This is a genomic window from Paraburkholderia sp. BR10141 (assembly GCF_056155635.1).
This window is the reverse complement of the sequence record NZ_JBMIQH010000025.1, coordinates 1-56718: the sequence shown is the minus strand read 5'-3', so window position 1 is coordinate 56718 and position 56718 is coordinate 1. Positions and strand designations below refer to the sequence as shown.

50 protein-coding genes (1 of these 50 only partly in view) are annotated in these 56718 nt (G+C 66.2%); 25 read left to right on the top strand and 25 right to left on the bottom strand.

The window, feature by feature from the left end:
* The 4 genes from ACOJB8_RS28885 to ACOJB8_RS28870 form a co-directional block, all read left to right on the top strand.
* On the top strand, positions 1–163 hold the end of the coding sequence (locus ACOJB8_RS28885; RefSeq protein WP_475015653.1) for a chemotaxis protein CheW. 542 nt of this gene lie to the left of the window's left edge; only the last 163 of its 705 coding nucleotides appear in the window; its start codon lies beyond the left edge, outside the window; the stop codon is at positions 161–163.
* Positions 160–2454 (top strand): hybrid sensor histidine kinase/response regulator, encoded by a 2295-nt coding sequence (locus tag ACOJB8_RS28880; protein ID WP_475015652.1) that lies wholly within the window; start codon positions 160–162, stop codon positions 2452–2454. The genes ACOJB8_RS28885 and ACOJB8_RS28880 overlap by 4 nt, the downstream gene beginning before the upstream one ends.
* Entirely contained in the window at positions 2451–3476 is a 1026-nt protein-coding gene (gene cheB, locus ACOJB8_RS28875) for a chemotaxis response regulator protein-glutamate methylesterase (RefSeq protein WP_069268596.1), read from the top strand. The genes ACOJB8_RS28880 and cheB overlap by 4 nt, the downstream gene beginning before the upstream one ends.
* Positions 3477–3660: 184 nt before the next feature.
* Positions 3661–4659, top strand: a complete 999-nt coding sequence (locus ACOJB8_RS28870) for a diguanylate cyclase (RefSeq protein WP_176732995.1) — start codon at positions 3661–3663, stop codon at positions 4657–4659.
* Positions 4660–4671: 12 nt separating this feature from the next.
* Here the strand turns inward: ACOJB8_RS28870 and ACOJB8_RS28865 are convergent, their stop codons facing one another.
* Positions 4672–6864 carry an NHL repeat-containing protein gene (locus ACOJB8_RS28865; RefSeq protein WP_475015650.1) on the bottom strand — a complete coding sequence of 731 codons (2193 nt, stop codon included), beginning with the start codon at positions 6862–6864 and terminating at the stop codon, positions 4672–4674.
* A gap of 266 nt (positions 6865–7130) precedes the next feature.
* Between ACOJB8_RS28865 and ACOJB8_RS28860 the strand changes: the two genes are divergently transcribed.
* The 3 genes from ACOJB8_RS28860 to ACOJB8_RS28850 are packed head-to-tail and all read left to right on the top strand — an operon-like array spanning position 7131 to position 9278.
* Complete coding sequence (locus tag ACOJB8_RS28860; RefSeq protein ID WP_368683525.1) at positions 7131–7862, top strand: transcriptional regulator; 732 nt, start codon at positions 7131–7133, stop codon at positions 7860–7862.
* Positions 7863–7917: 55 nt separating this feature from the next.
* On the top strand, positions 7918–8436 hold the full coding sequence (locus tag ACOJB8_RS28855; RefSeq protein WP_069268594.1) for a sigma-70 family RNA polymerase sigma factor: 519 nt from the start codon (positions 7918–7920) through the stop codon (positions 8434–8436).
* The gene (locus tag ACOJB8_RS28850; RefSeq protein ID WP_475015648.1) at positions 8433–9278 is read left to right on the top strand and encodes an anti-sigma factor family protein; all 846 of its coding nucleotides are present in this window, start codon (positions 8433–8435) and stop codon (positions 9276–9278) included. Before ACOJB8_RS28855 ends, ACOJB8_RS28850 begins: the two co-directional genes overlap by 4 nt.
* 122 nt (positions 9279–9400) lie before the next feature.
* On the opposite strand, the gene ACOJB8_RS28845 is transcribed toward ACOJB8_RS28850, so the two are convergent.
* The 4 genes from ACOJB8_RS28845 to ACOJB8_RS28830 all read right to left on the bottom strand — a co-directional run bounded on the left by ACOJB8_RS28845 (position 9401) and on the right by ACOJB8_RS28830 (position 13136).
* On the bottom strand, positions 9401–11215 hold the full coding sequence (locus tag ACOJB8_RS28845) for a trypsin-like peptidase domain-containing protein (protein WP_475015646.1): 1815 nt from the start codon (positions 11213–11215) through the stop codon (positions 9401–9403).
* Positions 11216–11531: 316 nt separating this feature from the next.
* Complete coding sequence (locus ACOJB8_RS28840) at positions 11532–11867, bottom strand: DUF4148 domain-containing protein (RefSeq protein ID WP_475015644.1); 336 nt, start codon at positions 11865–11867, stop codon at positions 11532–11534.
* Between the two features lie 130 nt (positions 11868–11997).
* Positions 11998–12567 carry a chromate transporter gene (locus tag ACOJB8_RS28835; protein ID WP_342947453.1) on the bottom strand — a complete coding sequence of 190 codons (570 nt, stop codon included), beginning with the start codon at positions 12565–12567 and terminating at the stop codon, positions 11998–12000.
* Entirely contained in the window at positions 12564–13136 is a 573-nt protein-coding gene (locus ACOJB8_RS28830) for a chromate transporter (RefSeq protein ID WP_475015642.1), read from the bottom strand. The genes ACOJB8_RS28835 and ACOJB8_RS28830 overlap by 4 nt, the downstream gene beginning before the upstream one ends.
* Before the next feature lie 244 nt (positions 13137–13380).
* Here ACOJB8_RS28830 and ACOJB8_RS28825 point away from each other — a divergent pair, with 244 nt between their 5' ends.
* Entirely contained in the window at positions 13381–14484 is a 1104-nt protein-coding gene (locus tag ACOJB8_RS28825; protein WP_406953676.1) for an extracellular catalytic domain type 1 short-chain-length polyhydroxyalkanoate depolymerase, read from the top strand.
* A gap of 8 nt (positions 14485–14492) precedes the next feature.
* On the opposite strand, the gene ACOJB8_RS28820 is transcribed toward ACOJB8_RS28825, so the two are convergent.
* A complete protein-coding gene (locus tag ACOJB8_RS28820; protein WP_475015640.1) occupies positions 14493–15896 on the bottom strand; it encodes a DHA2 family efflux MFS transporter permease subunit in 1404 nt (467 codons plus the stop codon).
* Positions 15893–16321, bottom strand: coding sequence for a MarR family winged helix-turn-helix transcriptional regulator (locus ACOJB8_RS28815; protein WP_475015639.1), 429 nt, complete (start codon positions 16319–16321; stop codon positions 15893–15895). The genes ACOJB8_RS28820 and ACOJB8_RS28815 overlap by 4 nt, the downstream gene beginning before the upstream one ends.
* 188 nt (positions 16322–16509) lie before the next feature.
* Here ACOJB8_RS28815 and ACOJB8_RS28810 point away from each other — a divergent pair, with 188 nt between their 5' ends.
* The 4 genes from ACOJB8_RS28810 (at position 16510) to ACOJB8_RS28795 (ending at position 21906) form a co-directional block, all read left to right on the top strand.
* Positions 16510–17763, top strand: a complete 1254-nt coding sequence (locus ACOJB8_RS28810; protein WP_475015637.1) for a DUF1479 domain-containing protein — start codon at positions 16510–16512, stop codon at positions 17761–17763.
* A gap of 102 nt (positions 17764–17865) precedes the next feature.
* Positions 17866–18909 (top strand): transporter, encoded by a 1044-nt coding sequence (locus ACOJB8_RS28805; protein WP_069269082.1) that lies wholly within the window; start codon positions 17866–17868, stop codon positions 18907–18909.
* A gap of 275 nt (positions 18910–19184) precedes the next feature.
* Positions 19185–20795 (top strand): EAL domain-containing protein, encoded by a 1611-nt coding sequence (locus ACOJB8_RS28800; protein WP_368683533.1) that lies wholly within the window; start codon positions 19185–19187, stop codon positions 20793–20795.
* Between the two features lie 139 nt (positions 20796–20934).
* Entirely contained in the window at positions 20935–21906 is a 972-nt protein-coding gene (locus ACOJB8_RS28795) for a sulfonate ABC transporter substrate-binding protein (protein ID WP_342947459.1), read from the top strand.
* A 43-nt stretch (positions 21907–21949) separates the two neighbouring features.
* Here ACOJB8_RS28795 and ACOJB8_RS28790 read toward each other — a convergent pair whose 3' ends face one another.
* The 5 genes from ACOJB8_RS28790 to ACOJB8_RS28770 form a co-directional block, all read right to left on the bottom strand.
* Positions 21950–22894, bottom strand: a complete 945-nt coding sequence (locus tag ACOJB8_RS28790) for an ABC transporter substrate-binding protein (RefSeq protein ID WP_069269054.1) — start codon at positions 22892–22894, stop codon at positions 21950–21952.
* A 104-nt stretch (positions 22895–22998) separates the two neighbouring features.
* Positions 22999–24042, bottom strand: a complete 1044-nt coding sequence (locus ACOJB8_RS28785; RefSeq protein ID WP_069269055.1) for an ABC transporter permease subunit — start codon at positions 24040–24042, stop codon at positions 22999–23001.
* A 41-nt stretch (positions 24043–24083) separates the two neighbouring features.
* Entirely contained in the window at positions 24084–25637 is a 1554-nt protein-coding gene (locus ACOJB8_RS28780) for a sugar ABC transporter ATP-binding protein (protein WP_475015634.1), read from the bottom strand.
* Positions 25624–26883: an ROK family transcriptional regulator gene (locus ACOJB8_RS28775; RefSeq protein WP_069269057.1), complete on the bottom strand. Its 1260-nt coding sequence runs from the start codon at positions 26881–26883 to the stop codon at positions 25624–25626. The genes ACOJB8_RS28780 and ACOJB8_RS28775 overlap by 14 nt, the downstream gene beginning before the upstream one ends.
* A gap of 320 nt (positions 26884–27203) precedes the next feature.
* Positions 27204–28331, bottom strand: a complete 1128-nt coding sequence (locus tag ACOJB8_RS28770; protein WP_368617283.1) for an MBL fold metallo-hydrolase — start codon at positions 28329–28331, stop codon at positions 27204–27206.
* Between the two features lie 88 nt (positions 28332–28419).
* Between ACOJB8_RS28770 and ACOJB8_RS28765 the strand changes: the two genes are divergently transcribed.
* From ACOJB8_RS28765 to ACOJB8_RS28740, 6 genes are all read left to right on the top strand, one after another.
* A complete protein-coding gene (locus ACOJB8_RS28765; RefSeq protein WP_475015632.1) occupies positions 28420–29037 on the top strand; it encodes a TetR/AcrR family transcriptional regulator in 618 nt (205 codons plus the stop codon).
* 94 nt (positions 29038–29131) lie between these two features.
* Complete coding sequence (locus ACOJB8_RS28760; RefSeq protein WP_368683536.1) at positions 29132–29485, top strand: YciI family protein; 354 nt, start codon at positions 29132–29134, stop codon at positions 29483–29485.
* Positions 29486–29635: 150 nt separating this feature from the next.
* Complete coding sequence (locus ACOJB8_RS28755; RefSeq protein WP_475015629.1) at positions 29636–30058, top strand: YciI family protein; 423 nt, start codon at positions 29636–29638, stop codon at positions 30056–30058.
* A 31-nt stretch (positions 30059–30089) separates the two neighbouring features.
* Positions 30090–30512 carry a VOC family protein gene (locus tag ACOJB8_RS28750; RefSeq protein WP_475015627.1) on the top strand — a complete coding sequence of 141 codons (423 nt, stop codon included), beginning with the start codon at positions 30090–30092 and terminating at the stop codon, positions 30510–30512.
* Positions 30509–31813 carry an RNA polymerase sigma factor gene (locus ACOJB8_RS28745; protein ID WP_475015625.1) on the top strand — a complete coding sequence of 435 codons (1305 nt, stop codon included), beginning with the start codon at positions 30509–30511 and terminating at the stop codon, positions 31811–31813. Before ACOJB8_RS28750 ends, ACOJB8_RS28745 begins: the two co-directional genes overlap by 4 nt.
* A 112-nt stretch (positions 31814–31925) precedes the next feature.
* Positions 31926–32996 carry a hypothetical protein gene (locus tag ACOJB8_RS28740; RefSeq protein ID WP_342947466.1) on the top strand — a complete coding sequence of 357 codons (1071 nt, stop codon included), beginning with the start codon at positions 31926–31928 and terminating at the stop codon, positions 32994–32996.
* A 15-nt stretch (positions 32997–33011) separates the two neighbouring features.
* On the opposite strand, the gene solA is transcribed toward ACOJB8_RS28740, so the two are convergent.
* Positions 33012–34169 carry an N-methyl-L-tryptophan oxidase gene (solA, locus tag ACOJB8_RS28735; RefSeq protein WP_475015623.1) on the bottom strand — a complete coding sequence of 386 codons (1158 nt, stop codon included), beginning with the start codon at positions 34167–34169 and terminating at the stop codon, positions 33012–33014.
* 135 nt (positions 34170–34304) lie between these two features.
* Positions 34305–35330, bottom strand: coding sequence for a LacI family DNA-binding transcriptional regulator (locus ACOJB8_RS28730; RefSeq protein ID WP_475015621.1), 1026 nt, complete (start codon positions 35328–35330; stop codon positions 34305–34307).
* A 206-nt stretch (positions 35331–35536) separates the two neighbouring features.
* Here ACOJB8_RS28730 and ACOJB8_RS28725 point away from each other — a divergent pair, with 206 nt between their 5' ends.
* The 5 genes from ACOJB8_RS28725 (at position 35537) to ACOJB8_RS28705 (ending at position 41964) form a co-directional block, all read left to right on the top strand.
* Positions 35537–36673: an ABC transporter ATP-binding protein gene (locus ACOJB8_RS28725; RefSeq protein ID WP_475015619.1), complete on the top strand. Its 1137-nt coding sequence runs from the start codon at positions 35537–35539 to the stop codon at positions 36671–36673.
* 112 nt (positions 36674–36785) lie between these two features.
* Positions 36786–38051 carry an ABC transporter substrate-binding protein gene (locus tag ACOJB8_RS28720; RefSeq protein WP_475015617.1) on the top strand — a complete coding sequence of 422 codons (1266 nt, stop codon included), beginning with the start codon at positions 36786–36788 and terminating at the stop codon, positions 38049–38051.
* 67 nt (positions 38052–38118) lie between these two features.
* On the top strand, positions 38119–39024 hold the full coding sequence (locus ACOJB8_RS28715; RefSeq protein ID WP_069269069.1) for a carbohydrate ABC transporter permease: 906 nt from the start codon (positions 38119–38121) through the stop codon (positions 39022–39024).
* Positions 39025–39067: 43 nt separating this feature from the next.
* Positions 39068–39919: a carbohydrate ABC transporter permease gene (locus ACOJB8_RS28710; RefSeq protein WP_069269070.1), complete on the top strand. Its 852-nt coding sequence runs from the start codon at positions 39068–39070 to the stop codon at positions 39917–39919.
* A 77-nt stretch (positions 39920–39996) separates the two neighbouring features.
* Entirely contained in the window at positions 39997–41964 is a 1968-nt protein-coding gene (locus ACOJB8_RS28705) for a beta-galactosidase (RefSeq protein ID WP_475015615.1), read from the top strand.
* A 71-nt stretch (positions 41965–42035) separates the two neighbouring features.
* On the opposite strand, the gene ACOJB8_RS28700 is transcribed toward ACOJB8_RS28705, so the two are convergent.
* The 10 genes from ACOJB8_RS28700 to ACOJB8_RS28655 all read right to left on the bottom strand — a co-directional run bounded on the left by ACOJB8_RS28700 (position 42036) and on the right by ACOJB8_RS28655 (position 52058).
* Complete coding sequence (locus tag ACOJB8_RS28700) at positions 42036–43109, bottom strand: porin (protein ID WP_475015699.1); 1074 nt, start codon at positions 43107–43109, stop codon at positions 42036–42038.
* A 190-nt stretch (positions 43110–43299) separates the two neighbouring features.
* The gene (locus tag ACOJB8_RS28695; protein ID WP_176733017.1) at positions 43300–43437 is read right to left on the bottom strand and encodes a hypothetical protein; all 138 of its coding nucleotides are present in this window, start codon (positions 43435–43437) and stop codon (positions 43300–43302) included.
* Positions 43438–43603: 166 nt separating this feature from the next.
* A complete protein-coding gene (locus ACOJB8_RS28690; protein ID WP_475015613.1) occupies positions 43604–45163 on the bottom strand; it encodes an SH3 domain-containing protein in 1560 nt (519 codons plus the stop codon).
* An 84-nt stretch (positions 45164–45247) separates the two neighbouring features.
* Positions 45248–46294: an ABC transporter substrate-binding protein gene (locus ACOJB8_RS28685; protein ID WP_342947471.1), complete on the bottom strand. Its 1047-nt coding sequence runs from the start codon at positions 46292–46294 to the stop codon at positions 45248–45250.
* Positions 46295–46306: 12 nt separating this feature from the next.
* Positions 46307–47443, bottom strand: coding sequence for an NAD(P)/FAD-dependent oxidoreductase (locus ACOJB8_RS28680; protein ID WP_475015611.1), 1137 nt, complete (start codon positions 47441–47443; stop codon positions 46307–46309).
* Positions 47436–48872, bottom strand: a complete 1437-nt coding sequence (locus ACOJB8_RS28675) for an FAD/NAD(P)-dependent oxidoreductase (RefSeq protein ID WP_475015609.1) — start codon at positions 48870–48872, stop codon at positions 47436–47438. Before ACOJB8_RS28675 ends, ACOJB8_RS28680 begins: the two co-directional genes overlap by 8 nt.
* On the bottom strand, positions 48869–49207 hold the full coding sequence (locus ACOJB8_RS28670; RefSeq protein ID WP_342947474.1) for a (2Fe-2S)-binding protein: 339 nt from the start codon (positions 49205–49207) through the stop codon (positions 48869–48871). Before ACOJB8_RS28670 ends, ACOJB8_RS28675 begins: the two co-directional genes overlap by 4 nt.
* Positions 49208–49254: 47 nt before the next feature.
* Complete coding sequence (locus ACOJB8_RS28665; protein WP_368617295.1) at positions 49255–50049, bottom strand: ABC transporter permease; 795 nt, start codon at positions 50047–50049, stop codon at positions 49255–49257.
* Between the two features lie 19 nt (positions 50050–50068).
* Positions 50069–50974 (bottom strand): ABC transporter permease, encoded by a 906-nt coding sequence (locus ACOJB8_RS28660; protein ID WP_406953693.1) that lies wholly within the window; start codon positions 50972–50974, stop codon positions 50069–50071.
* Positions 50967–52058, bottom strand: coding sequence for an ABC transporter ATP-binding protein (locus tag ACOJB8_RS28655; RefSeq protein WP_069269079.1), 1092 nt, complete (start codon positions 52056–52058; stop codon positions 50967–50969). Before ACOJB8_RS28655 ends, ACOJB8_RS28660 begins: the two co-directional genes overlap by 8 nt.
* A gap of 321 nt (positions 52059–52379) precedes the next feature.
* On the opposite strand from ACOJB8_RS28655, the gene ACOJB8_RS28650 reads away from it, so the two are divergent.
* On the top strand, positions 52380–53243 hold the full coding sequence (locus ACOJB8_RS28650) for an IclR family transcriptional regulator (protein WP_069269080.1): 864 nt from the start codon (positions 52380–52382) through the stop codon (positions 53241–53243).
* Between the two features lie 502 nt (positions 53244–53745).
* Positions 53746–54747, top strand: a complete 1002-nt coding sequence (locus ACOJB8_RS28645; protein ID WP_342947478.1) for a GNAT family N-acetyltransferase — start codon at positions 53746–53748, stop codon at positions 54745–54747.
* Between the two features lie 36 nt (positions 54748–54783).
* On the opposite strand, the gene ACOJB8_RS28640 is transcribed toward ACOJB8_RS28645, so the two are convergent.
* Positions 54784–55974, bottom strand: coding sequence for a glycosyltransferase family 4 protein (locus ACOJB8_RS28640; protein ID WP_069269081.1), 1191 nt, complete (start codon positions 55972–55974; stop codon positions 54784–54786).
* Positions 55975–56718 lie beyond the last annotated feature (744 nt).

Below are 56718 nucleotides of genomic sequence, written 5' to 3'. Positions count from 1 at the left end.
GGGCGTCGCGAACTTCGGCGCCGACGCGCTCCTGCCCGCGCCCGCCACGCTCGCGCAGTCGGCCGGGCGGCACGTGCGCGGCGTGACGCACTGGCGCGGGCGTTCGGTGGGCGTGCTCGATGCCGAGGTGCTATTCGATGCGCTTGCAAGGAGTTTGCGATGAGCGACGACGAACTGAGCCGCCGCTCGCTGCTCGACCTCTTCCATGAGGAGGCCGCTGCGCAGACGCGCACGCTTTCCGCGGGCCTGCTCGCGCTGGAGTCCGCACCCGAAGATGCCGCCACGCTGGAAGCCTGCATGCGCGCGACGCACTCGCTCAAGGGCGCAGCGCGCATCGTCGGGCTGCCCGAGGCGGTCGAGGTGGCGAGCGCGATGGAGGATTGCTTCGTGGCCGCGCAGCGCGGCGAGTTGCGCATCGACGCGGCGCGCATCGATGCACTGCTCGTCGGCATCGATTTGCTGAGCGCGGCAGGCGATGCCGACGCGCCGCCGCTTTCGCACGAGGCGGTCGTGGCGTTCGCGGCGCGCCTTCAGGGTGGGGTGCAGCCCAGCGTGTCCAACACCACCGCCGAAAGTGCGGCCGAAACCGACGACCTTGCCGCGCTCGCGGCGTCACTGCGTCTGCCCGAGCCGGAGCGTGAGGCGGTGGCGTCCACCGATGTCGAACCCGCGCCACTCGCGCAACCCCTGCCACCCCGCTCAGCCGACGCCGAGCGCATGCTGCGCGTGCGCGCCGGCACGCTCGACCGCTTGCTCGGCTTCGCGGGCGAATCGCTGGTGGAGTCGCGCCGCATGCGGCCGTTCGCGGAAGGGCTCTTGCGCACGCGCCGCGCGCAGGGCGACGTGCTCGCGGCGCTGGGCCAGTTCCAGGAGCGCCACGGGGATGCGCTCGACGCCGACGCGCGCGACGCACTCGCGGAAATACTCCATGCGGTTGCGTCGCTCGATCGTCAGCTATCCGAACGATTCGACGACGTCGACCGCATCGACCGGCGCGGCACGCAACTCGCGCAGCGCCTCTACGACGAGGCCCTGCAGTGTCGCATGCGGCCGTTCGGCGACACGGCGCACACCTATCCGCGCGTGGTGCGCGATCTTGCGCGCTCGCTTGGCAAGCGCGTGCGCTTCACGATTGCCGGCGAGTCGACGCAAGTAGACCGCGACATCCTCGAAATGCTCGACGCGCCGCTCGGCCACCTGCTGCGCAACGCGCTCGACCACGGTATCGAGGACCCCGAAACGAGACAGCGCGCGGGCAAGCCGGAAGAGGCGAGCCTCACGCTCGAAGCGCACCATAGCGCCGGCAAGCTGCTGATCGCCGTGGCCGACGACGGCGCGGGCATCGATCTCGACGCACTGCGCGCGAGCATCGCCGCGCGCTCGCTCGCGCAGCCCCAGGCCGTGGCCGCGATGTCCGACGCCGAGTTGTTCGACTTCCTGCTGCTGCCGGGCTTTTCGCTGCGCGACACCGTCACTGACGTGTCGGGCCGCGGCGTCGGCCTCGACGCCGTGCAGAACTTCGCGAAGGCCGTGCGCGGCACGGTGCGCATCGAGAGCGCGGCGGGGCAGGGCACGCGTTTCGTGCTGCAGTTGCCGCTCACGCTTTCGGTGGTGCGCAGCCTGATCGTCGAGGTCGCGGGCGAAGCCTATGCGTTCCCGCTCGCGCACGTGCGCCGCGCGCTCAGCGTGCCGCGCAGCACGATCGAGATGCTCGAAGGCCAGCAGCACATTGCCTTCGAAGGCCGGCCCGTGGGGCTCGTGACCGCGCGCCAGCTGCTCGGCGCGGGTGCCGAAGCCACGACCGCGGAAGACCTCAACGTCGTGCTGGTGGGCAGCGAGGCGGGCCTCTATGGCGTGGCCGTGGACCGTTTCGCGGGCGAGCGTACGCTCGCCGTGCAGCCGCTCGACGCGCGTCTGGGCAAGGTGCGCAATGTGTCGGCAGCGGCGCTGCTCGACGACGGAGAGGTCGCGCTGATCGTCGACGTGGAGGACATCGTGACGTCGGTCGCGCGTCTCGTGCGCGATGGCCAGCTCGCGGGCGTGGCGCGCGGCGGCGCACACGACGGGGCGCGCGCACGCAAGCGCATTCTCGTTGTCGAGGACTCCTTGACGGTGCGGGAGCTGGAGCGCAAGCTGCTCGAAAAACGCGGCTACGACGTCACGGTGGCGGTGGACGGCATGGACGGCTGGAGCACCCTGCGCAACGCGCACTTCGACCTCGTCATCACCGACGTCGACATGCCGCGCATGGACGGCATCGAACTCGTCACGATGATCAAGGGCGACGCGATGCATCGCAACGTGCCGGTGATGATCGTCTCGTACAAGGATCGTGAAGACGACCGGCGGCGCGGCCTCGACGCGGGCGCCGACTACTATCTGACCAAGGGCAGCTTCCACGACGAAGCGCTGCTCGACGCGGTGAACGACCTGATCGGAGAGGCGACGGGATGAAAATCGGTATCGCCAACGACATGCCGCTAGCAGTCGAGGCGCTGCGCCAGGCCATCGCGACGCGGCCGGGCCATCGCGTGGTGTGGGTCGCCGCGAACGGCGAGGACGCGGTGCAGTTCTGCGCGGCACAGGTGCCCGACGTGATCCTCATGGATCTCGTGATGCCGAAGGTCGACGGCGTAGAGGCCACGCGGCAAATCATGGCGCGCTCGCCGTGCCCCATCCTGATCGTCACCAGCAGCGTGGGCGCGAACGCCTGGCGCGTGTACGAGGCGATGGGCGCGGGCGCGCTCGATGCTGTCGATACTCCCACGCTCGCCGGGCCCGACACGCGCCGCACCATGGACCTGCTGCTCGCGAAAATCGAGCAGATCGGGCGCGTGTCGGGCGCGCTCGATCTCGCCGCGCGCGCGCCGGCGTTCACCGCTTCCGGCATGCCGAAGGCGCCGCTCATTGCGATCGGCGCCTCGGCGGGCGGCCCCAGCGCGCTCGCCACCGTGCTCGCTGCGCTGCCCGCCGGTTTCGGCGCGAGCGTCGTGATCGTGCAGCACGTGGACCAGTCGTTCGCCGCGGGCATGGCCGCCTGGCTCGACGGCCAGACGCCGCTCACGGTGCGCATCGCGCTCGAGGGCGAGCAGCCTGAGCCCGGCTGCGTACTGCTCGCCGCGACCAACGATCATCTGCGCATGACAGCGGGCGGCAAGCTGGCTTACACTCGCGAGCCGGCCGACACACCCTACCGTCCCTCCGTCGATACGTTCTTTCACAGCCTCGTCGAGCGCTGGACGGGCGAGGCGATTGGCGTGCTGCTCACGGGCATGGGACGCGACGGGGCGATCGGCCTGAAGGCGATGCGCGCCAAGGGCTGGCACACCATCGCCCAGGACGAGGCGACGAGCGCCGTATACGGCATGCCCAAAGCGGCGGCGGCGCTCTTCGCCGCGCGCGCGATCCTGCCGCTCGACGCCATTGCCGCCGAGCTTGCGAGCCGGGTGAAACTCCCGCATCAACCTGCCGGCTAGATGCCAGCCATCACGAGACGCGACCGATATCATGACCGAGAAGTCCAATCTTCCAACCAGCGCAAACGTTGCCGACAGCATCGGGCCGGACGTCGGCATCGACGCGGATCTCGACCCCAGCAGCGCCGACGACGCTTCGCTCGCCGTCGCGCTGGAGGCCGTGCGCAGCGCGCTGGAGCAAACGATGCCCGCCGCCGACATGCCGATGATGGTGCTGCTGGTGGACGACCAGGCGATCGTGGCGGAGGCGGTGCGCCGGGCGCTCGCCAGCGAACGCGAGATCGACTTCCACTATTGCGCGCATCCCGACCAGGCCGTGCGCACGGCCGAGGAAGTGCGCCCGACCGTGATCCTGCAGGACCTCGTGATGCCGGGCACCGACGGCCTCACGCTCGTGCGCGCCTACCGCGCGAACGAAGCGACACGCGACGTGCCGATCATCGTGCTCTCCACCAAGGAAGAACCCGCCATCAAGAGCGCGGCGTTCGCATCGGGGGCCAACGATTACCTCGTCAAGCTGCCGGACAGCGTCGAGCTGATCGCGCGCGTGAAATATCATTCGCGATCCTACGTAAACATGCTCCAGCGCGACGAGGCCTATCGCGCGCTGCGCCGCTCGCAGCAGGAGCTGCTCCGCGCGAACCTCGAACTGCGCCGCCTGACGCATTCGGATGGCCTGACCGGCCTCTCGAACCGGCGCTACCTGGACGAATTCCTGAGCGCCGAGTGGAAGCGGGCGGAGCGCGAGCGCACCGAAGTGTCGCTGCTGATGATCGACGTGGACTACTTCAAACCCTATAACGACACCTACGGCCACGTGGCGGGCGACAACGTGCTGCGCTCGGTGGCGACGACGATCCGCCGCGAGATACGTCAGCCGCGCGACCTCGTGGCGCGCTTCGGCGGCGAAGAGTTCGCCGTGGTGCTGCCGGGCACGGGCAGCGCGGGCGCGCGGCTGCTCGCCGAGAAAATGCGCCGCGACGTGGTGGGACTCGCGTTGCCGCACGTGGGTTCAGCCGTGAGCGAGCACCTCACGATCAGCATTGGCGTGGCGACGCTCACGCCCGCGCCGGGGCTCGCGGAGACGGCGCTGATCGAGGAAGCCGACGCCGCGCTTTACCGCGCAAAGCGCGATGGCCGCAATCGCGTGGCGTTTTCCACGCACGTGTCGGGGCGGCCGTAAAGGCGCAGCGCCTCAACCCGGCGTCCAGTCGTACATCAGGATCTTGGCGCGCGCGTCGTCCTCCACGAGCACCACGTAATCGCCGTTATCGCGCTGCGCGGCGCTCATGCCCATATAGATGTCCACCCACCCGCTCGTGTTGCCCACGTTCGCACCGGGCGTCATCGAGCCGACGATCTGGCCGCTGCGCGCGTCGTATACGTCGACCTTCTGCGTGTAGAGCTCCGCGATGAACACATAGTTGCCGGCCACGGCGATTCCGACCGTTGTCACTTGCGGGCTGCTGCCCGTGTTCCAGGGCAACGACGCCTGCCACGTGAGCGTGGGCGAACCGCTCGACCAGTTGTCGTAACGCGCGAGCACGGGCCCGGCTTCCTTCCAGTGCGACGCATCCCACGGAATGTTCGCGGTGAAGCCGGTGATGTACATCGTGTCGGTTTCGGCCACGTAGACGATCCGTGCGATGCGGTTGAACGGCGCCGGCATCGGGAACATCTTCGACGATGCATAGGTGTACTGCGGATTCCCCTGTGCGTCGAGCCCTTGCATCGGCATCTCGCGAATTCCCGAAAGCGGCGTGGCGAGCCACACGTTGCCGGGCGTGTCCACCCACCAGTAGCCGTTGCCGACGGTCGCGCCCGTCGAGGGGTTCGAGGTGATCTCGCTCGCGTCCACGTGGCCGTCGCCGTTCGCGTCGCGCCACATCCACTCGCCGTAGGTCGGCTGGCCGGCGGGCCAGTTGCCCGGCATCGGATTCTGGGCGAGCAGGCCCGAGGGAATCGCGACTTCGCCATCGGTCGCGCTCGAGAAGCGGTAGATGTTCAGGTAGTGCGCGTACTGGTCGAGCGTATAGAGGAATGGCTGGCCGTTGAAGCGCCGCACCATCGGCGAGCCGCGCACGCCGCGCGTGGAGTGCAGCGCGGGATCGTCGGGATACGCGAAGCGGTTGAGCGTGAAGCCCGCATAGGTCCATTGCTTGCCGGGCGCCTGGCTGTAGTCGAGCGTGAAGCGCTTCGAGCCGGTGAAGACGTTCGCGGTATTGGCGGGGTCGAAGGCGGCGGCATCGACGAAGGTCAGGCCGTCGAGGCGCCAGCCCAGCGTGCGCGTGCCCATTGCGTAGCTCTCGAGCACCGCTCCCTGGCCGACCAGCGCGGTGCCGTACGGTCGCGGCCCCTGGCCGTTCTGCGCGACGTACAGGTTGCCCGCCTGGTCGTAGCCGATGCTGGTGATGCCGTTGAAGCGCCAGTCGCCGGGCGCGCCTTCCACGACGTGGAAGATGCCCTGGCGCGTGCCCAGCGTGCCCGCGGCCGCAAACTGGCCGCTCGACGAGCGGGCGTAAAGCAGAATCTGCTGCGAAGGGCCGTTGTCGGCAATCGAGAGCTGGCCGGAAGGCGCGAAGGCGAGATCGGTCGGCACGGTGCCCGCAGGCAGCACGGGTGCATCGTTGAGCGCGGTGCCGTCCTTGCGGTAGTGACCGATGCTCGGGCCGTTCGCGTCCTGCATGCCCTGGATCACCCAGAGTGTGCCGTCCGTGGCCAGCGCAATGCGGCCCGGCGTCGGCACGGTGAAAGCACGCAGCTGACGCATGGTTTGCGCGTCGTAGACCACGATGCGGTTGTCCGCGGTATCGGCAACGTACAGTTCGGCGTCGGTGGCGGCGAGGCCGCGCACGGCGCCGTCGCTGCTGCTCGGGGCGGCGAGCACGCGCAGGAAGCTGTTTTTCGTCGCGTTCGCGCTGTTGCCGATGCCGCTCGCGAACGGCGCGCCCTGCGCCACGTTCGAGCGCAGCCGGCGCGTCACGCCGAACCAGGTCTGGTTGGCGGGCGGATAGTCCGCGCCCACGAGAGCATTGCTCTGGTTGCCGATCGACATCGCGGCATAGACATAGGTGCTGTTCGCCGCGATGGCGTCGCCGCCCGCACTGCCCCAGCCATGCGTGTTGCCGGCCACCGCGAGCTTGTCGCCGCCGCGGTAGACGCCGATCTCGCTGCCGCTTTCGTCCCAGGGCGCGTTCGCGTAGACGGTGCCGTCGGGCGCGACGGCGATGGCCTGTACGTCCTGCTGCATCCACTTGCCGTCGCCGAAACCGAAGCTGTTGCCGATCCAGGACGTGGTGTAGTTGAGCGTGCTTTGCGCAACGCTGGGTTGAATGGCGAGACCTTGCAGCGCTACCGACAAGGCAATGAGGCGAGCAGCATTTTTCACTTGAATTCCCGTCAATTACGAACATGCCGCAGGATGCGCGGCAGTTGGGCGTGATGCTCGCATGCGCTTTTAAGGAAATAATTCAAATATTATTCAATGCGGGTAATGTGGCGTTTTTTTATGCGGATGCGATGAATGGCCCGCCCGCGGGGCGCAAAGTCGCTCGAGCGCCACGCAAAAGGGGAATTTCGCCGCCTGCTGGAATAATCCGGTCTCGCCGCGCGTTAGCCCCCGCATCGCCACCTAATCAACGTCGATTCACGATCATGAAGTTTCGCGGGCCGCTCGATGAGCCGCCGGTTTCCGAAGCCGATATCCAGGCCTATAGCGACGGCACGCTTGCCGGCGCGCAGGCGGCGCACGTGCGGCGTTACCTCGCTGGCAAGCCCGGCGAATGGCATCGCATCCTGTTCTACCGGCGTCTGAACGCCCAGATCCGCGATGCTTACCCGGCCCGGCCCGCGCAGACGCCGCACTCGCGCGCCGCGCCAGCCCGGAGCAGGCGGGCGTTGCGCTACGCTATCGCTCTCGCGGCTGCGCTGGCGATGGCGGGTGCTGCAGTGGCGTGGATCGGCGTGACGGAGCCGTCGCAACAAGTGCTGAACAACGCTGCGGTGATGGCGCTGATGGAAGCCGAAAACGGGCAGCCGGAGGCGCTGGAAGCGGGCGCGGCGCGTGCGCCGTTCGATTTCGGCGCGGCGGGCCTGCATTTTCTCGGCGGTGGCGAAGTGCGGGTTGGCCCGTTTGCGAGTGCGCAGCGCTATGTGTACGAGAACAACCAGGGCGAGCGCGTGGTGCTGCTCGCGAGCCGCGCGTGGCTGGCCGGCGCGGCCCCGCAGTGGAGCGCACACCGCGCGGGGCCGCTGCGGCTCCTGATGTGGCGCGAGCACGGCACGCGCTGGGTGCTCGCGGGCAACGCCCAAACGCGCGGCTTGATGCGCGCGGCGGACCTCGCGACGCTCGCCGCGCAGCCGGCGCGCGAAGGCGAAGGATCGTGAATCCGCCCGAGGATGCAAACCGCGCAATGACCCTTGCGGCAATCCAGGATGAAACATGGACATCCGTGACGAGCTGATAGAACACGTGCCGCGCCTGCGACGCTACGCGCGCGCGCTGATCAACAACCGCGAGCTTGCGGACGATCTCGTGCAGGACACGCTCGAGCGCGCTATCGCCCGCACGGAGTTGTTCCGTTCGGGCACCGATCTGCGCGCCTGGCTCTTCACGATCATGCACAACCTGTTCGTAAACCAGGTGCGCAAATCGGCGGCGCGCGGGGCGCACGTTTCCGTCGATGACGACAGCGTGCCCGAAACCGACTACGCCGTGCCCGCCGCGCAGACGGGGGCGCTCGAAGTGCGCGATCTGGACTTTGCGCTGCAGCGTCTGCCCGTGGAGCAGCGCGAGGTGGTGCTTCTGGTAGGACTGGAGGAGATGAGTTACGCCGATGTCGCATTGGCGCTCGACATACCGATCGGCACGGTCATGTCGCGTCTGTCGAGGGGACGTGAGCGCTTGCGGGCGCTCATGGCCGGTTCCGTCCCGCGTGCGAATCTGAAGGTGGTGCGATGAGCGAGCAACAAAATCCAGTCACGCAAGACGAGATCCACGCCTACGTGGACGGCACGCTATCCGAGGCGCGTCGCGCCGACGTGGAGCGCGAGCTCGAGCGCAACCCCGAGCTTGCCGCGCGCGCGAGCGACTTCTTCGCGCTGAACAATCTGCTGCACGAGCGTTACGACCGCGTGCTCAACGAGCCGCTGCCTGCGCGCCTGCGCGTGGCCGCCCCTGAGCCCGCGCAGCAAGCGGTGCGAAATGCGCGCCCGGCGGCAAACTGGCCGCGCTTCGCGGGCCTCGCCGCGGCGCTCGTGCTGGGCGTGGGCATCGGGTGGGGCATGCATTACGGCATGAGCGGCACGGGCGGACCCGCAGGCGCGGCTGGCGGCGGCGAACTACGCGCGGTGAGCGCGGATGGCACCATGCGCTTTGCGCAGCAAGCGGCGCGCGCGCACGTGGTCTACATGCCGACGGTGGCGCGTCCCGACACGATGGACGACAGTCAGGAGCAGGACTTCGTGAAGTGGCTCGCGAACCGGCTCGGCACCAACGTGCGCGCGCCGATGCTCTCGAAGAGCGGGTTCGAGCTTTCGGGTGGGCGGTTGTTGCCGGCCGACGACGGCGGCGAAGTCGCACAGTTCATGTATCACAATGCGCGTGGCGAGCGGGTGACGCTGTGTATCTCGCATCGTAAGACTAGCGCCAATACCACCGCGTTCAAGCTCTATCAGGATGGGCCTGTGAATGTGTTTTATTGGGTAGATGGCGACTTTGGGTATGCGCTTTCCGGGGGGATCGATCGTAAGGCGTTGCTGCAGCTTGCGCATGATGTTTATGCGCAGCTGACGCCGCGGTGAGGGTTGGTTTTTTGTCGTTGTTCCTGGCCGGGTTGGCCTTTCCTTGTTTTCGCGTCGGTGTGCACACCGACGCGAACACAAGGCAACGCGAGAAAGCAGCCAGGAACCGAGCGCAGCGCCAATCACCTGACCTTCACAGCCACAAAGCTCCTCGCATTATTCCGCTGAATCAGCAGCGACATACTCTTCGTCGCCTTCGCCTCGAGCGCGACAGCTTGCTCCTGCGATTCGACCAGCGTGTCATCGAGCGACAGCACGACATCTCCAGCCCGCACACCCGCGCTCGCAGCCGGCCCAGTGGAGGCTTCCACCATCAAACCAAGCGGCAACCCGGTCGAGCGCTTTTCCTCGGCGCTCAGCGCATGCGCGATCAGACCGAGTCGGTCGGCGGCATGGCGCGGAGCCGGTGTTGCGGCGGCGGCCTGCGCGTTCGGGTCCGCCATCACCGTTTTGACGGCTTTCACGTCAGACGGTGGGGCCTTGCTCACTGGATCGGCTACTGCGGGTGCGACCGGCGCGTCGGTCTTCTCCACCGCCTGTGCGGCATCGGTTGCTTGAGCTGCTGTCGCACCCGCAGTCCCAGCGGCCGCTCCTGTCGCCGCCGCATCCGCATCCGCCGCCTTCGCCTCGAACGCCGTGTTCGAGAAGCCGGCCACCGCGGGCTGGCGGTTGCGGATCACCTTCAGCGACGCCGGCGTGGCCGGCGGCACGGCAGCCAGCGCGGCGGCGAGCGTCGCGGCCCGGTCGACGGGTTTGGTGCCGACCTGCACGATCACGTCGCCGGTCCGGATACCCGCTTTGCCGATGGGCGAGCCGGGATCGACGGCGTCGACGAGCGCGCCGCCCGCGTGCGGCAAGCCGAGCGCCGCCGCAAGCCCGGGACTCACGTCCTCGACCTGCATGCCGAACGTCCGGATCGTGCCGCCGTTGCCCGCGTTTGCCGCGTTCGCCGCATTGGCGCTGGCGGCGGGCGCCGCCTTGCGCGCCTGCAACTGGGCGCGGAACTGGTTGGCGGCGTCGATTGGAATCGCAAAGGTCAGGCCCTGGTAGCGGCCGCCATCCGCGTAAATCTGCACGCCGATGCCGATCACCTCGCCCGCGCGATTGAAGATCGGGCCGCCGGAGTTGTCGGGGTTGACCGCCACATCGGTCTGCAGGAACGGGAACGCCTTGCCGTCGGGCAGCGTGCGCGAGGTCGCGCTGAGGATGCCCGTCGTCACGGTGTTCTGATAGCTGTCCGGCGACCCGATCGACAGCACCGGTTCGCCGGCGTGCACCTTCGCCGTATCGGCTAGCTTGACGAACGGCAGATCGTGGCCGTCGATCTGCAGCACGGCAACGTCGCTTTGCGGGTCGACGGCGACGACCTCCGCCTTGAACTCGCGCTTGTCCGTCAGCCGCACGGTCACTTGCTCGGCGCTGTCGACGATATGCGCCGTGGTCAGCACGACGCCATCGGGGCTGACGATGAAGCCGGAGCCCGCGCCCGTCATCACGCGCGGTCCGCCGGCCTCGGCGTCGGACGCCGGCTTCGGCGCGCGACTGAAGAACGCGAAGAAAGGATCGGCGTCGTCGATGGCTTCCTGCTCGGGCGGCGCGGACGGGTCGTCGGGGCTGCGCGCGATCACGTGCACGACGGCGGGGCCGTAGCGCTCGGCGAGCGAGAAGAAGTCGGGTGTGGCCACGGCCGCCGGCGCGGTGGCCTCGGCGCTAGCCTTCGGGGCGGCGGCTTTGTCGCCAGCCGCTTTGTCGCCAGCCGCCGTAGCGCTTGCCGCCTTGTCGTTAGCGGCCTTATTGGCGGCGGCTTTGTTGGCGGGCGGTTTGGTGGCGGCCGGAGGCGGCGTTGCGGCGTTCGCCTCGTAACAGAAAGCGCTGGCAAGCGCGAGGGCAAGCGCCGCCGCAGGGCGCGAAGTGCGGGCGAAGGTCAGGCGGAGCACAGCACACCTCCCAGTGGTCATCGTGCTGGCGGGCGGCACGCGATCGCGGATAGCAAACGAGTGCCGACGACCATAGTGTAGTCACGCCACAAGGCAATTGGGGGGCAGGGTTTGTCCTGTAGCGCACGCAAATCGGCACTCAGGCGTAACGACGCATGCGCGGCGCATCGAAGATGACGCTTTGCTGACTTTGCGGCTGATCAGGCTGCTCAGGAAAGGGAGGGGGCGACGCCGAACAGGTGCGCGAGATGCCCCGCTCGTTGCGAGCGGGGCGTTCGGCTCTGGGGGGCGGCGCGAGTGCGTATCGCGATCGCTTTCAGCTACCCGAATACAGGTTGCAGAAGCTCACCGGCCCGACACACGTCGTCGTGTGCGGTGCGCCGGCGTCGCTCGTGCCCTGCATGGGCGCGCCCATGCCGCCCGGTTCCTGCTGTTGATGCTGTGCCTTCGCACGCGCGACTTGCTGCGCGGAGATGGGGCTCACGTCTGGATACGAGCTATCGGTCACGAATTGCGAACCGTTGGCCTGCGCTTCGATCAACTGTTCGCGCACCTGGGCACGCGTGAGTCCTTGTGCGGACGCGGTGGATACAGCGCCGATGCAAGTCGTCACGACGAGCAAGGCGAAAAGCGGGCGGCGGCGGATGATCATTTCGAACTCCTGATGAAATAGCATGGTTCGGCGACCGGCTGGAGCACGGTCGAATCAACGGAGACTGCAATGGGTATACCGCTGAAGGTGGATTGCTATTCCCGTGGAGTTGCAACGGCGGGGTATTTTTCTATGTGAGCTGTACCTGGAGCCAATGCGGCAGGTCCGCGCCGATCAGGCTGACGCCAAAGAGCGCGAGTGCGCCGGCAAATAGAAGGACAAGCGGACTCACCCGCGTTCTGAGCAACACGCAAAGGGACATTACAGCGATGGCCTTCGCGGGCAGGCCGCCGTTGAGCGACTTGAGCAGCACCCAGCCCGCCGCGAGCATCATGCCGGCCGCGATGGGACGCAGGCCGCGCTCGAGCGCCAGCTGCCACGCCGCGCCTTGATAGCGACCCCAGATATGCGTGATGCCGTAGATGAGGATCGCGGTTGGCAGCAGGAGCGCCGCGGTCGCCACGAGCGCGCCCCAGAAGCCGGCGACCTGCCAGCCGATCAACGTGACGAGCAGCGAGCCGGGACCCGGCGCCATGCGGGAAATCGCGAAGTCGGCGGCGAATTGCGAATGCGTCATCCACGGATGCACGTCCACGACCTGGCGCTGGATTTCGGCGACGATCGCCTGGCCGCCGCCGATCGTCACGAGCGAAAGTGGCGCGAAAATGGCGGCTAGCTGACCGAGCAGGCGTCCATTCATCGCGCACCCCGGCGGATCGCTGCGTATTCGTAGAGCACGCTCACGGTGCCGCCTGCCACGACCACCCATACCAGCGACAAACGCAGAATGCCGATCGCAAGAAAGGTCGCTGCCATGAGCAGCAGCGCAAGCCCCTGCCGCCTCACGCGCCGAGCGGTGACGACGCCCATCGACAGCGACAACCCCGTGGCCGCCGCGGCGGCGCCTGCGATCAGAATCTGCGTGAGTGGATGGAAGATGAGCGCGCCGACCACGCTGCCGATCACGACGATCAGACACGCGGACGGCACGAGGATGCCCGTTACGGCCACGGCGGCGCCGCGCCAGCCGAGCAGCCGGTGCCCGATCCAGATCGCCATGTTTTTCACGTTGATGCCGGGCAGCGCCTGCGAGAGGGCGAGGCCGTTGAGAAAGTCCTCTTCGCTGATCCAGTCGCGATCGTGGACGAATTCGCGCAACAGCCAGCCGCTCAAGCCGCCGCCAAAGCTCGTCATGCCGATGCGGCTGAAGATCAGAAAGAGTCCGAACAGCGTGGGGCGCGGCGAGGCGTTTGGCGTGGAAGCAGTCACGGGGATGACGCAAAGCGGATAATGCCGAACGGTTCGGCGGTCGTCTCGTGCGGTGGTGGCCGAAATTATAGCGCCGCAACACGTGTGACGCGGAGGGCGCGCGGTCACGCAAAATTCAGCGCGAGGTCAGGGCCGTTATGATGGTCGTACTCGCAGCGGCGCGATCGCTGTGATCGTTGTATTTGCGCTGTCCGCCGTGTGCCGCCTGGCGTGACGTGAACAAATCGCCCTGCCGCCATTGCTCATGCCCAGGAAAAAGACCAGCGTCTGGCTCAAAGGTCTCGAATTGCTCACCCGCATGAGCGCACCGCGACCGAAGAAAAGGGCCGCCGCACGCAAAACGGCGCCCGCCAAGGCCGCGCAGGTCGCGAGGCCGGCAGCCAAACCGGCGAGGCGCGCCGGGAAGGCGCATGTGGGGCGTGCGCAGCCGACGGGCACGGCCGGCAGGTGGATCCGCTCCTATCATTCCGCGCCGCCCAGGGCCGGGCATCTCGTCAACCATCTCGCGTATGCGCTCTATTTGCCCGCCGGTGCGGCCAGCGCCACGGGCCTGCCGCTCGTGGTCATGCTGCACGGCTGCAAGCAGACGGCGGAGTCGTTCGCCGCGGGCACGCGGGTTTGCCGGCTGGCGGATCGCGCGGGTTTCGGCGTGCTGCTTCCCGAGCAGGCGAAAACGGCGCACGCACAGCGATGCTGGCACTGGCACGGCGATCATGCGCAGTCGGAAGCGCCAGCGGTCGGCTCGCTCGTCGATGCCATCGCGCGCGAGCACGGATTCGATCACGAGCGCATCTACCTGGCGGGCATCTCGGCGGGAGCGGGGCTTGCGTCCGTGCTCGCGATGCGCCATCCGTGGCGGTTCGCGGCAGTGGGCCTGCATTCGGGCCCGGTTTTCGACGCGGCCAGTTCCACCATGAGCGCGATGAGCGTCATGCGCCACGGTAGCCGCGAAGACCCGGTGCATCTGGTCGATGCCGCTGTCGATGTCGCCGCCCATCCCGGTGTGCCGGCCTTCGTCGTGCAGGGCGAAATCGACGCGGTCGTGGCAAAGCGCAACGCCGTGCAGCTCGGCATGCAGTTCGCGCGTGTCAACCGGCTGCTCGACACGCAGGGCGAATTACGCGTCGGCGAGATCCGGACCTATAGTCGCGACGCGGTGGCGTATACCGACTACGTCAAGTCGGGCAGGCTCGTCGTGCGTGTATGCGTGGTTCGCGGCCTCGGGCATGCATGGAGCGGCGGCGATCCGCGCGAAGCGTTTCATTCGGACCGAGGCCCCGACGCGATGGCAATGATGTGGCAGTTCTTCCGGCGGCAGCGCCGAAGTGCGGCAGATGAAATGGCGTAAGCGGGGCGTCAGCCATCGTTTGCGCGACGTACTCGCGCCGGCAGCAGCATGGCCGCCGCGAAGCACAGGAGATGCAGCCCGCAGAGTGCCGCGAAGGCCGGCAGGAATTGCCGCGGTTCGGCGGCGGAAGAACTCGGCACGGCGAGAGAAACCGCGATGGAGATGAGCGTCGTGGCGACCGGGCCGCCAATTCTTTGCGCGATATTCAACGCGGTGTTCGCCACGGGAAGCCGCGCCTTCGGTATGCGGGCATACGCGGCGGAAATCGAAGGAATGCTAATGGTTCCCTGACCCGCGCCCGCGATAAAGAGACTCGCCAACGCGAGGCTCGTGGAAAACGCATGGCCGCTCATCCACAAGAACGCAAGCGTGGCGACGAGCGCCAGCAGCGCGCCGCCTGCCGCGAGCGCGCGGCAGCCCAGACGCTCGGTGAGAAAACCCATGCAGGCGAATGAGGCCATCATGCCTGCGCCCGTGGCCGCGAGCAGCCAGCCCGCATGCGCGGCGCTCAGGCCGCAGCCCGCTATGAGGTAGAGCGGAACGGCAAGCTGCCGTCCGTACATGATGCCGTTGGCGAAGAATTGCGTGATGGCGGGAACCGCGAACGTCCGGTTCGCAAAGAGGCGCACGTCGATCAGCGCTGTCGTTGGCCGGCGTAGCGAGTGCCACACGAATCCCGCGAGCAGCGCAGCACCGGCTAGCAGAAACCCCGCGCCTTCGGCGTGCATGGCGCTCTGGAATCCATAGACAAGCATGGCGAGACCAGGCGAGATCAACGCAAAGCCCGCGAAATCGAAGCGGCGCCTTTGCGGTCGAGCGGCGTCGGGCGCCAGCAAACGTGCGGCCAGTGCGACGCCGAGTATGCCGACCGGTACGTTGATCAAAAAGAGCCAGGGCCAGGCGGCCCGCGCGAGTACGGCGCCGGCGAGCACCGGGCCGAGGATCGGCCCGAGCAGGATGGGCAGCGTGGCGTAGCCCATCACGCGCTCCATGTTCTTGCCCGCGACGCGCCCGATCATCATCTGCGCCATGGGTGCGAGCAGCCCGGCCACGAGGCCCTGAACGATGCGCGCACCGATCAGTTCCCCCATGTTTTGCGCCGCGCCGCACAGTACCGAAGCGAGCGTGAAGGCCGTGAAGGCGAAGAGATAGAGCCGCTTCGCGCCGACGCGGTCCACCAGCCAGCCGTTGAGCGGAAGCATGAGCGCCATGGCCAGCAGGTAGCCGCTCATGATCCACTGCGTCGTGGCAACGGGCGAGTGGAGCGCATCGCCGATGGCCGAGAGGGAGACGTTTACGAGCGTCGAATCCATCTGCGCCATGAACGAGCCGATGGAGACGACGATGGCGACCTTCCAGACCGACGCGGGAATCCGGTTGCCGGCACCGCCGGGCTCACGCGTGCCGCTCATCGTTCGGCCAGCCTTCTCATGATGTCGCCCGCCTTGAAAAGCGTGGCGCGCTCGTCTTCGTCGAGGTCCGCGATGGCTTGCGAGAGCCACAGTTGTTTCGCGTCGCGGGTCTGCTTGCGCAGTTGCCTGCCCTTTTGCGTCAGATCGATGAGGAGCTGACGGCCATCGGTCGCGTGAGGCGTACGCGTGACGAGGGCCATCTCCTCGAGCGCCGCGACGGTGGCGCCCATCGACTGGGGCCGCATGCCTTCGGCGCGGGCGAGCGCGGCAATCGTGGCGGGACCGTCGTTGGCGAGCCGCGACATGACGACGGACTCGGTCATCGAGAGAGCGCCCGCATAAGACTCGTTGCGCGTGCGACGCACGAGCATGCCGATCGCCTGCATGAGGTCGATGACGGCGGGTTCAGGGGTTTTGGCAGACATGGCGATTCACACGGATTCGGCTGGGATGTGTCATCGAATCATGAAGATAAACAGGTAGACTTGCAAGTTTATCTGTTAAAAATTCGAACACCTGATGAGAGCGATGCCAATCGGCTAACGCCAGACGAGCGCCATTGAGGCGTATGCTTGCGATCAAACGACGGCATTCAACCCCGATGGAGACACGCATGGCGGCACTTCAAATCGACGATCTCCCGGCCGCGATCCGGCAGGCCAAGCGGATGTTGCGCGCGCAACTGCCGAACTATCGCGAAGTGTTCGAGGAGGTCGCGCAGGCCATAGGCGAAGAAGCGCGGCACATCGCCCGGCTGCGCGAGGCGGGCGAGGGTGTGATTCCGGAGATCGCGTTCGCCGACATTCAGGCGCAGCGCGTGAGCCCCGAGGCGATCGCGCTCGTGAAGGCGCGCGGCGCCTGTGTGATCCGCCGCGTGTTCGAGCCGGAGCAGGCCGCTCGCTGGGACGACGAAATTGCCGAGTACGTGGCGCGCAACGACCTCGATGCCCGTGCCGCCGAACGCGCGGCCCAGCGCAATGCCCTCCCGCCGCAGGCGAGCCGCCCGTTGATCTATGGCCTCTACTGGTCGCGGCCGCAGGTGCAGGCGCGCGAGTCCGCCGAACTGACGGCCGCGCGCGTCTTCCTCAACCGCCTGTGGCGTCACGAGAGCGAAGGGCGCGTGCATTTCGATCCCGATGTCGTGCCAGTCTACGCCGACCGTCTGCGGCGCCGGCCGCCCGGAACGGCTGCGCCCGGCCTCGCCGCGCATTGTGACGGCGGTGCGGTCGAGCGCTGGGTCGACGAGAATTTCCGCCAGGTCTATCGCCATGTGTTCTCAGGCGACTGGCGGCGCTACGACCCGTTCGACGGCGCGTACCGCACGCACGCGAGCGAGATTCCCTCGCGCATCGCCTCTTCGATGTTCCGCACCTTCCAGGGCTGGACCGCGCTTACGCCGCAGGGCCCCGGCGACGGCACGCTGCAGATCGTGCCCATTGCCAACGCCATGGCGTACGTCCTCTTGCGCGCGCTGCAGGACGACGTGGCCGAGGACGACTTGTGCGGCGCCCAGCCGGGCCGTGGGCTGCCGATCAGCGCCGAGTGGCATGCGCCGCTGATCGACGCACTGATTTCGATTCCTCAGATGCAGCCCGGCGACACCGTGTTCTGGCACTGCGATGTGATTCACTCCGTGGAAGACGAGCACCGCGGCACCGGCTACAGCAATGTGATGTACATTCCGGCCACGCCGGGTTGCGCGAAGAACGATGCTTATTTGCAGCGCCAGTTGCCGAGCTTTCTCGAAGGCCGCAGCCCGCCCGACTTCCCCCCCGAGCATATCGAAGCCGATCTGGCGGATCGGGCGGGCGTGGCGGATCTCACGCCGCTCGGCCGCACCCAGCTCGGCTTGGCCGGCGTGGCTTAACATGGGCACATGACCCGCGCGTGTCGGCGCATCGATTCGCGCGCTTGCCTGTCAAAGCACGCGTGTGGCATGCTGTGCGCCGATCAACCGGCCATGACGACCATGGATTTCGCTTCGTCCGTCGCAACGTATGGCGCCGACCTGTCGGGCCTCATTTGCGGTTTTCGCTTCACGCCGGGCCAGCCTGGGCAGCCCGTCTCGTGCGACGACGTCCTTGAGGCGTTGCGGCACACGCACGAAAGCGGCGAGCCGCAGGCCGCGCGCGACGACACGTTTTACTGGCTGCACTTCAATCTCGCCCACGCCGCGGCGCAACCGTGGATGCGCGCGCATCTCGACCTGCCCGACGCCTTCTTCGAGATGCTCGTGGAAGGCTCGCACTCCACGCGTATCGAACACGTGGACAACGGGCTGTTCGCCGTGGTCAACGACGTGATGTTCGATTTCGAACTCACGCCCTCGCAGATCGCGACGCTCTGGTCGTACACGCACGAGCGCATTCTCGTCACGGCGCGCCTGAAGCCGCTGCGCTCAATCGACCGTCTGCGCGGCTATGTGCGCAACGGCGAGACGTTCCGTTCGCCGGCCGAGCTGCTGATCCACCTGATGCGCGACCAGGCGGACCTCATGGTGGAGATCGTGCGCCGCACGAGTGTCGACGTCGATCGCGCCGAGGACCAGTTTCTCGCCTCGCGCCGCTCTGCGAGCCGCCATGAACTCGCCGCCATGCGGCGCATTCTGGTGCGCCTGCAACGCATGCTCGCGCCGGAGCCGGGCTCGATTTTCCGTCTGCTCGCGCGCCCGCCACGCTGGCTCCAGACACCGGACATGCAGGACCTGCGCGAGGCGACCGAGGAGTTCTCGCTCGTGCTGGGCGACATGGCCGGACTCGTCGAGCGCATCAAGCTCCTGCAGGAAGAAATTGCCGCGCGTCTCGAAGAGCAGAACAACCGCACGCTTTTCACGCTCACGCTCGTCACCGTGCTCGCTCTGCCGATCAACATCGTCGCGGGTTTTTTCGGCATGAACGTGGGCGGCATTCCGCTCGCGGAAAACCGCCACGGCTTCTGGCTCATGGTGGTGCTCGTCGCGACCTTCACGGCGCTGCTGGGATGGTGGGTGTTCCGCCGGCGCGGCGACACCTGAGGCTTGCGGGGTCGCCGGCGATCTCGAAGGCGCCCAAAGCGTCGCGCGGCGCATTCAGGAGCGCGTGAGCGCCGAAGCTGCGCTCAAGCGCAGCGACTTCGCGCGCTAGCGCGCGCAAAAGGGCGGCCGCAACCACATCGAATGCGCATGATGAGCGTTCATGTTTGCTGACGTTTGCGTGCGCGGGGCACCGCGCGCGCCCGCTGCTGGCGCGTTGGTGTATGTTGGCGTCATACCGTAGCCGCTCCCATGACGGCCCTGGTGCGGAGGACGCCTTGCCCGAAGTCTCGCCCAACCCCGGCGCGGTCCGCTCGCGAGTCTCGCGTTTGCTCGTGCTGCTGGTCGTGGCGCTGATTCCGATCCTGCTGTGCGTCGCGCTCGGGCGTTACGAGGCCGAACGCATTGCGCAGCGCGAGGCGAGCCTCGCTTCTGCGTTTATCGTCGGGCAGGTGGTGTCGATCGTCGAGACGGCGCAGAGTGCGGCGCGCACGTTCGCGCCGCGTGCGAACGAAGCGTGCGATACGCTCTCGCCGGATCTCACGCGCAAGGCCGCCGCCGTGCCCTATGTGCGCAAGCTCGACATCCTTTACGAAGGCCGCATCGACTGCTCGTCCGCGTACTCGCAACAGGCGGTCCCCGATGGCGGCTGGCTCAATGGCAGCGCGCAGGCCTCGCAGGACGAGTGGCTGCTGATCGTCGACGACACGCCGATGGTGCGCAACCGCCCCTCGCTGCTGGTGGGCGTCGCGGGCGAAGCGGGGCGCGCGGTCGTGGCCGTGGTGGACGTGCAGTATCTGCTGGACCTGCTGCATGGCGCGGCCCCGCTCACGGTGTTTCGCCAGGCCGAGTTGAGGGTGGGCGAGGGCGCCGTGCTGCGCGAAGCCATGGCGCTCGTGAACGTGCGTGGCGCACCGTTGCTGGTCGATGTGCAAAAGCGCATGTCGGGCGCCACAATCGATCTGAAGATCTATGGGCGGCCCGAGCGCATTCTGGAGAACTGGCGTGCCCTGTTGCTGCGCTACATGCCGTGGGCGGCTGCCTTCTCGGCGTGGCTCGTCTGGCTCGTGCGCCGCTTGCAGCAAAGCGGGCAGTCGCGCCGCGAACAACTGCTGCGAGCCATACGCGCGAACGAATTCCATGTCGAATATCAGCCGCTCTACGGCGTCGAAACGGGGCGCTGCGAGGGCGTGGAGGCCTTGCTGCGCTGGGTGCGGCCAGGCACGGGCGCGATCCGTCCGGACGAGTTCATTCAGGTAGCCGAAGAAGAGCACGTGATCGTGCCGCTCACGCAGCATCTGCTGAAGCTCATCGAGCGCGACGTCGCCACATGGGAGGTCGCGCCGGGCTTTCACCTCGGTGTCAACTTCGCGCCCGAGCATCTGTCGGGCGTACAGCTCGTGAGCGACGTGCAGGCGCTGCGCACGGCCGTGGCGCCGCACGGCGCGACGATCACGCTGGAGATCACCGAGCGTACGCTGGTGCGCAATACCGAGCAGGCGCGCAGCAATCTGGTGACCTTGCGGCGCGAGGGCGTGAGGGTCGCCATCGACGACTTCGGCATGGGATATTGCTCGCTCTCCTATCTCGAGAAATTTCCGTTCGATATCCTGAAGATCGATCGCGGCTTCGTGCTCACCATCGATGCGCAAGGCAGCAAGGCGGCCGTGCTCGACGCCATTATCGATCTCGCGCATAGCCTTGGCGCGCGGCTCGTGGCCGAGGGGGTGGAAACGCAGGTGCAGCGCGACTATCTATGTGCGCGCGGCGTCACGTATATCCAGGGCTTTTTCTACGCGAGGCCCATGCCGTCGGAGGCGTTCGTGCGCTGGTATCGCGCGAACGGGGCGCATATGTCGCCCAATCCGCACATGACGGCCGGCACATAGGGTGCCCGCGTATTCCTGCCGGCGTGATTTGCTTAGCGCGAAACATCGGTTCTGCGAACGCGTGCGGCCCGGTAGCATCAACGCTTCGAGGGCTGTGCCGTGTGGGTGCATGCCCCATGCCAACACGGAAGCGCTGAAGATGACTCGCCCCACGTCGCCCAGACCTTATACCCGCCGCCACTTCCTCGCCACGCTGGGCGCAACGCTCGCCGGCGCGGCGCTGCCCGCCACTGCGTTCGCGAAATATCAGCCCGACCAGTTCCGCATCGGCTACCAGAAGGCCGCGAGCACGCTCGTGCTGCTCAAGGCCAACGGCACGCTCGAAACGCGCCTCGCGCCGCTCGGCATCAAGGTATCGTGGACCGAATTCCCGGCCGGCCCGCAATTGCTCGAAGGCTTGAACGTGGGCGCGATCGACTTCGGCTATGTGGGCGAGGCGCCGCCGGTGTTTGCCCAGGCCGCGGGCGCGGACTTCGTCTACACGGCGTACGAGTTGCCCACGCCGCACGCGGAAGGTGTGGTGGTGGCGAAAAACTCGCCGATCCGTGACGTGGCGGGACTGAAGGGCAGGAAGATCGGCCTGAATCGCGGCTCGGACGTGCACTGGTTTCTCGTCGCGCTGCTGCAAAAGCAGGGTCTTTCCATTGGCGACGTGCAGCCTGTGTATCTGGCGCCCGCCGACGCGCGCGCGGCGCTGCAAAGCGGCGCCATCGATGCGTGGGCGATCTGGGACCCGTTCCTCGCGGCTGTCGAATCGCAGGACGGCGCACGCCTGCTTGCCGATGCCAGCGGCGTGGCGAGCCATCATCAGTTCTTCCTGAGCCAGCGCGAATTCGCGCAAAACCGCAAGGACGCGCTGGCGATCGCGCTGGACGAACTCGGCAAGACGGGGCAATGGGTGCGCGCCAACACGGCGGCGGCGGCCGCGAAACTCTCACCGATCCAGGGCCTCGATGCGGCGACGATCCAGACCGGCCTCACGCACTACGCGCATGAATATCGGCCCATCGACGCCGCCGTGATCGCGCAGCAGCAGAAGATCGCGGACACGTTCTACGACCTGAAAATCATTCCGCGCCGCGTGGTGACGAAGGACGCCGTGCTTGCTTGACTGCATGAGCACGGGCGATCCCGTGCTCATGCAACGCCAGGGCTTAGTGCTGCGACGACCAGCCCTTGTAGCTGCCCACGTTGTCGCGCGTGACGAGCTGCGGCGTCATTTCGATCATCGGGTTGGCGGGCTTCTTGCCGTTCATGATGTCGTAGCCCACCTGCACGGCCGTTTGCGCCATCTTCCACGGGTCCTGGCTCGCCGAGGCCTGCACCAGCGTATCGGTCTTGAGCGCCGTTTCGATATCGGGCGCGCCGTCCACCGACGTGATCACGATGTTGGTGCGATGCAGCTGCTTCGCGGCAAGGTCGCTGCCAATGGCCTGCGGGTCGTTGATGGCGAACACGCCGGCAATCTTCGGGAAGCGCGTGAGGTAGCCCTGCATCACGTTCATGCCGCCTTCACGCGAGCCCTTGGCGTCCTGGTCGTCGGAGAGGATCTTGATGCCGGGCGTCTTCGCGAGCACCTGCTTGCAGCCGTTCACGCGGTCGATCACGGCCGAGACCTGCGGCCCGTTCTGGATGATCACGTTGCCGGTGTTGTTGATCTTTTTCGCGAGGTATTCGCACGAGATCTCGCCGGCCTTCACGTTGTCGGTCTGCACGGTGGCGTCGGCGCCCGCGGCGGCCACGTCCACGGCCATCACCACGATACCGGCCGCCTGCGCCTTCTTCACCGCCGGCAAGATCGCCTTCGGATCGGTCGCGTTCAGGAGGATCATGTCCACGTGCGCCGAGATGAAGTTGTCGATCTGCGTGAACTGCTTGTTGAGGTCGTAGTCGGCGGAAACGGCCGTGACCTTGGCATTCGGGTTGATCTGTTTGGCCTTCGCTTCCGCACCCTGCACGATCGTCACGAAGTACGGGTTGCCGAGCGAACCCACGGTAATGCCGATCGACTTGAGCTGCTTGTCGGCGGCATGCGCGCCTTGCAGTGCGAAACCGAACGTGAGGGCGGCTGCGGCGAGAACGACTTTTTTCTTGAACATGAGGTTGTCTCCTGAGGGGTCCTGTTTGGGTGCTTTCCGGGCGAGCGCAGCAGGACCGCCTGCGCTCGCGCCTGTTTCTGGCTGATGCTGTATCGAATGTTCGCTTAGGTACGGGCTGAGCCGCGCTGGCGGTAGCGGTCGAGCGCCACGGCGCCGACGATCACGAGACCCTTGATGATGTACTGCCAGATGTCCGAGACGCCGAGCAGCACGAGGCCATTGGTCAGGACGGCGATGATGAGCGCGCCGATCAGCGTGCCGATGATCGAGCCCACGCCGCCCACGAAGCTCGTGCCGCCCAGAATCACCGCGGCGATCGCGTCGAGTTCGTAGGACTGGCCCAGTTGCAGGCCGTTGGCTGCGTAGAGACGGGCCGCCGACATCACCGCGCCGAGACCCGCGAGCAGGCCCGACACGGCATAGACGAACATCTCGATGCCCCACACCTTGATGCCCGAGAGGCGCGCCGCTTCCGGGTTGCCGCCCACCGAGTAGATGCGCAGGCCGAGCACGGTACGGCGCAGCACGAACCACGAGCCGGCCACCACCACGAGCGCGATGATCACGAGCCAGGGCACGCCGAGCACCGTGCCGTTGCCGATGAAGGCGAACGACAACTGCGGGTTGAAGATCGTGGTGTCGTGACCCATGAGGCGCGCGATGCCGCGCACCGCCGTGAGCGAGCCGAGCGTGACGATGAACGGCGGCAGGCGCAGCAGCGCGATGAGCGCGCCGTTGATGAGGCCGAAGCCGAGGCCCACCGCGAGCGCCATGGGCACGCCGACCCAGCCCCAGCCCGCGAAGTTCGAGCCGATCATGGCGGCCATCGCGGCAGCGGCCAGTACCGAGCCCACCGAGAGGTCGATGCCGCCCGTGAGAATCACGAAGGTCATACCGGCGGCGAGCACGATGTTGATCGACGCCTGCTGCGTGACGATCGAAAGATTCTCCAGCGTGAAGAAGCCATCGGTGAGCAGACCGAAGCCGATGCACAGCAGCACCAGCACCGGCAGCATGCCGGCGGTGCGCACGAGCGACTTCATGCGCTGGCGATGACCGTCGACCGCGACGCTGCGTGCGGGTTGAGCGCCTTGCGCGGGCTGTGTGGGCGAGGCCGCGACACCGTGCCGGGGAAGAATGCTTTTCATGTCGTACTCCTGAGGGACGTTTCTTGCGTATGCGGTGAAGGTCAAGCGGCTTCGTCGAGCGCGTGCTGCGAGCCGGTGGCGAGTTCGATGATCGCTTCCTGGCTGATGGGTTTGCCGGAGTAGCCGCCAAGCTCGCCGGCGAACACGCCTTCGCGCATGACGAGCACGCGGTCGGCCACGCCGATGATCTCGGGCAGCTCGCTCGAAATCACGATAATGCCCACGCCGGTCTTGGCGAGGTCGTTGATGATGCGGTAGATCTCGGATTTTGCGCCGATATCGACGCCGCGCGTGGGCTCGTCGAGAATCAGCACGCGCGGCTTCGTTTCCAGCAGGCGCGAAAGCAGCACCTTCTGCTGGTTGCCACCCGAGAGCGCGCCCACGTTCACGCGCGCGTTCGGCACGCGAATGGAGAGTGAGCGGATGGCTTCCTTCGCGCGCTCGCCGCCGCGCGCGAGGTCGAGCACGCCCATGCGCGCGTCGCGCCCGGCCACGGCGACGTTGATGTTGTCGCGCACGCTCATGTCGAGAAAGAGGCCCTGATGCTTGCGGTCTTCGGTCAGGTAGACGAGGCCCGCGTTGATCGCGTCGCGCGGCGTGTGCACGTTGAGCGTCTGGCCGTCGATGGCGATCTGGCCGCGCAAGCGCGGTTCCGCGCCGAAGATGAGGCGCGCAAGCTCGGTGCGGCCCGCGCCCACGAGGCCAGCAATGCCGAGCACTTCGCCCGCGTGCAGGTCGAGGCTGCAGCCGCGCACGCGCTTGTCGTCGGCCACGTCGCGCACGGTGAGCACGACCTTGCCCGGATCGTACGGGGCGTGCGCCTTTTTGTAGAAGCCCGAAATATCGCGGCCCACCATCATGCTCACGAGGCTTTCCGCGTTGAGCGCATCGCGCATGAGCGTGCCCACGTAGCTGCCGTCGCGCAGCACGGAAACGCGGTCCGACAACTCGTACACCTCGGCCATGCGGTGGCTGATGTAGATGATCGCCAGTCCTTCGTCGCGCAGCTGGTTGATGAGCTTGAAAAGGCGTTCCGTTTCGCGCGAGGAAAGCGGCGTGGTGGGCTCGTCCATCACGATGATGCGCGCGTCGCTGTGGACTGCGCGTGCGATTTCCACCAGCTGCCGTTCGGCGATGGAAAGCGAGCCGACCAGCGTGGTGGGTCCGAAGCTCGCGCCGAGGCGCTTGAGCACGTCTTCGCAGCCGCGCTCCATGGCGCGCCGGTCGACCGTGCCGAAGCGGCGGCCGCCCTTGCGCAGTTCGCGGCCCGCATGAATGTTCTCGGCAACCGAGAGATTGGGCGCGAGGCTCAGCTCCTGATAGATCACGGCTACGCCCAGCGCGCGCGACGCATGCGGCCCGTCGATCACGACCGGCTTGCCTTCGATGAGGATCTCGCCGCCGGGGTCGGCCTGGTAGGCGCCCGAGAGGATCTTCATCAGCGTGGACTTGCCCGCGCCGTTCTCGCCCATGAGCGAATGGACCTCGCCGGGGTAGACGGTGAGGCGCACGTTGTCGAGTGCGCGCACGCCGGGGAAGGTCTTGGTGATGCCCCGCATTTCCAGCAGCGGCGGCGTGGACTCAGAGGGCGACATGGCTCTCCTCCTGCGCTTGAGCGTAAGTTTGTGCGCCGGCGCCCATGAGGATGCCCGCGCGCGGCGAAAAGTTGAAGAACATGGGGAGCGTGGCCGCGCCGAGCGCCCCCGCATCGGGACCGAAGGTGCCGCGCACCAGGGCGGGCGTGCCGCGCGCTTCCGGCGCGGTGGCCGCGACCGCGAGGCGCAGGCGCTGCATGAGCGTGTCGATGAGGCCCGCATCCACGTCGGCGTCGAGCACCACGGCCGGCACGTCGAGCACGCAGAATGCCGAGCGCAGCGCGGGGGCGAGCGCATCGATGCAGTCGTCGAGCCACTCCTGCACGCCGGGGTGGCCGCGCGCGATGCACGCTTCCAGATCGGCGCGGCTGTCGATCGTCTCGCCGCAATACTGCAGATGGCGGCGCAGCGCGATGAGCGACGCGCGCGACAGCAGGATGTCCCACTGACCGGGCGGCTTGTGCGCCGAGGGCAGGCGGCTCGGCGGCACGGGCATCACCGCGAAATCGCCCGCGTTGCCGGTGAGGCCACGCACGCAGTCGCCGTCGATGGCGATGCCGCCGCCGATCGCCGGGCCGAGAAACAGGTAGAGGAAGTCGTCGCGCTGGCGCCCGCAGCCGTAGAAGATCTCGGCGATGGCGGCCGCGTTGCCGTCGTTTTCGCTGAACACGGGCAGCGCCGTGGCGCGCGCGAGTTCGCCCGCGAAATCGACATCGTTCCACACGCGGAAGGTGTCCGCCGGCAGGCCCAGTTCGCGCAGCCAGCTGCCGAGGTTGTACGGCTGCGCCACGCCGATGCCGGCGAGGCGACTGCGTTCCTCTGTCGTGAGGTGGCCCAATAGCTCGGCGATGTCGCGTTGCACGATCTCCTGCGCGACCGAGGGTTGCGGCAGCAGCATGTCGCGCGAGCGGCGCTCGATCATGTGGCCCGCGAAATCCACGAGCACGGTTTCGATGTTGGTCCGGTCGAGCCGCACGCCGATGGCGAACGCGCCGCGCGGCGACAGGCGCAGCAGCGAGGCGGGCTGGCCGCGTTGGCCGTCGCGGCGGCCGCTCACCTCGATCAGGCCATTGGCCGTGAGCGAGGTGATGATGGTGCCCACCGCGGTGCTCGTGAGATTCGCGAGACGCGCGAGGTCGGCCTTCGACGCCTCGCCCGCGCGACGCAGCGCCTGCAGCAGCAGGCGTTCGTTGAAGCGGCGGACGTTGGCGGAATTGCTGCCCTGACCGACATGCGGACTTCTCACGTGTCTCCTCCTGTCGATCCGGAGTGGGCGCTTTGGCGCTCACTCCGGTCCTATGCGAAGCAGGTCGGCCTGGAACTGCGTCGCCGACTAAATAAATCAAGTTGATTTATTTAATGCCAGAAATCGCGGGCTGTCAGCCTGGGGAAATCCCGTGAAGGGTAAAGGGGCGGGATGAAGAGGCTCCGTACGATGCGAGCCCCGATGCAAAAGCTTAGGAGACTTTTGCCGCGAAGGGGAAGAAGCGGGGAACGAGCAGCAGGTGTGCCCGCGCGCGTTCGTATGGCGCGCGGGGTATATAGAGGGAGATGTGAGGATGGGAGTTAGGACTGCGCTTCGCGCGCATCGCGGCAAGCGAACCACCGGCGCGCCGTGCGCGGCGGCTCCGCGCTTTCCGCCACCTCACGCCACCAGCGCTCCCCACGATGCGGCTCGGCCAGATCGAGCCGCTCGCCCATGCGCGGTGTGGAGAGCGTCACGCCGCGCGCCAGCGCGAGGCCGGTCACGCGCTCGAACGGGTCCTGCCAGCGATGCATCGCGAGATCGAACGTGCCGTTGTGAATCGGCACGAGCCACTCGCCGCGCAAATCCACGTGCGCCTGCACCGTTTCCTCGGGCTGCATGTGGACATAGGGCCATTGCGGGTCGTACGCGCCGGTTTCGATGAAGGTCGCGTCGAAGGGGCCAAGCCGCTCGCCGATCGTGCGAAAGCCGTCGAAGTAGCCGGTGTCGCCGCTGAAGAACACGCGCAGGTCGGCGTCGGCGATCACCCACGAAGCCCACAGCGTGCTGTTGCCATCGAACAGGCTGCGTCCCGAGAAATGCTGCGCCGGGGTAGCGGTGAACTCGACGCCCTCGACATTCGCGCCTTGCCACCAGTCGAACTGGCGCACCTTCGCACCGTCGATGCCCCATTCGATCAAGCGGTCGCCGACGCCGAGCGGCGTGAGAAATACGCCCGTCGTGGCTGCGAGCGCGAGCACGGTTTCGCGGTCGAGGTGGTCGTAGTGGTCGTGCGAGAGGATCACGCCGCGCAGCGGCGGCAGATCGGCAAGCGCGATGGGCGGCGCATGAAAGCGCTTGGGCCCGAGGTTCTGGAACGGTGAGGCGCGCTCGGCGAATACCGGGTCGGTGAGCCAGAAGTGGCCGCGCAGCTTGAAGAGCAGCGTGGAATGGCCGAGCCGGTAGACGCTGCGGTCGGGCGCGGCCTCGAGCTCCTCGCGCGTGAGCGCCTGAACGGGCAGCGCGCCGGCGGGCATGGTGCCGCCCGGCTTGTGGAAGATCATGTTCCACATGATCTTCAGCGTCTTGCCGAGGCCCTCGGCCGGGCGCGGACGCACGTTGCGAAAGCGCTCGCCATCGTGTTGCGGCGAGGTGGACGAGAGCTCGCGGCCGCGTTGTGCGGCGCTCAGGCCCAAGGTACGGCTCAGCGATGCGAAAGGCGAGGTCATGTCGGCGGCTGCCTTTGGAAACAGGAAGTAGACTGCACAGTGTAGTTTATTCTGGCGAAAAGTAAACTGTCTGGTGTAAGATTTGGGAATGGATTGCATCCCCGCCACCCCTCAACGCCTGACCGACCGCAAGCGCGCCGCCATCGTCGCGGCGGCCATCGACGAATTTCTGGCCTCCGGCTTCGACGCCACGAGCATGGATCGCATTGCGGCGCGCGCGAACGTCTCGAAGCGCACGGTCTACAACCATTTCCCGAGCAAGGAGGCGCTGTTCGCGTCGATCCTGTGCCAGCTCTGGGACGCGAGCGCGACCGCCGATGCGCCGGCCTACCGCGCCGGCGAGCCGCTGCGCACGCAGCTCGTCGAGCTGTTGATGCGCAAGCTGCGGCTCCTGAGCGACGAAGCGTTCTTCAAGCTCGCGCGCGTGGCGATCGCGGCGGGCATCCATTCGCCTGAGCGTGCGCGCGACATGGTGGCCCGCATCGGCGCGCGCGAAGAGGACCTCACGGTCTGGGTGCGCGCGGCCGCCGCCGACGGCCGCCTGAAAACGACCGACCCCGCATTCGCCTCGCAGCAACTGCACGGCATCGTGAAGGCATTCGCCTTCTGGCCGCAGGTCGCAATGGGCCAGCCTCCGCTCGACGACGCGCAGCAGCGCCAGGTCGCCGAGTCGTCCGCCGATCTTTTCCTCGCGCGCTACGCGTGAGCGCCTCAAAGCGCGCCCGGTCGCGACGCGCATCGCTCCTTCTGGAATAGACTCTTGCCTTTCAGGATCGCAGGCTGACTGAGAGGACACCTTCATGCCATTCATGCTGCTCATCGCCGAGCCGCGCGGCCAGCGCGAGACGCGCGCGCCATCCGAAGGCGAGACGCTTTACGCGCGCATGGTCGCGTTCGCCGACGAACTCGCCGCCGAGGGCAAGCTGATCGACGCGCACGCGCTCACCTCCGACACCGGCGGCGCACGCGTGCAGGTGCGCGAAGGCCGCGCGAGCATCATCGATGGCCCGTTCGCCGAGGCGAAGGAGATGATCGGCGGCTTTTTCCTTGTCGATTGCGCAACGCGCGACGAGGCACTGGCCATCGCGCAGCGCTGTCCCGCGGCGCAATGGGCGAGCGTCGAAGTGCGCGAAACTGGTCCGTGTTTCCGCTGAAGGGGTGCCTCTCCAGGTAGTTTCCCCAGGCACGCAAGAGATTTCGCTGTCCGTTGTCGATTTCCGTGCGCCCCGCGCGTCGTGTTCATGAGCGCACCCAAGGGTGCCGCTTGCCTCGAACGACCCGAACGTCACACTCAGGAGTAGACAATGCGATTCATGATCATGGTGCGCGCCAATGCGCTGACCGAAGCGGGCGAGCCGCCCGACGACGTCGAAGTATTCGCCGAAATGGCCCGCTATCACGAGGAACTGGCGAAGGCCGGCGTGCTGCTCGACGCCTCGGGCCTGCAGCCCAGCTCGCGCGGCTTCCGCGTGCACTACACGAACGGCAAGCCCACGATCCTCGACGGCCCGTTCGCCGAAACGAAGGAGTTGATCGCCGGCTATACGCTCATCCAGGTCCGCTCGCGCGACGAAGCGCTCGAATGGGCGCGCCGGTTCCCGTCGCCATTCGGCAAGCACACCGAGGGCGAGGTCGAAGTGCGGCAGCTCTATGAACTCGACGAACTTCCGCAGTGCGAGGGCGTCGCGAGTTTTCGCCAGCTGCAGGAACAACGTAAGGCATCCTGAGCATTTGCTCGATCACCGTGAGGCTCCAAACATGCATAAGCACATCTTCGTCAATCTGGGCGTGCGCGACCTCAAGCGCTCGATGGACTTCTTCGGCCAGCTCGGCTTCAAGTTCGACCCGAAATTCACCAACGACCAGGCCGCCTGCATGGTGTTGGGCGAGAACATGTACGCCATGCTGCTCACCCTCGATTTCATGCGCGGCTTCACCGACAAGGCGCTCGTGGACGCCCGCGAAAGCACCGAGGTGCTGACCTGCCTCTCGTGCGTGTCGCGCGAGGAAGTGGAGGGACTCGTCGACAAGGCGCTCGCGGCGGGCGGCACCTCGAAGCGCCCGCCGATGGAGTGCGGCACCGACATGTACGGCCGCAGCTTCGAAGACCCCGATGGCCACATCTGGGAACTGATGTACATGTCGCCCGCCGCGATCGAAAAGGGCGCGCACGGCTCGTGACGCAGGCGCGCGACCCTCACGACCCACTCACGGCGACGCGCCGCACGGTCGAGGCCGTGTGGCGCATCGAGACGGCGAAGGTGATCGCCCACGCCGGGCGCATCGTGCGCGACGTGGGCGTGGCCGAGGAAATCGCGCAGGACGCGTTCGTCGCCGCGCTGGAAAGCTGGCCTGTGAGCGGCATTCCCGAGAACCCCGGAGCGTGGCTCATGACCGCCGCGAAACATCGCGCCCTCGACCGGCTGCGTCGCGCGGCCTCACATGCGCGCGCGCACGAGGCGATGGGCGCGGACCTCGAAGCGCTCGAAGCGCACTTCGCGCCCGACTTCGTGGAGGCGCTCGACGCCGCGCGCGAGGACGAGATCGGCGACGACTTGCTGCGGCTCGTGTTCGTGGCGTGTCATCCGGTGTTGCCGAAGGAGGGACGCGCCGCGCTCACGCTGCGTCTGCTCGGCGGCCTCACTACGGCTGAGATCGCGCGCGCGTTCCTCGTGCCGGAGGCAACCGTCGCGCAGCGCATCGTGCGGGCCAAGCGCACGCTCGCGGCGGCGAAAGTCCCGTTCGAAGTGCCGCGCCTCGCCGACCTCGAGCCGCGGCTTGCTTCGGTATTCGAAGTGATTTATCTGATCTTCAACGAAGGCTATACGGCCACGGCGGGCCCGGACTGGACGCGCCCTGCGCTGTGCGAAGAAGCCCTGCGGCTAGGCCGCATGCTGGCGGAACTCGTGCCGCTCGAGGGCGAGGCTCACGGCCTCGTTGCCTTGATGGAACTGCAGGCTTCACGCTTGCCCGCGCGTGTGGACCGGGCAGGGCGCGCCGTGCTGCTCGCCGACCAGGACCGCAGCCGCTGGGACGCGCTATTGATCCGGCGCGGGCTTGCCGCGATCGCGCGCGGTGCGGCCTGCGCGGGTGCGCCTGGGCCATACGCGCTGCAGGCGGCGCTCGCGGCTTGCCATGCGCGCGCGCCGAGCGCGGCGCAGACCGACTGGGCGCAAATCGTCTCGATCTACGACGCGCTGCTCGAACTCGACGCCTCGCCCGTCGTGCGTCTGAATCGCGCCGTGGCGGTGGGTATGGCGCGAGGGCCGCAAGCGGCGCTCGATCTCGTCGATGCGCTGTGTGCGGAACCCTCGCTGCGTCACTATCCGTGGCTGCCGGCCGCACGCGGCGATCTGCTCGAAAAGCTGGCGCGCCATGCCGAAGCGCGAGCGGAATTCGAGCGCGCGGCCGCGCTCACGCAGAACGCGCGCGACCGCGAAGTGCTGCTGGCGCGGGCGCAATCGAGCGCGCCACGGACCTGAGGGTGTCATTTCCGGAAGGGTCACGCTTGCGCTTCTGAAATATCGGGGCACAACGCTTGCTACCTGTGCGCGCGGACCCACTCTCTTTGCGCGGCCGGCGCGCAGGCTTCCGATGATTTCAAAAGCGACGATTCTGGCGGTTTCGTGCTCGGCCTTGCTGGGCACGGCGTGTGTGCATCTCGGCCCGACGCGCTTGCGCGCCGATCAGGTCGATTACGCAAGAGCACTCGGCGATGCAAAAAAACGCGGAATACTCGCGGCCGTGATCGGTTTGCGTTACGGCGACGCGCCCGCCTTTCTCACGGTGAGTTCGATCATCGCCGCGTATCAATTCGATTCGACGGCGGGCGTCACGGGCAATATCGGCTCAGGCGCGCAGCCGGACTATGCGCTTGCGACCGGTAATATCTCCTGGTCGAATCGCCCGACTTTCACGTTCACGCCAACTACGGGCGAAGCGTTCGCATCGGCGTACATCCGGCCGCTCGCGCCGGAACTCATGATGCCGCTCGCCGAAGGCGGCATGCCGGTCGATCTGCTGCTGCGTATCGGCGCGCAATCGATCGGCGGGTTGCAGAACGGCAGCGCGCTAGGCGGAGAGGGCAGCGCGGGCTCGGCGGGTTTCTTCCAGTTGCTCCAGGCGCTGCGGCGCCTGCAACTGGCGGGCGAGCTGAACGTGGAGTCGCGCAGCGAGAACGGCAAGAACACGGTGTTCCTCGCACTTGGCGCGACGAACAGCGCGCAGTCGCCGCAAGTTTCGGCGGACCTGGCGCGCGTGCGTGAACTGCTCCATCTTGCGGCGGACACGCGCACGTACGAGATCGTCTATGGACCCTCCGCGCAGGGCGGCAATCGCATTCCCATGGTGACGCGCTCGGTACTCGGCATCCTCACGAATATCGGCGCGCAGGTGCAGGTGCCGGACGCCCAGGTGCAAAGCGGCGCGACGAAACCGACCGTCGGGCTGATTGGGGGCGAAACGCGGCCGATCATCATCGTGCACCAGGGGCCGAAGGCGCCCGCGGACGCCTATGTCGCGATCGACTACGACGGCACGGCTTATTGGGTCGAGCGCGCCGACTTCGACTCGAAATATGCGTTCACGGTCCTGCAGAACCTCATGGCGCTCGCGGAAGCCGAGACGAGCAGCAAGGCGCCGGTCGTGACGATTCCCGCGAACTAGGCGTGAGCTGGCTCGCTACGCGAAGCGCTTGCGCGCGAACATCGCAAGGTCGATGCGGCTTTCGCCTTGCGTGATCCGCTCCGCTAGCGCCTCGCCGATCGCGCTGGCGAACTTGAAACCATGCCCGGAAAAGCCGGTCGCGATGTGCACGTTCGGGCAGGTGGGCACGCGGTCGATGATGAAATGTTCGTCCGGCGTCATGTCGTATTCGCAGGCCCGGCCCACGCGCAGCTTGCCCGCGCCCGGTAAGTAGCGTTCCAGGAAGGCTTGCAGATCGCCGAGATCGCTCGGCTCGGCGCCGAATGGCGCGAGCGGCGCGTCCGCCGCGATGGGCTCGCCGGTGTCGTGGCGGCCCAGCTTCAGGCCGCTGCCGTCGAGATCGGGAAACCCGTAATAGCCGCCCACTTCCGAGGCGACGAAAAAGCCTGGGAAGCGCTCCGGCGCAAAGAGGCCTGGCTCGCCTTCGAACCACGCGAAACTCTTGCGCACGCGCGTGACCGGAATCTCGAGGCCCAGCGGCGCGAGCAGATCGCGAGTCGATTTGCCGGCGCACACGATCAGGTCGCGCGCGGTGAACTTTTCGTTCCTGTCGGTCCAGACGTTGACACTCTCGCGCCCATGACACTCGATGCGCGTGACGCGTGTATTCGTGCCCAGGGTTGCGCCGAGCGCGGTCGCGAGCTGCCGGTAAGTGCTGATCGCGCGCTCGCAATAGAGCACGCCCGCGCCGGGTTCGAAGTTCGCGATCTGCTCTGGGCGCAGTCGCCACGCGGGCCAGCGTTTGCCGGCCGTGGCGGCATCGAGCGTTTCCAGCGGGATGCCGTGGCTGGCGGCGCTCGCCTGCACCTCGCGCATGAACGCTTCGTCGGGCGAGCCGATGTTGACGACGCCCGTGCGCACGAAAAGGGCAGTCTGCGTTTGCTGCTCGAGGTCTTCCCAAAGCTGCTGGGCGCGCAAGGCGAGCGGCACGTAGGCGGCGCCTTCGCCATAGGCGTGGCGAATGAGGCGCGTCGCTCCGTGATGCGCACCCTGATCGTGCGGTGGATCGTCGGCGTCGAGCAGCAGCACCTTGTTGCCGAGGCGGCTCAGATAATAGCCGGCCGCCATGCCCATCGAACCTGCACCGACGATCAGCGTGTCGAAATGTCGATGACTTGCGTTTGTGTCCTGCATGTAGTGCCCCGTGCGCGCCGCGGCGCGCGAACGTGTGTGCGCCTGGCTCCGCTGAACCGGACGGGCGCGCCGTAAAGGGCATTCATTGTCGGCGCTTCGCCCGCACCTGTCGAGCGAGGTCCGACGCGTGCAGGGTCAGGCCCGGGCGCGCCGTTTGCGCGGCCCCGTGGACATGCGCGTGACGAGCTCGGGCGGCGGCCCGAGCACCATGGGCGGCTGCTGGTCCGGTTCGTCGATCAGCCGGATCAGGCTGCGGATCGACAGCTCGGCCACGGCCTCGGTCTGGATCGCGACCGTGGTGAGCGCGGGGCGCATCTGATGGGCGAGCTGAATGTCCGTGATGCCGATCACGGACACATCGTCGGGCACGCCGCGGCCCATGCTGACCAGCGCCTGAATGGCACCGATCGCGAGCAGGTCGTTGGTCGCGAAGATCGCGCTCACGCGCGGGTGCTGCGCGAGCAATTGCTGGCAGGCCGCGTAGCCGGAGTCGATCGAGTCGCGCACCTGCATCTGCGCCACGTTCGCCGGATTCACGCCGCCTTCGCGCAAGGCCGTTCGGAATCCTTCCGAACGGGCATCCTGCAGGCCGCCGCAGCCGTCGCCGATCAGCATGGCAATATTTCGGTGTCCCAACTCAAGCAGATGGTGTGCCGCGAGCGCGCCCGCGCGCGCGAAGTCCACGGCCACGCACGGCAGTACGGGCGGATTCTCGGGGTGCTCCCACATCGCGAGCAGAATGGGGCCGCTGTGCATGGCCGAGATGCACAGTTCGTTCATGGCGATGTCGGTGTTCATCACGAGCACGCCATCCGCGAAGGTGCCCGCGATCTGGTTCAGGTAGGCGCGGCCGATTTGCGCGTCGTCGTCGGTGTTGCAGACCATCAGGAAGTGGCCCGCCTTGCGCGCGGCGCGTTCCGCCGCGAGCACGAACTCGGGGTAGAACGGGTTGGAGACGTTCGAGAGCATGAGCGCGAGCGTGGACGAGCGCCCCTGCGCGAGCGCGCGCGCATTGAGGTTGGGCCGGTAGCCCAGTTCGGCGATGGCCTGCAGCACGCGCTCGGCCGTCTCGGGACGAACCTTCTCGCGATTGCGCAGCACATTCGAAACGGTAGCCGCCGTGACGCGTGCGCGCCGCGCGACTTCTGACAAGGTGACCATGTCGGACCTTTCCCACATTCAGGGAAGATGATTCAGATGTTGCAATGCTGCGGCGGGGTTTGCTACTTTTCTCCCACAACATCAACGGAGACAACGAATGCGCGATTGTGCCGGATTCGAATTTAAGCGGTTAAATGCCCGCTGCGCAAGGGCTGTGGGAAGTTTTCTGCATAAAAATTTAAGCGCTTAAATTTCGAGGCGAGAACATGGCGACGATACAGCTCTCGGGCGTCGGCAAGCGCTACGGCGATCATCCGCCGGTGGTGCGGCATGTCGATCTCGACATCGGGCATCACGAGTTTTGCGTGTTCCTCGGGCCTTCCGGATGCGGCAAGTCCACGCTGCTGCGCATGATCGCGGGCCTCGAGGAATTGAGCGAAGGCGAACTGCGCATCGGGTCGCGCCTGGTGACGGACGTGCCCGCCGCCGAACGCGGCGTGGCGATGGTGTTCCAGAGCTACGCGCTCTTTCCGCACATGACGGTGTTCGACAACATCGCGTTCGGCCTGAAGATCGCCAAGGTGCCGAAAGCCGAGATCGAGCGGCGCGTGCGCGACGCCGCGCGCAGCCTGCAACTGGAGGCGCTGCTCGACCGGCATCCCAAGGCGCTATCGGGCGGACAGCGTCAGCGCGTCGCCATCGGCCGCGCCATCGTGCGCGAGCCGGGCGTGTTTCTGTTCGACGAGCCGCTCTCCAATCTCGACGCCGCGTTGCGCAGCCATACGCGCATCGAGATCGCGCGCCTGCACCAGCGCTTCACGGATGCGAGCGTCGTGTATGTCACGCACGACCAGGTCGAGGCGATGACGCTCGCCGACCGCATCGTGCTGCTGCACGCGGGCGCCGACATGGAGCGCCACGGCAGCGTGGCGCAAAGCGGCGCGCCGCTCGATCTCTATCACCACCCGAAGTCGCGCTTCGTGGCCGGGTTCATCGGCTCGCCGCGCATGAACTTCATCGACGCGAGTGTCGACTCGGTGGATGAAGAGGGCGTGCGCGTCACGCTCGAAGGCGGGCAGACGCTGCTCGCCTGCGTGGACGGACGCGCATTGAAGCGCGGTCAGCCGGTCACGCTGGGCGTGCGGCCCGAACATCTGCGGCTGACTGGCGACGATCAATCGATTGCGTGCGCAACGGTGCTCGCCGAGCGCCTGGGCGAACATAGCTATCTGCATGCGGATCATGCGGCCGGCACACTGGTCGCCAAAGCGCCGGGCGATTCGCTTATCGGTGTTGGCGAACACATCCGCGTGCATGTGCCGCCGCAGGCGTGCCATCTGTTCGACGCCGAAGGCACAGGGTTGCGCCGGCTCGCGGCAGCGCATGCGCCGGCGCTGGCCTGATTTCGTTATACCCCGCCGGTAGAGCGGGTCACCAGGTCTGGCGGCGCGGGTGCCGTCAGTCGACAAAGGCAGTCCAACAGCATGTTGGATGGATCGACACAGGAGACAACAGATGTTTTCCAATCGCTTGAAAGCGTTCGGTTCGCTGGCCCGCGGCTCGGCCGCCGTCGCGATCGTGGCGGCGACGGCGTTCACGAGCATGGCCGCCGACGCCGGGACGCTGACCGTCAACGTCTCGGCGCGCGCCAACCAGCGCTCGACATGGCAAGATGCCTTCGATCAGTTCAAGAAAGCCAATCCCGACGTCGACCTCAAGGTATCCTATATAACCGAGGAAGCCTACAAGGTGCAGATGGGCGGCTGGCTCGCGACCGATCCGCCCGATGTGGTGTCGTGGCACGACGGCGAGCGCATGGCCTATTACGCCGAGCGCGGCCTGCTGGAAGACCTCTCCCCGGACTGGGCCAAAAACGGCTGGAACGACCAGTACGCATCGGTGAAGAGTGCGTCCACATGGAACGGCAAGCAGTATGCCGCGCCGCTGGGATATGACGCCTATGGCTTCTTCTACCGCAAGGACCTGTTCGCCAAGGCCGGGCTCAAATCCGAGCCGAAGACCTTCGACGAATTGCTGGAAAGCTGCAAGAAGCTCAACGCCATCGGCGTGCAGCCCATTGCCGTGGCCGCGCGCGACAGCTGGACGCTCGCCGCGTGGTTCGACTATCTGGACCTGCGCATCAACGGCAACGAGTTCCACCAGAAGCTGATGGCCGGTCAGATTCCCTATACCGACCCCCGCGTGAAGAAGGTGTACACCACGTGGAAGACGCTGATGGACAACCATTGCTTCATGGAGAACGCGCTTTCCTACGACGTGGATTCGATCGCGCCGGTGCTCGTGAACGGCAAGGCGGCGATGATGCTGATGGGCACGTTCTTCTCGGCGAGCTTCCCGGAGACCATGAAACAGAACGTGGGCTTCTTCCGCTTCCCGGTCATCGACGCCAATGTGCCGACGGCCGAAGACGGTCCCGTGAACGTGCTGCTCATTCCGGCGAAGGCCAAGAACAAGGCCGATGCGCGCCGTCTGCTCGCCTTCATGGAAACGCCCGCGATCAACGCCGAACTCGCGCACGGCTGGGGCCAGCTGCCTTCGAACAACAAGGCAGCCGAGCCTGACGATCCCATCTCCAAGGTGGGCTTCCAGACGCTCGCGAGCACGCGCGGCGGCATTGCGCAGTTCTACGACCGCGACATGCAGAAGGAAATGGCCGACGAAGGCATGAAGGCCATGCAGCAGTTCTACAGCGACCCGTCGCAGCTCGATACGCTGCTCGCGCGCCTCGAAACGACGCGCCAGCGCATCTACCACAAGTAAAGCCGCGGTGCGGCCGGCGCATTGCGCCGCCGGCCGTACCTTCTTCGATCACCGGCGAGACTTCACCATGTCCGATACCTTGGCGCGCCCCATTGGGGCGGCGCGGCCGCGTCGCGTCTCTACTGTGCGGCGGCAACAGAATCGCGCCGCGCTGTTTTTTCTGCTGCCGGGCTGCGCGCTCTTTGCGCTGTGCGTGGTCTACCCGATCTTCAGCAGCATCACGCTCAGCTTCTATAACTGGGACGGGATGACCGCGAAAACGTTTGTCGGGCTCGCGAACTACGTCGAACTGTTCCAGACCGACACGTTCTATACCGCGCTCAAGAACAATCTGCTGTGGCTTGTGTTCTTCCTGCTCGCGCCGCCGCTCGGTCTCGTGTTCGCGCTCTATCTGAACCAGCACGTGCGCGGCATACGCGCGGTGAAGTCGCTGTTCTTCGCGCCGTTCGTGCTCTCGGGCGTGGTGGTCGGTCTCGTGTTCTCGTGGTTCTACGATCCGACCTTCGGTCTGCTCAAGATGATCGTCGGCCATGGCATACCCGTATTGGGCGACCCGAAGCTCGTGACGTTCGGCATTATCTTCGCCGCACTCTGGCCGCAAACACCGTTCTGCATGATCCTGTATCTCACGGGCCTCACAGGCATCAACCCCGAGATCGTGGAAGCCGCGCGCATGGAAGGCGCGAAGGGCTGGCGGCTCTTCTGGCACGTGGTGCTCCCGCAGCTGCGCCCTGCCACGTTCATGGCCATCGTGCTCACGGTGATCGGCGCGCTGCGCAGCTTCGACCTGATCGCCGTGATGAGCGGCGGCGGCCCGTTCGACAGCTCCACGGTGCTCGCGTACTTCATGTACGACCAGGCGATCAAATACTACCGCGAAGGCTATTCGGCAGCGATTGCCGTCGTGCTGTTCGCCATCATGCTCGTTTATATCGTGTTCCATTTGCGCCGCATGTTGCGCGAAGAACGCTGAGTTACCCGTCGATTTTTCGTCGCTGTTCACGGAGTCGCTGCCCATGTATCCGCTTCCCGTCGATCGCTGGAAACCCGCGAATCGCGCGCTCTACAAGATCTCGTTGCCCATTGCGCTCGTCATCTGGCTGCTGCCCATGCTCGCCGTGCTCATTACCTCGATCCGGTCTACCGAGGAACTGCAGCAGGGCGACTACTGGGGCTGGCCGAAGCACTTCGCGCTGCTGGAAAACTACGGGGCGGCGCTCACGCAAACACCGATGCTCCATTACTTCGCGAACAGCGTGCTGATCACGGTGCCTTCGGTGATCGGTGCCATTACGCTGGCTTCGATGGCGGGCTTCGCGCTATCCACGTATCGCTTTCGCGGCAACACGGCGGTATTGTTCGCCTTCGTCGCCGGGAACTTCGTGCCGATCCAGATCCTCATGATCCCGGTGCGCGACATGGCGCTGCGCGTAGGGCTCTACAACACCGTGTGGGCGCTCATCATCTTTCACGTGTCGTTTCAGACCGGATTCTGCACGCTATTCCTGCGCAATTTCATCAAGCAACTGCCGTTCGAACTGATCGAGGCCGCGCGCGTGGAAGGCGCGAGCGAATGGGCCATTTACTGGCGTATCGTCATGCCGCTCGTGCGGCCGGCGCTCGCCGCGCTCGGCATTCTCGTCTTCACGTTCGTCTGGAACGACTACTTCTGGGCGCTGTGTCTCACCCAGGGCGACGACGCCGCGCCGATCACGGTGGGCGTAGCCGCGCTCAAGGGGCAGTGGACCACGGCGTGGAACCTCGTGGCGGCGGGCTCGGTGCTTGCGGCGCTGCCTTCGGTGCTGATGTTCTTCGCCATGCAGAAACACTTTGTCGCGGGGCTTACCTTCGGCGCGAGCAAGGGCTGAGAGAGCCCGGCCGCAGCCGAAGGCCCTTTTTTATTTCATTCGTATTCCCGACGTTATTCCGAGGCGGATTGTCACTCATGCAAATCGGTGTCTGCTACTACCCCGAACAATGGCCGCAAACGATGTGGGCCGACGACGCGCGCCGCATGGCCGAATTCGGCATTACCCACGTGCGCATTGGCGAATTCGCCTGGAGCCGCATGGAGCCGCGCGCCGGTGTGTATGAGTGGGCCTGGCTCGACGATGCGATCGAAACGCTCGCGGCCCGTGGCCTGAAGATCGTGCTCGGCACGCCCACGGCCTCGCCGCCGAAGTGGCTCGTCGACGCGACGCCCGAGATGCTTCCCGTGCGCGCCGACGGCACGCCCTGGAACTACGGCTCGCGCCGCCACTACGACATTGCGAGCGAGGCTTATCGCGCCCATTGTGTGCGCATTACGGAGGCGATGGCACAGCGCTACGGCGCGCATCCGGCCGTGATCGCATGGCAGACCGACAACGAGCTGGGCTGCCACGACACCGTGCCGAGCTGGTCGAGCGCCGCGCAGCGCCGCTTCCAGACGTGGCTCGCGAAGCGCTACGACACGATCGAGGCGCTCAACGAGGCATGGGGCAACGTGTTCTGGAGCATGGAGTACCCGTCGTTCGAAGCGGTGGGGTTGCCCGTGCGCACGCCGACCGACGCCAACCCGGCGCATCATCTGGATTTTCGCCGCTACATGTCGGATGAAGTCGCGAGCTTTCATCGCGAGCAGGCAGACGTGCTGCGCCGCCACGCGCCGAACGCCGACGTATTGCACAACTTCATGGGTTTTTTCACGACCTTCGATCACTACCAGTTCGCGGCGGACAAGGCCATCGACGTGGCGACGTGGGACAGCTATCCGATCGCGCGCACCGAAGTGATCGGGTTGCCGGAATCGCAGAAGGCTCGCTACGCGCGCACCGCGCACCCGGACGTCTCGTCGTTCGACCACGACCGTTACCGCACGATCGGTGGCGGACGTTTCTGGGTGATGGAGCAGCAGGCAGGGCCGGTGAACTGGGCGCCGTGGAATCCGGTGCCCGCGCCGGGCATGGTGCGCCTGTGGGCCTATGAAGCGTTCGCGCACGGCGCCGAACTCGTTTCGTACTTCCGCTGGCGGCAGTGCCCGTATGCGCAGGAGCAGATGCATTCGGGCCTCAATCTGCCGAATAACGAGCTGTCTCCCGGCGGCCGCGAGGTGGAGCAGGCCGCGCGGGAGATCGCGGCGAGCGACGTGTTGCGCACACTCGCACCGGCGGGGCGTGCCCAGGTGGCGCTCGTATTCGACTACGAAACGCAGTGGATGTTCGAGATCCAGCGCCACGGCGCGAGCTTCGACTATCAGACGCTCGCGTTTGACTACTACAGCGCGCTGCGCGAACTGGGCCTCGATGTCGAGATCGTCTCGCGGCACGCGGATCTTTCGGCGTACCGGCTCGTGGTGGTGCCGTCGCTGGCCGTGATCGACGACGCCTTCGTGGATCAGATCGAGCGCAGCGACGGCCTGTGGGTGTTCGGGCCGCGCAGCGGCTCGAAGACCGCGCACTTCGCCATACCCGGCGACCTGCCGCCCGGCGTGTTGCAGCGCGTGCTGCCGTTGCAGGTGCTCGAGGCGGAATCGCTGCGGCCCACGCTCGCGCCTGCGGTCACGCTAGCCGGCGTGCAGGGCGAGGCATTGCATTGGCGCGATCACGTGCGCGCCAACGGCGCCACGCGCGTTCAGGCGCAATTCGAAGACGGCTGGCCTGCGCTGCTCTCGCATGGCCGCGTGCGTTACGCCGCTGCGTGGTTTTCGCGCGAGCTGCATCTCGCCATGCTCGACGAAGCCGCGCGCGGCGCGGGCCTCGCCACGCAGCGCTTGCCCGAAGGCTTGCGCGTGAGCCGACGCGGCGGATTGTGCTTCGCCTTCAACTTTGGCGAGCAACGTGTTCAGGCGCCGGCCCCCGACGGGGCCCAGTTCGTGCTGGGCGCGCGCGAGCTTGCGCGAGGCGACGTGTGCGCGTGGCGCGAAACCCGCTGAGCCGCAGCTAACCCGAGAGAGTGCTCCGCGTCGCGTCGCATCACGCGCGCGCCGCGGAACACTCGCGCGCATCAGAACAGATGCCGGATGCCAATGCTCGCGCCCACGGTCGACCCGGAGACTTCAAAGAGCGCGTTGTTGATCGACAAGCCCGTGTCCATACGACCGTGGTTGTTCACGTAGCCCACCTGGCCATAGAGCGTCGTGCGTTTGGAGAGGAAGAACTGCACGCCGCTCGACGCGAGGAGCGAGTGGTTGGTGCCGTCGTTGCCGTCGCGCGTGTACCAGACGCCGGCGTCGACGTCGAGGTAGGGCGTGATCATATAGCTGAGCCCGCCGGAGTAGACGCTGTTGTCGAACGACTGCGCAACCTTGTAAAGCGCGTACGAAGCCGAGATCGTGAGCGAGTTCGGGAAGCGATAGCTCGCGCCGATCGTGCGGCCCACGAACTCGATGGTGCTCGGCACTGGCGTGATGGCCGCGCTGCCTCCGCCATTGCCGCTATACAGCGCGCCTGTGATCGTGAAGCCCGCGATGTGATAGCGCAGGCTCGCCGAATACTGGCGTCCCGCCTGGAAGTTGTCCGCCGCGCCGCCCATGGCGAACATGCCCATCGCCTGAATGCCGGCGATTTCCGGGGACGTATACGTAATCGCGTTGCTGTTGAAGAGCCCGGTCACGTAGACGTTGTTCACGTAGCTCACGAGACCGCTGCCGAAATACGACATGCCGCGCGGGTCCGTCTGGTAGAGCGAGAGGAAGAACGGTGAGTACTGCAAACCAGCCTTGACCGTACCATAGGGACTTTCCATGCCGATCCACGCCTGACGCCCGAAGAAGTTGCCGTTGGAATTGCCGAACTGGCCGTTCGCGATGCTGATGCCGCTCTCGAGCGCGAATACCGCACGCATCCCACCGCCCAGGTCCTCGGCGCCGCGCATGCCGAAGTTCGAGCCGGATATGCCGCTGTCCGTCAACGAGAACTGATGACCGGCGTTCTGGCCCGTCCGCGTGTTCAGCGTATGGCTCGTGTAGAGGATCGACCCGTCGACGATGCCATACAGTGTGACGCTGCTCTGCGCGCTTGCGACACTCGCTGTGCCCATCAAACCGGCCGCCGCGAGGCAGCGGACCAGCCATTTCATGCCGAGGTTGTCGCGTTGTAACATTTCGTCATCCTTAGTGTTATTTATGGATTGAGATTGATGTGACAGGTGCTGCGCACGCTTCAGGCCATGCTCCAGGCAAAGCCGCGGATAAAGCTTCAGGCAAAAGGGGGCCGGGGTTCCTCGCGGAACCACATGAATCGGAATGCTGGGAGTGCTGCTCGGCGTACTACGCGGAGTACTTCGCGTAGTCCTGCGGTCTGGCGCGGCGGCCGGGGTCCTCTCGCGTGCGCAGGAACAGCGTGGGCGAGCGCGTGGTCATCGTGGGCTTGCGGCTAGGCATGGGCCGGATTGAATGCGCGTTCACCGATCGCTTCTCCCCTGACGAGAGGTGTGCAACGTTGACGGAATGCTACGTTCGATGGGGGCTATTTTTGTACGACCGTGCGGAATCTGTCACCCTGGGAGAAACGATCACATTTGCGCATCAATTTGTTGCACCCGGCGCATGAATCGACACACGGGCGCCTGCCTCACCCCGCCGGATTCTCCTCATCCTGCGGCGGCGCGCTGCCCGCGGGCGCACCCAGGATGCTGACCTGGAAAACCGGCGTGCCTGCAAGCGACTCGAGGTTGGGGTCTTCGGGGTAGGCGAGCAGCAAAGGGAAGATGACAGAGCCGCCAATCACGGCGCGGCGGCTGTTCTCGGCGGGGCGCAGGCCCCAGACGTCCTGATAGACGAGCGGCACCGTCTTGCCGTCGCGCTCCGTGTTGCCAAGGTAGAGCATCACGTGACCGCCTATATAGATGAGCGTGCGCATGGGCGCGCCGTGCTGCACGAGCCAGTCGAGGCGTTGCGCGGGCGTGGAAGCCGAAAGATCGGTCATCGCCCCCGCGTTCATTTGCGTGGACGAATGGCGGGGCAGCCACACGCCGAACGCAGCGAAAATGCTCTGCAATTCGGCCGAGCAGTCGTTGTCGAAGTTCGTATTGCCCCAGCCGTAGGGGCGGCCGATCAGCGCCTTCATCAACTGTGCGAGATGGCGCGGCGTCGCCGCGAGCGGCGCGGGCACGATGGCGTTCGAATCGAGCACTGCCGTGCGGATCGCCGCGCGGCCGTCTACATCGCGGGCGGGCACGAGCACTTCGCCCGGCTTCGCGCCGGAAGCGGGGCGCAGCGGCAGCAGCGTGCCGGCGGGGGCATCGAAGCGGAACACGCCGCCATCGTCGCGCAGCGCGGCGGAGGCCACGACCACGACGCCCAGCGACTGGTGCGCCGCCGCGCGCCACGTCGAAACGAAGGCTTCATCGACGCTCGCCACGCCGTCGCTGCGCACCCAGCCCTGCACGTCCGGCGTCTGCACGTAGCGCCAGGCGCCGTCTGCGCTCGTGCCGAGCACGTAGAGCGGCGTGCCCGGCCGCACGGCGCTCACCTGCAGGTTGTCGAAGGGATAGCCTTCGCCTGCTATGCGATGTGAATAGAACGACGGGTCGACGGTGGGCAGCTCGCGCACGTACAGTGCCGTCGTGGCGATGGCGCGACGCGTGGCATCGAAGCCGCTGGACTGTTCGAACTGGCTGACGTTGGCGTTGCGCTCGATGGCGTCGATCCACGCCTTCGTGTGCGGCCGGAAATTCATGCCGTAGCCAATGCGGCGCGCCTCCTTGTCGGTGTTGTCGAAGTATGCGAGGCGGCGCGTCTGCAGCGCGGCGATGTCGCTGCCGCCATCGCGATACACGCGCTGCTCGACAAACGCGCGATTCCAGGGCGAGGGATCGTTCGGCCCTGCACCGAAATAGCGCGCGACGAGCGCATCGAATTGCGCGCGCTGGATGTCGGGCGAAAGGAAGGGCTTGTCGTAACCGGCGCTGGCCGGATCGATCCAGTGATCGACGTTCTGGTCGTAGTGCTCGATCGGGAAGAGCGTGACCGTATCGGGCGGGAGCGCCTGCCCGGCAGGACTCTGCGAGGCCGGGCCGGTCGCGCATCCCGGCAGCACGCACGCGGCGGCTAGCGTCAGGGCGAGGAAGCGGGCGCGCGGAGCCAGGGCAAAAGCGGAAAGGCGAGACGAAGAATCGAGGGCGGAGCGCATGGGCGAGCGGGCGGTTCGACAACCCGTGGATGATACAGGACGCGCCGCGCCCACCGCCCTCGCTGATGCCCGAAAATCAAACGATTACTGCTCGATCTGCCGGTTCCAGCGCGAATCCCATTGCGCGCGGTGCTCGTTGATCACGTCCCAGTCCACCACCGTCACCTTCTTCACGAGCTGGTCGAGATTGCCCAGGCTCTTTTGCATGTCGGGCGGCATGGTCGCGTTCTGGTTGGTCGGAATCTGCTTGCCGGCGGAGGCCGCCTTGCTCTGCGCGGGCGCCGACAGCAGGAACTGCGCGAGCTTTTGCGCGAGCTGCGGGTCGGGATTGTTCTTCACCACGCACAGGTCCACGAGCAGCAGCACGGCGCCTTCCTTCGGGTTGGCGTAGGCCACGGGCAGGCCCTTGTCCTTCAGGTCACCCACTGCGGTGGGCGTGAGCGGGAAAATGCCGGCCTCGCCGGTCTGGATCATCTCCGAGAGCTTGGCCGAATTCGGAATATATTCGACGACGTTCGGACCCACCGTGCTCGCCCACTTCGTGAAGCCCGGCTCGACATTGCTCTCGCTGCCGCCCATCAGGCGATTGATGGCGAGAAAGCCGTGCAGCCCGAACGTGCTGCTCGAAGCCGACTGGAACACCACCTTGCCCTTGTATTTCGGATTGGCGAAATCGAGCCACGAAGTGGGCGGCGCCCAGCCTTTATCGGCGAACACCTTCGTGTTGTAGCCAATGCCCGTCATGCCGAGCTGCACGCCCGCGCCCACGTCGCCTTTCATGCGCGCGAACGGATACAGCTCCTTGAGCACCGGCGAATCGTCGAGTTTCTCGCACACGCCCATGCTCACCGCGCGCGCCATTACGCCGTCGTCGAGAAAGGCGACATGCATCTGCGGGCTGTTGCGGTTGGCGAGGAGCTTCGCGAGCACGTCGGACGACGTGCCCGGCACGACCACCACCTTCACGTTGTTGGCCTTCTCGAAGTCGGGCAGGACCTGGCTCGTGTAGGCTTTCTCCATCGGGCCGCCGTTCATGCCGATGTAGATCGTCTTCGTTTGCGACCAGGCGCCTTGCGAGATGCCCAAGGCAACGAGTGCGGCCAGCGGAGCCAGGGTGCGTGTGAGTTTCATCGTGGGGACTCCTTATTTGATTGGGAGAGCGGCATGAACGCAAGACTGCGTGAAGCGGCCGATAGCGAACGCCTCGATGGGCGTGCTCGTCGTGCCTTCTGTGACGAGTTCGGCGAGGACTTCGCCCACGCCCGGCGCCAGCAGGAAGCCGCCGCCGGAAAAGCCGAAAGCGTGCACGAGGCGCGGCGTGGTGTTGCTGAAACCGATGATCGGGTTGCTGTCCGGTGTTTCACCTTCCACGCCGCTCCACGTGCGGATGAGCAGCGCGTCGCGCAGGCCGGGCAGCAGCGCGCAGGCGTCGCGCATGACGGCGCGCGTGGTGGCGGTGGACGGCTGTGCGTACTCGCCGTCGCCGTGCCCGCGTCCGCCGCCGATCACGCAGTTGCCGCGCTCGACCTGGCGCGCGTAGACGCCGCCGCCGTAGACGCCCAGGTTGTGCTGGATAAATCGCGGCAGCGGCTCCGTCACCCACATGTTCGGGTAGATCGGCTTCATCGGCACGGTTTCGCCGAACGCGCCCGCCACCGTATTGGCCCAGGCGCCCGACGAGTTGATCAGCCAGTCCGCGCTGATGCGCTCGTGGCCCGCGCGCATCTGGAAACGCCGGCCGTCGAAGCTCAGGTCGGCGAGCGCGGTCTGCTCCTGCACGTGCGCGCCCGCGCGCCGCGCCGCCACCGCGAAGCCGGGCGAGACGAGACGCGGATTCGCCTGGCCGTCGCTCGCGCAAAGTGCCCCGCCAATGGCGGTTTTGCCGAGCCACGGGTAGCGGCGCCGAAACGCTTCGCCGCTCATGACGACCGACTCCACGCCGAAATCGCGCGCCATGTCGGACCACGCGTGAAGCGCGTCGAGATCGCTGTCGCGGCGCGCGAGGCGCAAGTGCCCCGACACGACGAATTCGCCGTCGCTGCCGATCAGTTCGGGCAAGCGGCTCCATACGCGCCGGGCGCGCACCGCAAGCGGCAGTTGCTCGACGCTGCGTCCGTGGGTGCGCACGCCGCCGTAGTTCACGCCGCTCGCCTGCGCGCCGCAAAAGCGCCGCTCGAACAAGCCGACGCTTACCCCCTTGCGCGCGAGTGCGAGCGCCGCCGATGCGCCGACGAGCCCGCCACCCGCAATCACAACCTGGAAGTGGCGCGTGTCACTCATCGTGGGCTTCCTCTGCGATGACTTGCACGCCGTCGTCGAACAGCATCGGTGAAATGGGAATCGGCTTGATCGGCGCCTGGCTGCGTAAGCGGCCCACCTCGTGCAGCGGCTTGCCGGTCTCCACGCTCAGTAGCGCCATGGCGGATTCACCGCACATGCGCCCCTGGCAGCGCCCCATGCCGATACGCGTGAGCGCCTTCAGGCGGTTGACTTCGCTGGCGAAACCGTCGCGGATACAACTACGCAGCGTGCCGGCATCGACTTCCTCGCAGCGGCAGATGGTCAGGTCGTCGGGCCAGTTGGCGGCGCAGTTGGCCGGCGGGGCAAATGCCTGCTCGATGCCCACGCGAAAGCGCGCGATCCGTTCGAGACGCTTCTCGATCGTTGCCACATCAGGCAAAGCAGCATCGTGCTGTGGCGCTTCGATGCCGATATCTTCGAGCATCGCGAGTGCGGCGCGGCTGCCCGCGAGTTCGGCGGCATCGGCGCCTGCGATACCGGCGCCGTCGCCGGCCAGATAGACGCCCGGCACAGAGCTGCGGCCCGCCGCATCGCGTTCGGGCAGCCAGCAGCGGTTGAGGTCGTCGAAGGCGAAGCGGCAGCCCGCGAGATCGGCGAGCTGGGTTTCGGGCCGCAAGCCGTAGCCGAGGCCGATCGCATCGCAGGCGATGGCGTGCTCCTTGCCGTCGGCCGCGCGCCAGCGGACGTATTGCACCGCCGCGTCGCCTTCGATGGCCTCGAGCGCGACGCCATGCTCCATGCGCACGCCATGCGCCTTGAGCCACGCGACGTAATAAACGCCCCTGGCGAAGGTGCCCGGCTGGTTGAGCAGCTTCGGCGCGGCGGCGGCCTGGCGCCCAAACGGGCTCGTGTCGAGCACGGCGGCTACTTGCGCGCCCGCTTTCGCATACTGATACGCGACGAGGTAGAGCAGCGGCCCGGTGCCGGCGAACACGGTGCGCTGGCCAATTGCGCAGCCCTGCGCCTTCAGCGCGACCTGGGCGCCGCCGAGTGTATAGGCGCCTGGCAACGTCCAGCCGGGCAGCGGCACGATGCGGTCGGTGGCGCCGCTCGCGATGATCAGATGCGACCACGGCACGCTCGATTCGCGGCCCGCGCGCAGGGTGTCGAGCCGGCCCGGCTCGCACGACCAGGCCAGCGTGTCGGGCCGATAGTCGATTTTCGGGAGCAGGTCGGCCATGGTGCGATGGACCGCATCGGCTTTCTTCGCCTCGAAGCCGTAGAGCGCGGTTTTCGTGCGCGAAAAGCCTGCACCGTCAGCGGGCTGGCGATAAATCTGGCCGCCCCAGCGCGCGTTTTCGTCGATGACGGTGGGGCGCAGTCCCGCGGCCACGAGCGTTTGCGCGGCGCGAATGCCGGCCGGTCCTGTGCCGACGATGACGATGCGCTCGGGCCCGGTCGCGCTCATCGCGCACCTCCGCCATAAATTTTGGTATCCGAACCAGTGCGCGTCACCACACGCATGCCTTCGCGCAACGGCGTGGAGCAGGCGCGCAGGCGCGTGCCGTCTTCGCAGCGCACCCAGCAGTCCTGGCAAGCGCCGATCAGGCAGAAGCCCGCGCGCGGTTCCGTGCTGAACTCGCTGCGGCGCACGTGCCGCTGATGCGTGAGGATCGCGGTGAGCAGCGTATCCCCCGCGAGCGCCTTGACTTCGACGCCGTCTAAAACGAAGGAAACGCTCGCGCGCGCGGTTTCGGCAACGCGGACGAACTGGGCAAGGGGAAGCGGCGTGGCGGTGCTCATGGAAGGTCGGTGGCGCGGCAGCAGGAATCGAAAGAGGCGGGCGGCGTTCAGTGCTGCCCGATCAGAATGCGGTTGAGCCCGTATACGCGGTCGAGCAGGAACATCGCACCCGCCGTGATGAAAATGACGAGCGCGGAAACGGAGGCCATCATCGGGTCGATCGACTCGGTTGCGTACATATACATGCGCACGGGCAGCGTGACGGTTTGCGGCGAGGTCACGAAGATCGACATCGTCAGTTCATCGAAGCTGTTGATGAACGCGAGCAGCCAGCCGCCCGTGATGCCGGGCACGATCATCGGCAGCGTGACGCGGCGGAAGGTCGTCCAGGCGTTGGCGCCGAGCGACGCGGCTGCATGCTCGATGCTGCGGTCGAGGCCGCTCACCGAGGCGAGCACGAGCCGCATGACGAACGGCGTGATGATGATCATATGCGCGAGGATCAGCCACGCGAACGAGCCGGTCGCGCCGATCAGCGCGAAAAAGCGCAGCAGCGCGATGCCCAGCACGAGCCCCGGAATCACGAGCGGCGAAAGCAGCAGCGCGTTGAGAAAGCCGCGGCCCGGAAAGCGCGCACGGCCAATGGCGAGTCCCGCGGGCATCGCGATGACGAGCGAGAGCGTGGCCGAGGCGAACGCGAGCTTGAGGCTGTTGAAGAACGCGGTGATGAAGTCGGGGTAGTCGAGGATTGCGCGGAACCAGCGCAGCGACAGGCCGTGCGTGGGGAGCGTCAAGGTTTCGTCGGGCGTGAATGCCACGAGAATGACGATGACGAGCGGCGCCAGCACGAACAGAATGACGAAGCTATGGAACGTGAGGGCGAGCGGTCCGTTTTTGCGCATGATGTTGTGTCCTGGGGCCTTAGCCCATGCTGCGCGCGTAGCGCCGTTCGAGCACGCGGTAGTAGGTGAGCATCACCACGAGATTGGCGACGAGCAGCAGCACGGCGATGGTCGCGCCGAGCGGCCAGTTCATCGAGCTGAGGAACTGGTCGTACACGGCGGTGGCCGCCACCTTCAGGCGCCGGCCGCCCAGCAGGCCAGGAATCGCGAAGGCGCTCGCCGACAGGCCGAACACCATGAGGCTGCCCGAGAGAATGCCCGGCATGAGTTGCGGCAGCACGATGCGGCGCAGGGTGGTGAAAGGCGACGCCATCAGCGACAGCGCCGCGTTCCCGGTTTGCGGATCGAGCCTTTGCAGCGCGGTCCACACGGGAATCACCATGAACGGCAGCATCACGTGCACGAGCGCAATGACGATCGCGAAGGTCGTGTATTCGAGCTTGAAGGGGCCCGCGCCGAACAGAGCGAAGAACTGGTTCACGAGACCGTTCATGTTGAGCAGCATGCTCCAGCCGAACGCGCGCACCACCACGGAAACCAGCAGCGGCGCGAGGATCACGAGCAGGAAGAGCGAGCGCCATGGGTCGCGCATGCGCGAGAGGATGTACGCCTCCGGCGTGCCGATCACGACGCACAGCAGCGTGGTGAGCGCGGCAATGCCGAAGGTGCGCAGGAAGATCGTGTGAAAGTACGACGAGCCCAGCACTTCTACGTAGTTGTGCAGATCGAATGCGGCGATGGGGCCGCTCATCGGATCGAAGCGGTAGAACGTGAGCGCGAAGGTCATGGCGAGCGGCACGAGCACGAGCGCGGCGAACAGTAGCAGCGCGGGCGCGCTCATGAGCCAGAGTGGCATGTAAGCCTGCCAGCCCGCGCGCACCGTGGCGTGCGGAGCTGGCTGCGAAGCGCGGAGCGTGCTAGACACGGGCGCCCTCCCGATGGATGAAGCGGATCGCGTCGCTATGCCAGTCGATGCCCACCTGGTCGCCTTCGGCAAGCGGCTCGTTGCCCTCGTTCTGGCAGCACACGAGCATTTCGCCCGCGCGGCTGTCGAGCCGGTAGAGCCACTGGCTGCCGAGGAAGAAGCGGCTCGTCACGCGCCCGGCGAGCCGGCCCGAACCGCTCGCGCAGAGCTTGAGCTTTTCGGGGCGGATGCACAGCGTGATCGCGTCGCCGACACCCACCGCGCGGCCGCGTTCGGGGAGTTGCGCCGTCGAGCCCGTTTCGGCGAGATCGTGGCCGAGATCCACGCGGATCGTATCGCCTTCGCGCGCGACGATGCGGCCCGCGAGCATGTTGGCCTTGCCGATGAACTGCGAGACGAAGTCGTTTTCGGGCCGCTCGTACGCGCGATAAGGCGTGTCGACCTGGGTGATGCGGCCGCTTTCCATCACGACCACGCGGTCGCTGATCGACAGTGCTTCCGACTGATCGTGCGTGACCATCAGCGTGGTCGTGCCGATCTTGCGCTGAATGGCGCGCAGTTCGAACTGCATGTCTTCGCGCAGTTTGGCGTCGAGATTGGACATCGGCTCGTCGAGCAGCAGCACGGGCGGCGCGATCACAATGGCGCGCGCAATTGCCACGCGCTGGCGCTGGCCGCCCGAAAGCTCGCGCGGAAAACGCTGCGCGTAGGCGTCGAGGCGCACGAGCGCGAGCGCCTCGCGAGTGCGGTCCCGACGCTCGGCTTTATCCACACCGCGCATTTCGAGGCCGAAGCTCACGTTCTGCTCCACGCTCATGTGCGGAAAGAGCGCATAGCTCTGGAATACGATGCCGAGGCCGCGCTTGTTCGGCGGCATCTGCGTGATGTCACGCCCGTCGAGCGTGATGCGCCCGCGTGTGGTTTCCACGAAGCCGGCGATCATCTGCAGCGTCGTGGTCTTTCCGCAGCCCGAGGGGCCGAGCAGTGAGACGAACTCGCCTTTTTCCACCGACAAATTGACGCCCGCGACCGCCTGCAGGTCGCCGAACGATTTCGATACATCGGTCAGGGTGAGGAACGACATGGTGTGGCCTTCCAGTGCTTGGGTTGCGCCGGCACCCGCTGGGCGAATCAAGGTGCAGGGCGTTGAACCGACTGTAGCTAGCCAAATTTTTAGTCGTCAATTTAAAATTCCATCGAGCGATAGGAATCTGACTTATATTCCGTTTGATGGAATGTGGATGCGGCTTGCTGGCCGATCGTTTCGTCCGGTGAACTTCGGGAAATCCCTGAACAGGCCCGGATGAAAGCACGATGACGTTTGGTGGTCCAATCTGTTGGGCCGCGCGCCAATTCAGCCAGCTTTTGGCGGATATTCCGCTCTATGGAATCAACCGAGATCGTTATGACGTCAGGGGAAGAGAAAAGTGGAACGCCGGCCGACGACGCACGCGGCGCGGGCGTGTTGCAGCGCGCATTTGCGGTGATCCGCGCGCTGGGGGCAAGTCAGGCGGAAGGCAGTCGCGTGACCGCGCTCGCCAAGGCCGTGGGCCTGACCCAGGCTACTGTGCATCGACTGCTGCAGGGGCTGATCGCCGAAGGCGTGGTCGAGCAGGACGAAGGCACGAGGCGCTATCGGCTGAGCGTGGATTTTTTTGCGCTCGCGGCGCAGGCGGGTAATCCCAGCGGAATGCGCACGCTATGCCGGCCTGCATTGCTGCGCCTGTGCGCAAGCCTTGGCGACACCATTTTCCTGCTCGTGAAGAGTAGCTTCGACGCGGTGTGCCTCGACATGTGTGAAGGCCCGTTTCCGATCCGCTCGTTCACGGGCGATATCGGCGGGCGTGTAGCGCTGGGCGTCGGCCAGGGCAGTCTTGCCATTCTTGCGTTCCAGCCCGAGGCCGAGCGCGAAGAAATCATCCGGTTCAACGTGCCGCGCTTGCGCAGTTACGGCGTGCTGGACGAGGTGTATTTGCGCACGGAGATCGAGCGCGTGCGCAAGCTCGGCTACGCGGGGCGCAACACCGGCGTGCTCGAGGGCATGGCGGGCGTGGCTGTGCCGATTCTGGACCAGAACGGCTGCGCCGTGGGCGCATTGAGCGTGGGCACGCTGGCTGCTCGTCTCACGGAAGACCGGTTGCCGACGATCGTAGAACTGCTCAAGCGGCAGGCCGAAATCATCGGGCCGCAAACGAACCCGTTCGATGTGGCGGTGCGCCGCCCCATGCACGGGCTCACGCGAGCGATGTCGACGCAACCATTGGCTTGAGCGATGACGGCGGGTATTGATCTAGTCGAACGCATTCCTAACTAAATTACCTGATCGCGAATCGTTCTCGTTGAGCAATCGGTGTGCAAACGTTTACCAGGTCCGTGCATTGCTGCATTGCGAAATCGAACAGTATGATCGGACGAAAATTGACCAGGGGGATAACCTATCCGCATGCGTCTTGGTTTTGGCGTAAATAGGCAGGTGGCTATTCGTAGACTGAAGGCGACGTACGAAATGGCAGTTCGCCGCCATGGAGCGTCGCAATCCATGGCGGCGCGAGCAGGTGACCCCGGAAACGAAAACAGGAGCGCCCGAAGCGTGGTTTCGCATGTAGTCTTGCAGGACCCGGAAGGGACAAAACCACCCGCCACGTGAACTGTCACATTGAGTACATGCCGTTGCCACGTCGACGAGAAGTCATTGAGGAGCGTGGGTGCTGGGGGAGGTGGAGCGCATGTGTGATCCCGCGGCGCTTGCAGTCAGAATATACCGGTGATCGATGACGACCATAAACGACCGGACGTTGCCCGTTTTCGAGGCACCGGCTGCTACTGTTACGCCGGTGCCGGTACGCGCGGCGCCTTCGATCTTTCATGAGCGCTGGTGGCTCGACATCGCCACGCAAGGCGACTGGAAGCTTGCGGTGGTGAAGCAGGACGACGAGGTCATTGGCGAGATGCCGTACGCGATGCAACGCACGCGACTGTGGCGTGTCTCGCACCTGCCGCCGCTCACGCGAACGCTCGGGCCGGTCATCAAGTCCGTGACGGGCAGCGAGGCTCGCCAACTGCATCATGAACTCGACGTCACCGGCAAGCTGATCGAGCAATTGCCCGACTGCGACAGCTTTTTTCAGGTGCTCGACCCGCGCATCGACGACGCCCTCGCGTTCGCGCTGCATGGCTTTACGGTGACGGCGCGCTACACGTTTCGCATCGACCGGAACACGTCGGCCGACGAAGCATGGAAGCGTCTGAACAGCAAGACACGCAACGTGATCCGCAGCGCCTCCCGTGAATTGACCGTCGTGCCGGATATCGAGCCCGCCGAGTTCATCGCGTTCTACGACGCGAATCTCGCGGCGCGTTCGCGTACCAACGCTTATGGGGATGCGGTCATGCGCGACCTCGTCAACGCGTTCGTCGAGCGCAAGGCCGGGATGCTGCTCGGCGCCTATGGGCAAGGCGGGAAGCTCGTGGCGGCGGTCGGCCTTGTCTGGGACCATCAGGCAATGTATTACCTGTTGTCATCGCGCGCGCAGGACGCGCATAGCGGCTCGATCAGCCTGCTGCTGTGGAGCGGCATTGGCCGCGCGCTGGAGCGCAGGCTCACGTTCGACTTCGACGGCTTTTCGAGCCCGTCGACATTCAACTTCCTCAACGGATTCGGCGCGACGCTCACGCAGCGGCTGGGCGTCGAGCGCCACGGCACGGTGTATTTGCTGATGCGTACGCTTAAACGGAAAATTGCGCCCGGGCGCGTGTTCGCCCCCAATCTATAGACGGCGGGGGCGTCGTGTGGCGAGCGATATCGTACGCTACACGAGTTCGTGCCGCGCGGGATCGCTTGCGCGACGGGTCGTGACCTCGGCAAGTTCCAGCGCGCTCGAGGCGAAGAGCAACGGGGTCCAGCGCCGGATCGTGCTTTGCGCGCCGGCAGCGAAGCGTTCGCGCAGCGCGGGCTCGCCGCCCAGCTCGCCGATACGCTGCGCTAATGTCGAGACGTCGCGCGGTTCGACCACAAAACCGTTCACGCCGTCGATCACCACTTCGCCAGCCACGCCGCATGTGCGCGTGACGATGGCAGGGCACCCGGCCGCGAACGCTTCGTTCACGCACAGGCCCCATTGATCAAATTCGCTCGCGAGGACGACGAATTCCGCGAGCGCGTAGAGATTCGGCATTTCCTGGTTGGCGAGTGAGTTGAGTATCGTCACATGAGACGTCAGGCCGAGCGAATCGATGCGCGCGCGCAGCTGCGCTTCGAGCGGACCCTGACCCACCAGAACGAGGCCGATATTTTCGTTGTACACCCCGGATTTGCGGTAGGCGTCGATCAGCACGTCGACGTTCTTGCGCGCGACGAAGCGGCTTACGCACAGCACATAGCGCTGCGGCAGGCCGAAGCGCGATCGCACGGCCTCGGGGTTGACGCTCGCGGCCTGCGCGAGATCCGAAAAATAGTCGACGTCGATCACATCGAAACCAATGCGGGAACGCTCCTTCGGTATGCCAAGCGATTGCGCGTAACGGCGATGCTTCTCGCCCGCGACGAGCGCCCCGTCGAAGCGGCTCACGATAAAGCGCTTGAGCCGCTCCTTGGTGCGCTGGCGCAGTCCGTCGTCGGCCTTCGAATCCGACATGTAGATGAGCTTGAAGCGGCGCGTGAGATGTCTGAGGAAACAGAGCACCGCCGAATAGCCGGTGTTGTAGCCGAGCGTGATGACCACGTCGGGCTCGAAGTTGCGCACCTTCGCAATCAGGCGCGCGGTGTCGCGCGCGCCGAGACCATCGCTGTCGGCGCCGTTCTCGACCAGCGTTTCCGCCATGCGCGGGCGGTTCGCGAAGAATGCCGCGCGGCGTTCCTGAGGAAAGCCGTAGACGCCCGAGCGCGCAAAGACCTCGAGCAGCGCCACCTGGTGGCCGCGACTGGAGGCCGCGCTGACGAGTGCCTCGTAGCGAGGGACGTGATAGTCGCCCAGGTTGCCGATGACGAAGAGGATACGCATGGACAATGACGGCTCGCGGTGGCGCTTGGTTGAGCAGGCAGCGCACCACGGGTGCCTGGTCTGCATGAAATCCCGGACAGTCGTCCAGACCTGCCGGGCAGCGTTGGCTGCGCCGAACCGCTCGCATAATCGCGGCGGGGACCCGCAGTCGCGCCGTTTGCTGCATCGTAACCCGATTGTGTGAGGCGTTTTTACGTGATGTCGGTGATCAGCGAAAACTTGTCCGATATGGCGGAGGCGATGCAAAGCAGATGAAACCTTGCGGGTCAATCCTTCCGAGGAATACGCAAGGCGCTTGCACGAAATGGCACATGACTTGCGTAGGTCGGGCCGATTGGAGCGATTTCCGGATGCCAGAGGGCGGGTTTGCGCATGGCTTGTAACCGATTGTCATCACAACCGACATCAATCGGTGCGGGGCGATGAAAACTGTCATATCAATGCGTCACACTGGAGGTTTGGCATGTTTCAATACGTTGGAAGAAGGGAAAGCGCTTAAGGTCAGCATCAGATTTTCGGCTTAATATCCTAGGGTTGACCCGTGGCGCTTAGTCCTTCAATTCGATAACAAACATGCGAACCGGAATGGCAATCGAAGGTTTTGCGTAATGCATTTCTAGGGAATTGCGCGGCGCTGGATCGAAGATGGCTAACCGGGTTTCACCATACTGCGCGGACAATCAAGGAATATGAAAACGCTGTTTCTGCAGGCCCCGTCGTATGACGGCTTCGACGGTGGCGCGG

What these genes read in the sequence shown, in the direction of transcription:
- ACOJB8_RS28880 (WP_475015652.1), top strand. Translation starts at nt 160, where the DNA reads ATGAGCGACGACGAACTGAGCCGCCGCTCGCTGCTCGACCTCTTCCAT.
- cheB (WP_069268596.1), top strand. Translation starts at nt 2,451, where the DNA reads ATGAAAATCGGTATCGCCAACGACATGCCGCTAGCAGTCGAGGCGCTG.
- ACOJB8_RS28870 (WP_176732995.1), top strand. Translation starts at nt 3,661, where the DNA reads ATGCCCGCCGCCGACATGCCGATGATGGTGCTGCTGGTGGACGACCAG.
- ACOJB8_RS28860 (WP_368683525.1), top strand. Translation starts at nt 7,131, where the DNA reads ATGAAGTTTCGCGGGCCGCTCGATGAGCCGCCGGTTTCCGAAGCCGAT.
- ACOJB8_RS28855 (WP_069268594.1), top strand. Translation starts at nt 7,918, where the DNA reads ATGGACATCCGTGACGAGCTGATAGAACACGTGCCGCGCCTGCGACGC.
- ACOJB8_RS28850 (WP_475015648.1), top strand. Translation starts at nt 8,433, where the DNA reads ATGAGCGAGCAACAAAATCCAGTCACGCAAGACGAGATCCACGCCTAC.
- ACOJB8_RS28840 (WP_475015644.1), bottom strand. Translation starts at nt 11,867, where the DNA reads ATGATCATCCGCCGCCGCCCGCTTTTCGCCTTGCTCGTCGTGACGACT.
- ACOJB8_RS28835 (WP_342947453.1), bottom strand. Translation starts at nt 12,567, where the DNA reads ATGAATGGACGCCTGCTCGGTCAGCTAGCCGCCATTTTCGCGCCACTT.
- ACOJB8_RS28825 (WP_406953676.1), top strand. Translation starts at nt 13,381, where the DNA reads ATGCCCAGGAAAAAGACCAGCGTCTGGCTCAAAGGTCTCGAATTGCTC.
- ACOJB8_RS28820 (WP_475015640.1), bottom strand. Translation starts at nt 15,896, where the DNA reads ATGAGCGGCACGCGTGAGCCCGGCGGTGCCGGCAACCGGATTCCCGCG.
- ACOJB8_RS28815 (WP_475015639.1), bottom strand. Translation starts at nt 16,321, where the DNA reads ATGTCTGCCAAAACCCCTGAACCCGCCGTCATCGACCTCATGCAGGCG.
- ACOJB8_RS28810 (WP_475015637.1), top strand. Translation starts at nt 16,510, where the DNA reads ATGGCGGCACTTCAAATCGACGATCTCCCGGCCGCGATCCGGCAGGCC.
- ACOJB8_RS28805 (WP_069269082.1), top strand. Translation starts at nt 17,866, where the DNA reads ATGGATTTCGCTTCGTCCGTCGCAACGTATGGCGCCGACCTGTCGGGC.
- ACOJB8_RS28795 (WP_342947459.1), top strand. Translation starts at nt 20,935, where the DNA reads ATGACTCGCCCCACGTCGCCCAGACCTTATACCCGCCGCCACTTCCTC.
- ACOJB8_RS28790 (WP_069269054.1), bottom strand. Translation starts at nt 22,894, where the DNA reads ATGTTCAAGAAAAAAGTCGTTCTCGCCGCAGCCGCCCTCACGTTCGGT.
- ACOJB8_RS28785 (WP_069269055.1), bottom strand. Translation starts at nt 24,042, where the DNA reads ATGAAAAGCATTCTTCCCCGGCACGGTGTCGCGGCCTCGCCCACACAG.
- ACOJB8_RS28780 (WP_475015634.1), bottom strand. Translation starts at nt 25,637, where the DNA reads ATGTCGCCCTCTGAGTCCACGCCGCCGCTGCTGGAAATGCGGGGCATC.
- ACOJB8_RS28770 (WP_368617283.1), bottom strand. Translation starts at nt 28,331, where the DNA reads ATGACCTCGCCTTTCGCATCGCTGAGCCGTACCTTGGGCCTGAGCGCC.
- ACOJB8_RS28765 (WP_475015632.1), top strand. Translation starts at nt 28,420, where the DNA reads ATGGATTGCATCCCCGCCACCCCTCAACGCCTGACCGACCGCAAGCGC.
- ACOJB8_RS28760 (WP_368683536.1), top strand. Translation starts at nt 29,132, where the DNA reads ATGCCATTCATGCTGCTCATCGCCGAGCCGCGCGGCCAGCGCGAGACG.
- ACOJB8_RS28755 (WP_475015629.1), top strand. Translation starts at nt 29,636, where the DNA reads ATGCGATTCATGATCATGGTGCGCGCCAATGCGCTGACCGAAGCGGGC.
- ACOJB8_RS28750 (WP_475015627.1), top strand. Translation starts at nt 30,090, where the DNA reads ATGCATAAGCACATCTTCGTCAATCTGGGCGTGCGCGACCTCAAGCGC.
- ACOJB8_RS28740 (WP_342947466.1), top strand. Translation starts at nt 31,926, where the DNA reads ATGATTTCAAAAGCGACGATTCTGGCGGTTTCGTGCTCGGCCTTGCTG.
- solA (WP_475015623.1), bottom strand. Translation starts at nt 34,169, where the DNA reads ATGCAGGACACAAACGCAAGTCATCGACATTTCGACACGCTGATCGTC.
- ACOJB8_RS28730 (WP_475015621.1), bottom strand. Translation starts at nt 35,330, where the DNA reads ATGGTCACCTTGTCAGAAGTCGCGCGGCGCGCACGCGTCACGGCGGCT.
- ACOJB8_RS28725 (WP_475015619.1), top strand. Translation starts at nt 35,537, where the DNA reads ATGGCGACGATACAGCTCTCGGGCGTCGGCAAGCGCTACGGCGATCAT.
- ACOJB8_RS28720 (WP_475015617.1), top strand. Translation starts at nt 36,786, where the DNA reads ATGTTTTCCAATCGCTTGAAAGCGTTCGGTTCGCTGGCCCGCGGCTCG.
- ACOJB8_RS28715 (WP_069269069.1), top strand. Translation starts at nt 38,119, where the DNA reads ATGTCCGATACCTTGGCGCGCCCCATTGGGGCGGCGCGGCCGCGTCGC.
- ACOJB8_RS28710 (WP_069269070.1), top strand. Translation starts at nt 39,068, where the DNA reads ATGTATCCGCTTCCCGTCGATCGCTGGAAACCCGCGAATCGCGCGCTC.
- ACOJB8_RS28705 (WP_475015615.1), top strand. Translation starts at nt 39,997, where the DNA reads ATGCAAATCGGTGTCTGCTACTACCCCGAACAATGGCCGCAAACGATG.
- ACOJB8_RS28700 (WP_475015699.1), bottom strand. Translation starts at nt 43,109, where the DNA reads ATGAAATGGCTGGTCCGCTGCCTCGCGGCGGCCGGTTTGATGGGCACA.
- ACOJB8_RS28690 (WP_475015613.1), bottom strand. Translation starts at nt 45,163, where the DNA reads ATGCGCTCCGCCCTCGATTCTTCGTCTCGCCTTTCCGCTTTTGCCCTG.
- ACOJB8_RS28685 (WP_342947471.1), bottom strand. Translation starts at nt 46,294, where the DNA reads ATGAAACTCACACGCACCCTGGCTCCGCTGGCCGCACTCGTTGCCTTG.
- ACOJB8_RS28680 (WP_475015611.1), bottom strand. Translation starts at nt 47,443, where the DNA reads ATGAGTGACACGCGCCACTTCCAGGTTGTGATTGCGGGTGGCGGGCTC.
- ACOJB8_RS28675 (WP_475015609.1), bottom strand. Translation starts at nt 48,872, where the DNA reads ATGAGCGCGACCGGGCCCGAGCGCATCGTCATCGTCGGCACAGGACCG.
- ACOJB8_RS28670 (WP_342947474.1), bottom strand. Translation starts at nt 49,207, where the DNA reads ATGAGCACCGCCACGCCGCTTCCCCTTGCCCAGTTCGTCCGCGTTGCC.
- ACOJB8_RS28665 (WP_368617295.1), bottom strand. Translation starts at nt 50,049, where the DNA reads ATGCGCAAAAACGGACCGCTCGCCCTCACGTTCCATAGCTTCGTCATT.
- ACOJB8_RS28655 (WP_069269079.1), bottom strand. Translation starts at nt 52,058, where the DNA reads ATGTCGTTCCTCACCCTGACCGATGTATCGAAATCGTTCGGCGACCTG.
- ACOJB8_RS28650 (WP_069269080.1), top strand. Translation starts at nt 52,380, where the DNA reads ATGACGTCAGGGGAAGAGAAAAGTGGAACGCCGGCCGACGACGCACGC.
- ACOJB8_RS28645 (WP_342947478.1), top strand. Translation starts at nt 53,746, where the DNA reads ATGACGACCATAAACGACCGGACGTTGCCCGTTTTCGAGGCACCGGCT.
- ACOJB8_RS28640 (WP_069269081.1), bottom strand. Translation starts at nt 55,974, where the DNA reads ATGCGTATCCTCTTCGTCATCGGCAACCTGGGCGACTATCACGTCCCT.